Annotated in this window: 47 protein-coding genes and 1 pseudogene (1 of these 48 running past the window's edge); 23 read left to right on the top strand and 25 right to left on the bottom strand. The window is 59.8% G+C overall.

Features of this window, described 5'->3' with window-relative positions; translation table 11 throughout:
* Positions 1 to 735 carry the 5' portion of a glycosyltransferase gene (locus tag N3C12_14535; GenBank protein MCX8073644.1) on the bottom strand. The gene continues 303 nt to the left of window position 1, outside the view, so the window shows 735 of its 1,038 coding nt (coding positions 1-735); its start codon is at positions 733 to 735; its stop codon lies off the left edge, out of view.
* Positions 736 to 866: 131 nt separating this feature from the next.
* On the opposite strand from N3C12_14535, the gene N3C12_14530 reads away from it, so the two are divergent.
* Positions 867 to 1,781, top strand: a complete 915-nt coding sequence (locus N3C12_14530; GenBank protein MCX8073643.1) for an aldo/keto reductase — start codon at positions 867 to 869, stop codon at positions 1,779 to 1,781.
* 29 nt (positions 1,782 to 1,810) lie between these two features.
* On the opposite strand, the gene waaF is transcribed toward N3C12_14530, so the two are convergent.
* The 5 genes from waaF to thrC are packed head-to-tail and all read right to left on the bottom strand — an operon-like array spanning position 1,811 to position 7,281.
* Positions 1,811 to 2,833, bottom strand: a complete 1,023-nt coding sequence (waaF, locus tag N3C12_14525) for a lipopolysaccharide heptosyltransferase II (protein MCX8073642.1) — start codon at positions 2,831 to 2,833, stop codon at positions 1,811 to 1,813.
* 20 nt (positions 2,834 to 2,853) lie between these two features.
* Complete coding sequence (locus tag N3C12_14520; GenBank protein MCX8073641.1) at positions 2,854 to 3,807, bottom strand: D-2-hydroxyacid dehydrogenase; 954 nt, start codon at positions 3,805 to 3,807, stop codon at positions 2,854 to 2,856.
* A 55-nt stretch (positions 3,808 to 3,862) separates the two neighbouring features.
* Positions 3,863 to 4,744 carry an endonuclease/exonuclease/phosphatase family protein gene (locus N3C12_14515; GenBank protein MCX8073640.1) on the bottom strand — a complete coding sequence of 294 codons (882 nt, stop codon included), beginning with the start codon at positions 4,742 to 4,744 and terminating at the stop codon, positions 3,863 to 3,865.
* The gene (locus N3C12_14510) at positions 4,741 to 5,931 is read right to left on the bottom strand and encodes an aminotransferase class I/II-fold pyridoxal phosphate-dependent enzyme (GenBank protein ID MCX8073639.1); all 1,191 of its coding nucleotides are present in this window, start codon (positions 5,929 to 5,931) and stop codon (positions 4,741 to 4,743) included. The genes N3C12_14515 and N3C12_14510 overlap by 4 nt, the downstream gene beginning before the upstream one ends.
* Positions 5,932 to 7,281 (bottom strand): threonine synthase, encoded by a 1,350-nt coding sequence (gene thrC, locus N3C12_14505; protein ID MCX8073638.1) that lies wholly within the window; start codon positions 7,279 to 7,281, stop codon positions 5,932 to 5,934.
* 1,280 nt (positions 7,282 to 8,561) lie between these two features.
* Here thrC and N3C12_14500 point away from each other — a divergent pair.
* Complete coding sequence (locus N3C12_14500; protein MCX8073637.1) at positions 8,562 to 8,867, top strand: hypothetical protein; 306 nt, start codon at positions 8,562 to 8,564, stop codon at positions 8,865 to 8,867.
* Between the two features lie 208 nt (positions 8,868 to 9,075).
* Here N3C12_14500 and N3C12_14495 read toward each other — a convergent pair whose 3' ends face one another.
* The 3 genes from N3C12_14495 to metF all read right to left on the bottom strand — a co-directional run bounded on the left by N3C12_14495 (position 9,076) and on the right by metF (position 12,015).
* Positions 9,076 to 10,350 carry a TolC family protein gene (locus N3C12_14495; protein ID MCX8073636.1) on the bottom strand — a complete coding sequence of 425 codons (1,275 nt, stop codon included), beginning with the start codon at positions 10,348 to 10,350 and terminating at the stop codon, positions 9,076 to 9,078.
* Positions 10,351 to 10,870: 520 nt separating this feature from the next.
* Positions 10,871 to 11,140 carry a hypothetical protein gene (locus N3C12_14490; protein ID MCX8073635.1) on the bottom strand — a complete coding sequence of 90 codons (270 nt, stop codon included), beginning with the start codon at positions 11,138 to 11,140 and terminating at the stop codon, positions 10,871 to 10,873.
* A gap of 2 nt (positions 11,141 to 11,142) precedes the next feature.
* Positions 11,143 to 12,015, bottom strand: a complete 873-nt coding sequence (gene metF, locus N3C12_14485) for a methylenetetrahydrofolate reductase [NAD(P)H] (GenBank protein ID MCX8073634.1) — start codon at positions 12,013 to 12,015, stop codon at positions 11,143 to 11,145.
* Between the two features lie 440 nt (positions 12,016 to 12,455).
* Between metF and N3C12_14480 the strand changes: the two genes are divergently transcribed.
* Positions 12,456 to 14,870 (top strand): Rne/Rng family ribonuclease, encoded by a 2,415-nt coding sequence (locus N3C12_14480; GenBank protein MCX8073633.1) that lies wholly within the window; start codon positions 12,456 to 12,458, stop codon positions 14,868 to 14,870.
* Positions 14,871 to 14,996: 126 nt separating this feature from the next.
* Here N3C12_14480 and N3C12_14475 read toward each other — a convergent pair whose 3' ends face one another.
* Positions 14,997 to 15,776 carry a hypothetical protein gene (locus N3C12_14475; GenBank protein ID MCX8073632.1) on the bottom strand — a complete coding sequence of 260 codons (780 nt, stop codon included), beginning with the start codon at positions 15,774 to 15,776 and terminating at the stop codon, positions 14,997 to 14,999.
* Positions 15,777 to 16,105: 329 nt separating this feature from the next.
* Here N3C12_14475 and alaC point away from each other — a divergent pair, with 329 nt between their 5' ends.
* From alaC to N3C12_14415, 12 genes are all read left to right on the top strand, one after another.
* On the top strand, positions 16,106 to 17,311 hold the full coding sequence (gene alaC / locus N3C12_14470) for an alanine transaminase (GenBank protein MCX8073631.1): 1,206 nt from the start codon (positions 16,106 to 16,108) through the stop codon (positions 17,309 to 17,311).
* 60 nt (positions 17,312 to 17,371) lie between these two features.
* Positions 17,372 to 18,697 carry a homoserine dehydrogenase gene (locus tag N3C12_14465; protein ID MCX8073630.1) on the top strand — a complete coding sequence of 442 codons (1,326 nt, stop codon included), beginning with the start codon at positions 17,372 to 17,374 and terminating at the stop codon, positions 18,695 to 18,697.
* Positions 18,694 to 21,279 (top strand): hypothetical protein, encoded by a 2,586-nt coding sequence (locus N3C12_14460; protein ID MCX8073629.1) that lies wholly within the window; start codon positions 18,694 to 18,696, stop codon positions 21,277 to 21,279. The genes N3C12_14465 and N3C12_14460 overlap by 4 nt, the downstream gene beginning before the upstream one ends.
* Positions 21,280 to 21,340: 61 nt before the next feature.
* Positions 21,341 to 22,294 carry a class II fructose-bisphosphatase gene (gene glpX, locus N3C12_14455; protein ID MCX8073628.1) on the top strand — a complete coding sequence of 318 codons (954 nt, stop codon included), beginning with the start codon at positions 21,341 to 21,343 and terminating at the stop codon, positions 22,292 to 22,294.
* A 2-nt stretch (positions 22,295 to 22,296) separates the two neighbouring features.
* Positions 22,297 to 23,073 (top strand): enoyl-CoA hydratase-related protein, encoded by a 777-nt coding sequence (locus tag N3C12_14450; GenBank protein ID MCX8073627.1) that lies wholly within the window; start codon positions 22,297 to 22,299, stop codon positions 23,071 to 23,073.
* A 15-nt stretch (positions 23,074 to 23,088) separates the two neighbouring features.
* On the top strand, positions 23,089 to 23,334 hold the full coding sequence (locus N3C12_14445; GenBank protein ID MCX8073626.1) for a DUF2007 domain-containing protein: 246 nt from the start codon (positions 23,089 to 23,091) through the stop codon (positions 23,332 to 23,334).
* Complete coding sequence (locus N3C12_14440) at positions 23,327 to 24,967, top strand: methylmalonyl-CoA mutase family protein (GenBank protein MCX8073625.1); 1,641 nt, start codon at positions 23,327 to 23,329, stop codon at positions 24,965 to 24,967. Before N3C12_14445 ends, N3C12_14440 begins: the two co-directional genes overlap by 8 nt.
* A gap of 48 nt (positions 24,968 to 25,015) precedes the next feature.
* A complete protein-coding gene (locus N3C12_14435) occupies positions 25,016 to 25,429 on the top strand; it encodes a cobalamin B12-binding domain-containing protein (GenBank protein ID MCX8073624.1) in 414 nt (137 codons plus the stop codon).
* 26 nt (positions 25,430 to 25,455) lie between these two features.
* Positions 25,456 to 26,661 carry an NAD(P)/FAD-dependent oxidoreductase gene (locus N3C12_14430; GenBank protein MCX8073623.1) on the top strand — a complete coding sequence of 402 codons (1,206 nt, stop codon included), beginning with the start codon at positions 25,456 to 25,458 and terminating at the stop codon, positions 26,659 to 26,661.
* A gap of 31 nt (positions 26,662 to 26,692) precedes the next feature.
* Positions 26,693 to 27,679 (top strand): LLM class flavin-dependent oxidoreductase, encoded by a 987-nt coding sequence (locus N3C12_14425; protein MCX8073622.1) that lies wholly within the window; start codon positions 26,693 to 26,695, stop codon positions 27,677 to 27,679.
* Positions 27,680 to 27,898: 219 nt separating this feature from the next.
* Positions 27,899 to 28,699, top strand: coding sequence for a helical backbone metal receptor (locus N3C12_14420; protein MCX8073621.1), 801 nt, complete (start codon positions 27,899 to 27,901; stop codon positions 28,697 to 28,699).
* Between the two features lie 350 nt (positions 28,700 to 29,049).
* Positions 29,050 to 31,773 (top strand): hypothetical protein, encoded by a 2,724-nt coding sequence (locus tag N3C12_14415; protein ID MCX8073620.1) that lies wholly within the window; start codon positions 29,050 to 29,052, stop codon positions 31,771 to 31,773.
* 15 nt (positions 31,774 to 31,788) lie between these two features.
* Here N3C12_14415 and N3C12_14410 read toward each other — a convergent pair whose 3' ends face one another.
* Genes N3C12_14410 through N3C12_14400 form a run of 3 tightly spaced genes read right to left on the bottom strand, consistent with a single transcriptional unit; the run spans position 31,789 to position 34,433 of the window.
* Positions 31,789 to 32,916, bottom strand: coding sequence for a MaoC family dehydratase N-terminal domain-containing protein (locus N3C12_14410; GenBank protein MCX8073619.1), 1,128 nt, complete (start codon positions 32,914 to 32,916; stop codon positions 31,789 to 31,791).
* 36 nt (positions 32,917 to 32,952) lie between these two features.
* Positions 32,953 to 33,618 (bottom strand): TetR/AcrR family transcriptional regulator, encoded by a 666-nt coding sequence (locus N3C12_14405; protein MCX8073618.1) that lies wholly within the window; start codon positions 33,616 to 33,618, stop codon positions 32,953 to 32,955.
* Between the two features lie 32 nt (positions 33,619 to 33,650).
* Positions 33,651 to 34,433, bottom strand: a complete 783-nt coding sequence (locus tag N3C12_14400) for an enoyl-CoA hydratase/isomerase family protein (GenBank protein MCX8073617.1) — start codon at positions 34,431 to 34,433, stop codon at positions 33,651 to 33,653.
* A 277-nt stretch (positions 34,434 to 34,710) separates the two neighbouring features.
* On the opposite strand from N3C12_14400, the gene N3C12_14395 reads away from it, so the two are divergent.
* Positions 34,711 to 35,832 carry an amidohydrolase gene (locus N3C12_14395; protein MCX8073616.1) on the top strand — a complete coding sequence of 374 codons (1,122 nt, stop codon included), beginning with the start codon at positions 34,711 to 34,713 and terminating at the stop codon, positions 35,830 to 35,832.
* On the opposite strand, the gene N3C12_14390 is transcribed toward N3C12_14395, so the two are convergent.
* Entirely contained in the window at positions 35,817 to 36,845 is a 1,029-nt protein-coding gene (locus N3C12_14390; protein MCX8073615.1) for an RDD family protein, read from the bottom strand. The two genes, N3C12_14395 and N3C12_14390, sit on opposite strands and share 16 nt — an antisense overlap.
* Before the next feature lie 130 nt (positions 36,846 to 36,975).
* Between N3C12_14390 and N3C12_14385 the strand changes: the two genes are divergently transcribed.
* Positions 36,976 to 37,770 (top strand): alpha/beta hydrolase, encoded by a 795-nt coding sequence (locus N3C12_14385; GenBank protein ID MCX8073614.1) that lies wholly within the window; start codon positions 36,976 to 36,978, stop codon positions 37,768 to 37,770.
* A gap of 47 nt (positions 37,771 to 37,817) precedes the next feature.
* Here the strand turns inward: N3C12_14385 and N3C12_14380 are convergent, their stop codons facing one another.
* The 9 genes and pseudogenes from N3C12_14380 to N3C12_14340 all read right to left on the bottom strand — a co-directional run bounded on the left by N3C12_14380 (position 37,818) and on the right by N3C12_14340 (position 47,751).
* Positions 37,818 to 39,140: a hypothetical protein gene (locus tag N3C12_14380; GenBank protein MCX8073613.1), complete on the bottom strand. Its 1,323-nt coding sequence runs from the start codon at positions 39,138 to 39,140 to the stop codon at positions 37,818 to 37,820.
* Between the two features lie 13 nt (positions 39,141 to 39,153).
* Positions 39,154 to 40,449, bottom strand: coding sequence for a hypothetical protein (locus N3C12_14375; protein ID MCX8073612.1), 1,296 nt, complete (start codon positions 40,447 to 40,449; stop codon positions 39,154 to 39,156).
* 68 nt (positions 40,450 to 40,517) lie between these two features.
* A complete protein-coding gene (locus tag N3C12_14370; GenBank protein MCX8073611.1) occupies positions 40,518 to 40,916 on the bottom strand; it encodes a DUF6285 domain-containing protein in 399 nt (132 codons plus the stop codon).
* Between the two features lie 39 nt (positions 40,917 to 40,955).
* On the bottom strand, positions 40,956 to 41,684 hold the full coding sequence (locus tag N3C12_14365; GenBank protein MCX8073610.1) for a hypothetical protein: 729 nt from the start codon (positions 41,682 to 41,684) through the stop codon (positions 40,956 to 40,958).
* Positions 41,681 to 42,709: a phosphotransferase family protein gene (locus N3C12_14360; protein MCX8073609.1), complete on the bottom strand. Its 1,029-nt coding sequence runs from the start codon at positions 42,707 to 42,709 to the stop codon at positions 41,681 to 41,683. The genes N3C12_14365 and N3C12_14360 overlap by 4 nt, the downstream gene beginning before the upstream one ends.
* 73 nt (positions 42,710 to 42,782) lie before the next feature.
* Positions 42,783 to 44,171 carry a galactokinase gene (gene galK / locus N3C12_14355; protein ID MCX8073608.1) on the bottom strand — a complete coding sequence of 463 codons (1,389 nt, stop codon included), beginning with the start codon at positions 44,169 to 44,171 and terminating at the stop codon, positions 42,783 to 42,785.
* Positions 44,172 to 44,176: 5 nt separating this feature from the next.
* On the bottom strand, positions 44,177 to 44,914 hold the full coding sequence (locus N3C12_14350) for a nucleotidyltransferase family protein (protein MCX8073607.1): 738 nt from the start codon (positions 44,912 to 44,914) through the stop codon (positions 44,177 to 44,179).
* A 312-nt stretch (positions 44,915 to 45,226) separates the two neighbouring features.
* Positions 45,227 to 45,940, bottom strand: a pseudogene (locus N3C12_14345) (lysyl oxidase family protein).
* A gap of 131 nt (positions 45,941 to 46,071) precedes the next feature.
* Positions 46,072 to 47,751 carry a hypothetical protein gene (locus tag N3C12_14340; GenBank protein ID MCX8073606.1) on the bottom strand — a complete coding sequence of 560 codons (1,680 nt, stop codon included), beginning with the start codon at positions 47,749 to 47,751 and terminating at the stop codon, positions 46,072 to 46,074.
* A gap of 104 nt (positions 47,752 to 47,855) precedes the next feature.
* On the opposite strand from N3C12_14340, the gene N3C12_14335 reads away from it, so the two are divergent.
* From N3C12_14335 to N3C12_14320, 4 genes are all read left to right on the top strand, one after another.
* Complete coding sequence (locus N3C12_14335) at positions 47,856 to 48,869, top strand: 2-dehydropantoate 2-reductase (GenBank protein MCX8073605.1); 1,014 nt, start codon at positions 47,856 to 47,858, stop codon at positions 48,867 to 48,869.
* Positions 48,832 to 49,299 (top strand): Mov34/MPN/PAD-1 family protein, encoded by a 468-nt coding sequence (locus N3C12_14330; protein MCX8073604.1) that lies wholly within the window; start codon positions 48,832 to 48,834, stop codon positions 49,297 to 49,299. Before N3C12_14335 ends, N3C12_14330 begins: the two co-directional genes overlap by 38 nt.
* Positions 49,300 to 49,442: 143 nt before the next feature.
* Positions 49,443 to 50,624, top strand: a complete 1,182-nt coding sequence (locus N3C12_14325; GenBank protein MCX8073603.1) for an acyl-CoA dehydrogenase family protein — start codon at positions 49,443 to 49,445, stop codon at positions 50,622 to 50,624.
* Positions 50,625 to 50,654: 30 nt separating this feature from the next.
* Entirely contained in the window at positions 50,655 to 52,205 is a 1,551-nt protein-coding gene (locus tag N3C12_14320) for an acyl-CoA synthetase (GenBank protein ID MCX8073602.1), read from the top strand.
* A gap of 1,267 nt (positions 52,206 to 53,472) precedes the next feature.
* On the opposite strand, the gene N3C12_14315 is transcribed toward N3C12_14320, so the two are convergent.
* The gene (locus tag N3C12_14315; GenBank protein ID MCX8073601.1) at positions 53,473 to 53,634 is read right to left on the bottom strand and encodes a hypothetical protein; all 162 of its coding nucleotides are present in this window, start codon (positions 53,632 to 53,634) and stop codon (positions 53,473 to 53,475) included.
* On the opposite strand from N3C12_14315, the gene N3C12_14310 reads away from it, so the two are divergent.
* Both N3C12_14310 and N3C12_14305 read left to right on the top strand, forming a co-directional pair.
* Complete coding sequence (locus tag N3C12_14310) at positions 53,584 to 53,964, top strand: lysophospholipid acyltransferase family protein (GenBank protein ID MCX8073600.1); 381 nt, start codon at positions 53,584 to 53,586, stop codon at positions 53,962 to 53,964. The genes N3C12_14315 and N3C12_14310 overlap by 51 nt on opposite strands.
* Positions 53,965 to 54,672: 708 nt before the next feature.
* Positions 54,673 to 56,322 carry an FG-GAP-like repeat-containing protein gene (locus tag N3C12_14305; protein MCX8073599.1) on the top strand — a complete coding sequence of 550 codons (1,650 nt, stop codon included), beginning with the start codon at positions 54,673 to 54,675 and terminating at the stop codon, positions 56,320 to 56,322.
* Positions 56,323 to 56,392: 70 nt separating this feature from the next.
* On the opposite strand, the gene N3C12_14300 is transcribed toward N3C12_14305, so the two are convergent.
* Positions 56,393 to 57,671 (bottom strand): molecular chaperone DnaK (locus tag N3C12_14300; protein MCX8073598.1); only part of this gene is annotated, 1,279 nt, incomplete at its 5' end.

The following is a 57,671-nucleotide window of genomic DNA, read 5'->3' as shown; positions in this document are numbered from 1 at the left end:
AAGGTAATGGGCCTTGCACCGCGTAAACTCCTCCAGACTATAGCGGGCGCTGTTCAGGCTGGTCTTTAAAGAGTGCATCCGCCAGAAGTGCAGTCGTTCGGGCAGGCAAGCAATACGGCCTCCACTTTCGAGGATACGCAAGATAAGGTCGTAGTCTTCCGGCCAAGTCGTTTCTCGATAGGGAAATCGCTGGAGAGTCGAGCAACTCCACATCAGGGTCGGGTGGACGACCGGACATTCGATGAAGCGCTCACGCCATATGGCCTCAGATGTGACCAAAGTGTCGAGCCAGGCCAGGTAACGCTGAAAACCAGTTCCAACGGCATACACGGGGAAGGCGCGAACCCGGCAGGCTACGCCGAGGATGTGGGGCTCACGAGCGAACACTCCCGCTTGCTCTGCGAGGCGGCGCGGGTGCATGACGTCGTCGGCATCCATGCGGGCGATCAAGTTGCCGCGGCAGTGAGTAAGCCCGAACTGCAAGGCCTCCACGATGCCGGTTCCCGGGGACGGGAACCAGCGAAACCGGCAATCCATGCGAGCGAAGTGCGCGAGAATTGCCGGAGTCTCGTCGGTCGAGTTGTCGTCGATACAGACGCACTCCCAAGCAACCCCCTGCTGCTTCCGAACGCTTTGCAGTGCCGCGGCGAGAGTGCGGGCGCCGTTACGCACCGGCAAGAGCACCGAGACCAAGGGTGCAGAGGCGGTTGCAATTGGAAACGAGGTAGTGGCCATTGCCGTGGGTAAGTCTTCGTCGCTTGTGCAAACCGTGAGGCCACTTGATATGCAATAGGCTGACCGAGTCGGTAGGTGCCGGGAGCGTTAGGCCCGCCGGCATTTGGCCCTTGCATTCCGGGGAAGGTTCGATGGACCCGCTCACCATTTGCGCAGAGCCGCGAGCTTTAGGATCGTCTTCGTTGAGGGTGTTTCCCATTGGCTATGGTTGCTGGCGGTTGGCAGGAAGCGGAGTTCCGGAGGCTCGGCGCAAGATCGAGGCTGCGCTGGAGGTGGGAATTCAGCTCTTCGACCATGCGGACGTTTACGGCGGCGGACAAGCTGAGGAGTTGTTCGGCAGAGTGTTGGAAGAAGCGCCCGCACTCCGGCCGCGAATGGTGATTGCAACCAAGGCGGGTGTAGTGCCAGGCGTGCCTTACAATGCGACCCGGGAACACCTTATACGTGCCGCGGAAGCCTCGCTCCGCCGTTTGCGGTGCGAGGTGATCGATCTCTTTTTCGTGCATCGACCGGATTTGCTTGCGCATCCAGAAGAGACGGCTCGAGCTCTGGAAGACCTTCGAGCAAGTGGAAAAATTCGTGAGGCTGGGGTGTCGAATTACTCGCCTGCGCAATCCGCAGTCCTGCAGCACTTTCTTTCCTTCCGCTTGCTTGCACACCAACGTGAGTGGAGCTGCATTTGGCCATTGGTTGTCCACGATGGGACGATCGAGCAGTGCTACACGGGCCAAATGGGTTTGATTGCGTGGAGCCCACTTGCCGGAGGCAAGCTGCTGTTAAGCCGGGAGCGCGCAGAGAAAGAGAAAATCGCTAACGTACTCGTGCCGGTGATAGAAACTCTCGACGATTTAGCGAAGCGTCACGGAGTGGGGCGCGCTGCGGTTGCGCTCGCCTTTCTCCTCGCGCACCCGGTAGGGGCAATTCCTATCGTAGGGACGCAGAAGATCGAGCGGATCCGGGCTGTGCAAGAAGCGTTTCGCGTGCGGTTGGAGAGGAGTGATTGGTATGCGCTCTTCCAAGCGGGCACAGGGAAAAGACTTCCCTGAGGCAACTGCGTTTCCGCACGGGGCCCTGTTCATTCCGCCAGTCGTTGCCATGTGGCAACAACCTTGTCTGGCGTGATACGCCGCAGGCACTCGTAGTGACCGAACCGGCAGGTGCGCGCAAGGCAAGGGCTACAGCCGGGCGGATCGTACAGCACCGCACAGCGTGTTCCGATTGGGGCGGTGCGGACGGGGTCGGTGGAACCGAAAATGGCAACCGTGGGGACTCCGAGGAACGCAGCCAAGTGAGAGGCGCCAGAATCGTTGCCGACGAAGCCGCGGCTTTGGGTCAGTAGGCGCATGAGTTCGAGCAGCGAAGTTTTTCCGGCGAGTACGGTGCAACCGTTGGCGGCCGTAGCGGCGACCTCGTCGCAAAGAACCCTCTCACTCTGGGTTCCGATCAACGCGACGTGGAGACCTTCCATGACGAAGAGCGTCGCGAGATTGCTCCAGTGTTCCCTGGGCCACTGTTTAGCCGGCCCGTAGGCTGCGCCGGGTGCAAGAACCACGTACGGCTTATTGAGAGGCTCCCGCTCCCCCTCACGCCGAGGCAGGAACGTGGGCGGCGGGTCGACGCGCGGGGCACAACCGACCGCAAGGCTCACAAACTCCAGGTAGCTGAGCGTTTGGTGGCGGTCCGGGCGCTTCAGGTCGGCAGGGACCGCATGGGTAAGCATCCAACTTCGTGCCTGTGCCGGCACACCAATGCGGATCGGGATCCGCGCGAGGTAGAACCAAAGGGCGGATTCAAAGCTTCGGGGTAGAAGAATGCCGGCATCCCAACCTTGATTGCGGAGCTGGCGGATGAGACGCCAGCGGGAAGAAATCGATCGCCGGCCCTGAGTTGAACCGTCAGGGATCACGCTGTCGATCCATGGCGTGGCGGAGAAAAAGTCCGCGAGCTCAGCACGCACCAACACGCCCAGATGCGCGCTTGGGTAGCGCTGACGCAAAGCCCACATCGCAGGAAGGGTCATCACAACATCGCCGAGCCAATTCACGGCCTTTACGAGAATGCGGTTGTGAGAGGACAGGTCGACGGGAAGGGACCTCATCGCTGGACGATCGATTTAAGTCAGGAGACCACGTTGATGGGGTGTCCGCTAAGGAACGCCTGAATGTTTGCCGCTGTGATCTGCATGAGTCGGCGGCGCGCCGGTAGGCTCGCCCAAGCCAAGTGCGATGTGATAATGCAGTTGGGTGCGCGTAGTAAAGGGTTGTCGGGTCGAATCGGCTCTTCGCTCACGACGTCGACGGCTGCTCCGGCAAGGCGTCCATCACAAAGGGCGCGAGCGAGAGCTTCTTCGTCGACCAGTTTTCCGCGAGCCGTATTGATGAGGAATGCGCTTGGCTTCATCGAGGCAATCAAGGGTTCATTGACAAATCGCTCGTTTTGCGGCGTGAGCGGGCAGTGGAGACTGACCACGTCCGCTAGCCGGAACAAGTCCTGTAGCGTCACCCAACTCACCTGTGCCGGGAGGTCCGCTGGCCGGCGAGGACCGTAAGCAACCACGGACATTCCAAAGCTCTCCGCAATCTGCGCCACACGGCGTCCAATGCGTCCGAACCCAACGATGCCGAGAACTAAGCCAGCAAGCTCAAAGGGTGCCTGAAGCCAAAAGCTAAAGTCGGGGCACGCCGACCAGCAACCGGCGTGCACTGCTTGATCGTGCAGCCCTACACGATGGCAGAGCTCGAGCAGCAATGCGAAGGTATGTTGAGCTACTGCCTCGGTGCTGTACTCGGGTACGTTGCTGACCACAATGCCACGCTCCCGTGCCGCAGAGACATCCACCACGTCGTAACCCGTGGCGAGCACACTGATGAAACGGAGGTCGGGCAATTTATCGAGGGTGCTCGCTGTCAGCCTGGTCTTATTCGTGAGGACGATTTCCGCGCCACGCGCACGTTGGACGACCAGTTCTGCTGGAGTGCGGTCGTAGACGATGAGTTTTCCCAACTCGGCAACTGGATCCCACGGATTGTCTCCTGGGTTTAGGGTAAAGCCGTCGAGAACCACAATGCGCATCGTTTAACCGTGTACGTTAGGCAACCGCGCGTTTCTGCTCCATCCACCGCTCAACTCATTTCTGGCGATTGGCCACCGACGCGCCCAAGGTTCCCTGCTGCGGGATAGGGCGCGCAGACCCGCACGCCTCGCGTGGCTGTTGGAGGAGTGTGATCAAGGTGTACAGGCCGTGATGATCGGAGATCCGCCCATTGGCACTGCTCGCGGAGAGTAACTGGACGCTGGTTCGAGCGATCAGCGGTGCGGCAGACTGGTGCACGAGGATATAATCAATCCACTCGCTGGGTTTCCCCGCAATGGTTGTGGCGGTTCTCGCCAACCGGAGAGATTCCGTCAGATCCATCCACTCGGTGAGGTTCCGTGCGAAATTCTGCTCCGTTGGCCGCGTATTGAGGTCTCCAGCGATGACTACAATTGTGGTTTCGCGAGCAAGCTGGCGTCCTGAGGCGGTCAAGTGCTTGAGTTGCGCGTCGCGAACGACCGTGTACCGGCGCCTCCCGTATTGAGCCTGAAGGTGAGTTTGCATAAGGCCGACACACAAGCCTTCTGATTCTAAAATCAGACGACGGGTGCCTTTGCCGGCAAAACCGTCTCCCTCCCACAGGCGCCACCACGGCCCGCGGTGGCGAAAGGGTTCAAAGTGGTCGCGGATCCTTGCCCATGGGGAGCCGGAAAAACGAAACGCAACCATTCCTCCGGGGGGAAGCAAACCGTTGCTCCGCGGCGGTGACAGCGGCTCGAATGTAGGCCAGAGGGCTTGGCTTAGCACTCGCCAGCGAGGCCAAGTCCAGACTTCGCAAAACAGGAGCACGTCCGGCGTCCGAGGCAACTCGGACACGCTTTGTGCCACCGCTGCGCAGCGCTGCTTCCACCGCCGGGTGAACGGCAGGCCGTGCAGGTTCCAGTGAAGAAGGCTGAGCCGCTGGAGGCCGGTCACGCCTGATCGAGAGCTTGGGCGAGATCGGCAATGAGGTCGTCGGCGTCCTCGATTCCTACGGAGTAACGAATAAGGTTATCGCGGATGCCCATTTGTAGCCGCTCCTCAGTGGTCAATTCGTAGAAGCTCATCAGGGCAGGTTGCTCGATGAGACTTTCCACGCCTCCTAGAGATGGCGCAATGCGCGGAATTTTGCACGCGTCGACCACGCGGGAGGCCGTCGCTAAGTCGCCGCGCACTTCGAAGGAGACCACACCGCCAAAGCCTTTCATTTGTCGGCGTGCGACCTCGTGTTCCGGGTGTGTCGGCAGCCCTGGGTAGTGCACCCGTTCGACTTTTGGGTGGCGGGCCAGAAACTCCGCGATCCGGGTTGCGTTTGCGTTTTGCCGCTCGACGCGAAGAGCCAAAGTTTTTAGGCCGCGGATCAACAGGTAGGCAGCGAACGGATCGACGACAGCTCCAGTGATGCCTTGCAAATCGCGAATTCCGGAAATCAAATCCGCCGACCCACACACCACCCCGGCGAGCAGGTCGTTGTGTCCACCCAAGTATTTTGTTGCTGAATGGATCACCACGTCGATTCCAAAGTCGAGCGGGCGCTGGTTAATGGGTGTGGCAAACGTGGAGTCGATGATGGTCTTCACGCGATGCCGCCGGCCAATGTCCGCCACCTTCTCTAAATCCAGCACTCGATTGTAGGGGTTTGTCGGCGATTCGCTGAAGATCAGCCGCGTAGTTTGCCGCACCGCTTCTTCCATGCGCTCGTAGTCTCCAGCGGGTACAGTCGAGACCTCGACTCCGTAGCGGCGGAGCACCTGGTGCAAGAACTGGCGTGTACGGCGATAGGCGTCGTCTGTCACAACGACGTGAGCACCTTTGGCAAGCATGGCAAAGAGAGTTGTCGTGATGGCGGCCATGCCGCTGGAAAACAACAGTCCGTCTTCCGCACCCTCCAGTGCCGCGATCTTCTTCTCGGCTACGCGTTGCGTGGGGTTACCGTAACGGCCGTATTCCTCCCGTTGAATCCGGCCCTCAAAGTGATCGGCGATTTCCGCTGAGTTTGCGAAAGTGTATGTGGCAGTCTGGACGATCGGTTCCGTAATGGCGTGGGCAAGCTTGGTACGGCTTTCGCCCGCGTGCACAGCGCGGGTGCTTGGCCCGCCACCGTTTCGCTGCGGTTCTTCCATTTAGGCCTCCATGAGTCGGACTTTGTCGGCAAATCTCCGGATCGCGTCGACGACTTTGCGAACGTCCGGCGGTAGCTCGAGCGGGTGGTTCGCGTATTTGGGCTGGATGCCCGGAATCTGCCCCTGGTGATAGGCCGTTTTTTGTTCGGAGAACTTGAGCCCATGTGCAGTCGAGATCACCACCACGCGTTGGTTTGAGCGAATGATCTTGCGCTCTACGAGTTTGCGAAAAACCGCCAGGGCCACTCCAGTGTGGGGGCAGTTGAACATTCCTGTCCGGTCCGCCAGCGCCGCTTCATCGGCAAGTTCCGCTTCGGTTGCTTGTTCCACAACGCCATCGAACTGCTGCAGCACCTTGATGGCGCGTTTGTAACTGACAGGGTTCCCGATCTGGATCGCGCTGGCCAAGGTCTTTTTGGCTTGCACAGGCTTAAACGAGCGGAAGTTATCTAGGTAGGAAAGGTACAGTGGGTTGGCATTGGCGGCTTGCGCTACGGCGATGCGAGGCAGCTTTTGGATCAAGCCGAGCTCCTTCATCATCAAAAAGCCTTTGCCCAAGGCGCTAACGTTACCGAGGTTACCCCCGGGGATCACGATCCAATCCGGAACCTCCCAGTCGAATTGCTGCACCAGTTCAATGGCCACGGTCTTTTGCCCTTCGAGGCGCAAGCTGTTCATTGAGTTGGCGAGGTAGACAGTTTTTTCTTTGGTGATCTCTTGCACGAGGGCCATGCAACCATCGAAGTCAGTGTCCAGGCTGACTACCAGAGCACCGTTGGCGATCGGTTGGACCAACTGCGCTGGCGACACCTTGTTCCGGGGCAGAAGCACGACCGCGGGAATACCCGCTGCGGCACAGTAATTGGCCAACGCGGCGGAGGTATCACCGGTCGAGGCACAAGCAATGGCCGCAATGTTTTGCCCTTCGGCAATCATTTGCTTGACGACGGAGACGAGCACGGTCATGCCCAGGTCTTTGAAGGATCCAGTGTGTGAATTCCCGCACTGTTTGACCCACAGGTCCTCCACGCCGAGCATTTTCCCGTAGCGTTCGGCCCAAAGGAGGTTCGTGCCGCCCTCGTATGTCGACACGATGTTCTCGTTGGCAATAAACGGCACGACCCACTCTTTCTTTCCCCACACCCCGGAGCCGTAGGGAAAGTCATTGCGGCGGTAGCGCTCGTCGAACAGTTTCATCCAGGCGGCTGCGGAGCGGCGCCGCAGGGCCTCCATGTCGTGTTGCACGTCGAGCAAATCCCCGCACGTGGGACAGCGGTAGATAATCTCGAACAAACTAAATCGTTGCGGACAGCCGTTAATACATTCGAACCAAGCACTGTATTCGCTCATCTCTGGGCTTGCTCCCTTGCCGCGGTCTGGCGGTGTTCCGGCGCGTTATTTCAAAGCCTAGTACGGCAAGGGTGTTGCGAAACAGTGGAATCGTGTCAACATCGGTTGTCCGGTCGTACGGCTGCTTTGCGGCACCCCCCTGGGTGCGCTGGGAGAAACTGGGGGAGGTGTGCGGAGGTGGTGGGTAGGTTCGGAGTTTACACCCGTGAGTCTCGGTGGGGATGTGCTCGGCATTCCGCACGTGTCGCGCCATCTTCTTGGCGGAACTTTGCAGAATGCCCGGGGGATCTTCTTTTTTACATTCCACGGGGGCTGTTCTCTTGTTCCCGTTTGACTTTTCTCCACGCGCACCTTACGTAAGCCGTTCCGTTCGACCGAGGATTCTTGAGTTGACTAACGCGTGCGCACGGGGAAAGAAGGCACGAGCGAGGGAAACCGGTGTGAAAACAACGATAGCGGCACTGCTAGCAGGACTGGGTTTGTGGTGGGCGGCGACGGGTGTTGCGCAAGTCAGCAGCGACTTGGCGTGCAGTGGCGGTCCGCGGGACGGTCAAGCGTGTACTTCGGATGACGATTGCTTCGTTTCCTGCCCGAGCTCTTTTGGGGCTTGCGTGGTCATCCAAGGGGTTTGCGATGGGGGTGAGTTTGATGGGTTTCCCTGCGACTGCCCTGGTGGAACTTGTGTCGGGACCGGTACCGAGGGAACTTGCCAAGGTGGTGCTTTCGCGGGCGATCCGTGCCGTACGGCCGCTGGAGAGGGCACCTGCGGTACTGGCAGCGCGTGCGTGGGTACCCAGAGGGTTTGCACCTCAGGTGATTTTCGTGGTTTCGGTTGCTTGCGCGCGGCCCATTGCCCAGGAGGTTCTTGTGCCTCGACCGGCCGATTTTGCGATGGAGGAGACTTTGCCGACTTTTCTTGCGCGGTCTCGGCGGATTGCAGTCTGCCCACGCCGGGTGCTAGCCTAGGGGTTTGTCGCACGCCTGACTTTGGGTGCGCAGCTCTCACTCCCACGCCGACCGTGACGCGAGCCTTCACACCAACCCGGACGGCGACGGTCGTAGTTACCACCCGTACGCCGACGGTCGTAGTTACCACCCGTACGCCGACTCCGCGTACGCCAAGTCCTAGGGTGTCGCCGACGACTGCACCCACAGTAACGCGAACTCCGACGATTGGCGGCAGCGGCACTCCATCGCCCTCCGTGGCCACGGCAACGCCTGTAAGTCCAGGTCCAAATACCGCGGTTGTTGCAGAGCCGGCTGCCAAGGGTTCTGATCGAGTGGTGGTGCTCCAACCGGAAACGGTACCCCTGACCGGAAAGATTACCCGCATTGGAGAAGTGCGAACGTGCACAAGTTTCATCCGGCGTGCGGGCAGTGCTGAACTGGCCATCAATCCCCCGTTGCCCATGGACGTGGCGCCGGGAACACCGCTCACCATCGGTCCATGCGGCGTGCAACAAGAATTCGTTCAAGAAAGCTGCGCGGTAACTCGAAGGGAAGGAGCTGCCGAAACCTTCCCTGCGCCCGGATTGCTGCTCGTGTTCCTGTGGGTGGCACGATTGTGTCGGAAACCAGCTCGGTAACGCTTCTTTCCGAGAGGGTGTGGGCGCCTTTGTTGTTGCCCGCGTTGCGGATTGCTCTCCGGCGGCACTTGACGTGAACACCGAACAGGCACCGAGCCAGGCGGTCGAGAACCGACGGGAGATATCGTTGGGCTATCACGCCGGGTGTGTTCGCCGCGCGTTGCTCGAGAAGGGGGCTGCTCCACCGGTGGGGGGACGATCGAGTTTCTCAAGGGCCCGGGGAGGGGCCAGGGTGGCTTTGCTCCCCGGCAAGGTCACCTCCGACAGCTCGTTCTAGTTCCGCACCAGCGAGGTGCAGCTTTTGTAGCGCTTCTGCAAAATCCTTTCGTAGTTCGAGCGCGTCAAGCTTCTGTGCGAGCCATTCCGAGCGATTCGCCTCGTCTCTTTGGAGCAGGCGTTCTTGAAGGCGAACGTTTTCCTCCGCCAAAGGGAGCAACTGCTCGGTGAACAGGCGGACTTCGCGCGCGGCGGAGATGTAAGCTCGATAAGCTTGCTGTACGTCACGTTCGACGCTGCGTTCCAGGTCTTCCATTTGCAGCGCGATCTTTTGGCGTTGCGCAACCGCTTCTTGAATGTCTGCTTCCTTGGTTTGAAACAGCGGCAGACTCAACCCGACATCCCCGCCGCCAAAGTCGCTACTATCGAAGCGCGAATAGGATGCAGACAACGTCACGTTGGGAACACGCTCCCGTCGGTATACCTCAATTTGCGCGTCGGCAGCGGCCAGGGCTTCTTTAAATGCCTGGAGATCGGCCCGTTGAGCCTTAGCTTGGTTAACCAGAATATTGACCGCTGGCAGAAGGCGAATGTCGGCGCTGAGTTGGCCTTCGAGCTCAACTTCTTGCGACCAATCAAGTGCCAGCAATCGCCGAAGGGCGTCCAGTTCCGCCTCCCGCTCCTCCTCTGTCGACCACAGCTCACGCTCGTAGCGGGCCATCTGTAAGGCTGCGTTGTTCTGGTCGATCCGTTCGCTCAACGTGGCGCGCTCCACCGTAGCGAGCTCTCTCAGTTTGCGCGCAACCTCCAGTTGCTCGCGAATCACCTCGCGCCGCTGGTCGCAGCTCAGAACCTTCGTGAACGCGGTTTTCACATCGGCAGCCAACGCTATGCGCTTTTGGGCCAGGTTCCAACTTTCCTGTTGCAGATTGTGCTGAGCGGCACGTAGCCGCGCAGCACGCTGGCCTGCAACCTCGACCTCCTGAGAAAGGAAGACAAACACGTTGGGGCGACCCCCGGTTTCCGCGCGCCGGGAAGCACCGAGGCTAAGGTAGGGGTTGCTTGGGAAGCGGGCGGCAGAGCGTCGTAGAGCGGCTTGCGCAATGTCCAGCTGCTTTGAGTCGGCCGCCAGGTCGGAGTTCACCTGCAGAGCGCGTTGAATCGCAGCGTCAACAGTGAGGCGCACCGGCTCGGCGGATAGCTCGGGTGTCAGCATCCAGAACAGAGCAACGAGCAACGCGGCAGGTATGAAGCGACTGGCAATCATCCTTACTCCCTTGGCAAGCGCAACGCTACTTAAGCGGGTTGAGAAGGGGAAGACGAAAGCAGCGCGAGAGGCAAAAAAAAGCGCGCGGCTTCCACCGCGCGCTTTTTGTAAGAGCTCAACAGCAATGGGCAGAAACTACTTGTGGGGTTTATGAGGCTTATGGGGCTTGTGCGGGCGGAGGACTGTGGGGGGACGAACTGGCTTCTCGGGCCGCTCGGGTTGCACATGAGGCTTGTGCGGCTTATGGGGCTTGTGCGGCTTGTGCTGTGCTTCCAGCGGAAGAGCAATGAGTGCGAGTGCTGCCGCTGCCGTGATTGCCGTGCTAACTGGCGCGATCCATCCCATTTTCTTGAATTTCATACTCCCTCCCCTCGTAAGGCCCAACCGGACCATTTGGTGTTTCAAGTGCGCTCTACCATCAGTGACGAACTTGTTACCTGATTCCTTGCAACTTTGTCAAGTAGAATGCACCAACCGGCGAAAATTTTCGCCCATGGCTACCCCATTTTTTCTACGTTAGTCAAGCACTCGTCAGCCTTGTCCGGCTAGGGTCTTCCCCGGTGAGGGTTGTTGCGTCGAACTCAACCTCCTCCACCCAAACCAGGTGCGCTCCGCAAAGCAAGCAAAGTGCATCCAGGTACGTCACTCCCCCAACACTTCCGAGGGGAAAACGTTGCGTATGCAAGGTTCCATGAACGTCATGGCAGCGATGCGTGACAAGTCGGCCGGCTCCTTTGACCGGTTCCCTTTTGGGATCGTCCAGCGGTTTATAGGTAATGATGACCGGCACGATCAGATCCTGGAGCGGAGATGTTCCACGATCGCACGCGTCGCCGGTGACTGGTTGAGCGTATAGAAGTGAATACCCGGCACACCCGCTTCGAGGAGTGCTTCACACTGGGCGATCGCATGCTCGATCCCAATGGCTCGCACTGCGCGATCGTCGTCGCGTACTGCATCCAAGCGGGAGCGGAGCCCCGCCGGGATGCTGGCCCCGCAGAGTTGTGTGAATCGCTCGATTTGGCTCACGTTGGTGATCGGCATGATTCCCGGAATGATGGGCACGCGAATGCCTGCAGCTCGCGCACGGTCTTGAAAGCGGAAGAAGAATTCATTGTCGAAGAAGAGTTGAGTTATCAGGAAATCGACCCCGGCAGCAACCTTCCGTTCGAGGTAAAAGAGGTCTGTGTCCAAGTCAGGTGCCTCGATGTGGCCTTCGGGGTATGCTGCTCCGCCAAGACAAAAAGAGAAGCCTTGGTCGCGAATAAAGCGGACGAGCTCGGATGCGTGTGCAAAGCCGTTCACCGGCGGCTCAAAACGAGGTGCGTCGCGCGGGGGATCTCCACGTAAGGCCAGAACGTTCTCGATTCCCAATGCCTGGATGCGGTGCAAAATTTCCCCAATCTCCCCGCGGCTTGCTCCAACGCAGGTCAAGTGCGCGACAGCCTCGATCCCCATCTCGTGCTTGATCCGGCTGACCCACTCCAGCGTCTTTTCTCTCGTGCTACCACCGGCACCGTAGGTAACCGAGACAAACCCCGGTCGCAGCGGGCGAAGGGCCGCGATCGTTTTGAAGAGCACTTCTTCTCCCTGTGGTGTCTTGGGCGGAAAAAACTCAAAAGAGAATACCGGTCGAGCCCCGTTCAGCAGTTCGCAGACACGCATCGAATTCCCAAACTAGTGGAAATCAGCGTTGCACAGCAATGCACGTGGTGTAGCTTGGAGTCACTCCACCTTGAAGGAAGGAATATCGTGAATTTGGCCTTGACTAAGCCAAGCTAGTTTCGCGATGCATGGGGCATGCGCTGGAGGGGTGGAAGGATGCAAGGCCCGCGAGGTGAACTGTTACCGACAACGCGGACCCGGTAAACTCTTTGAGCAGAATGTATCCAAGACTGGGGTGAGGACGGGAAGCTTGTGTGTGCGGGTGGACATCGGATCGGATAAGCTCCGGCTTTGCAGCCCTGTGACGGTTGTTCCAGGAGCGCGCGAAAGCCACGGTTCAAAGCCAGTAACGTTTACACCGGTGAGATGCCCACGCTACCTTAGTTGTTGTAACGTCCGTGAGCGTTGTGGATTCGTGATCAGGAGGAACAAGATTTTTCATGGCCAAAGTCATGTTGATCAACGTCACCCACGCGGAAGAAAGCCGTGTGGCCATCGTGGCAGACGGGACGTTGGTTTCGTTCGAGATTGAGTCGTGTAATCGAGAGCACCTGAAAGGCAACATCTACAAAGGTCTAGTGCAACGAGTGCAGCCCGGGTTAGAGGCGGCATTCGTTGATATTGGAGCAGAGCGCAATGCATTTTTGCCTCTAGATGAGATTTGCTTTAGGCACCTCCCCCAGCCCCTGCGCCTTGCGACGAATGGGGAACGACGCCGCCCACGGATTCAAGAGCTGCTGAAGCCTGGGGATGAGCTGCTGGTGCAAATTGTGAAGGAGCAGTTCGGCAGCAAGCCGCCAACGCTCACCACGTTTTACTCGCTGCCCGGCAGGTTTCTGGTACTCCTGCCTGGCTCGGACGAATCCGGAATTTCCCGCCGGATCGAAGGGGCGGACCGGGTGCGCGTTCGGGAACTGATTGACAAACTGCACCCGCCAGAAGGCTTCGGCATCATCGTGCGCACGGTGGTCGGCTTCGACCCCGGCCTAGCTGACCTGCAGCGTGATCTCACATACCTCTTGCGCTTGTGGGAAAGCATCCAGCAGGCGGCGGCACAAACGAAAGCACCCTCCTTGGTGTACCGGGAGCACGATCTCGTATTGCGCAACATCCGCGACTACTTCACCCCGGACATTGACGAGATTTATGTCGACAACGAGGAGGTGTTCGAGCGGGCGCGAAAATTCTTGCGCGACGTACTGCCGGAGAAAGAAGGGGCCTTGCGTCTGTACCAGGGGGACAAGCCGATTTTCTCGTACTTCAACATCGAGTCCCAAATCGAGTCGATTTACAAGCGGCGGGTGCCGCTTAAATCTGGCGGGTACATCGTGATCGATGGCACTGAAGCGCTGACCGCGATCGACGTAAACTCCGGGCGATCGGTGCGGGGCGCCAATCAGGAGGAAACTGCTTTCCGAACGAATCTCGAGGCTGCCGTGGAGATCGCTCGCCAGCTCCGCTTGCGCGACCTCGGTGGTTTAATCGTGATTGATTTTATTGACATGCGCAATCCGCAGCACATCACCGAGGTAGAGAAGGCTCTCCGAACAGCGATGTTTGAAGACAAGGCGCGGCATGAAGTCGGGCGGATCTCGCACTTCGGCCTTCTCGAAGTTTCCCGGCAGCGGCTTCGCCCGGCGGCCACCGCAACGACCTACGTGACGTGTCCGATGTGCGACGGTTATGGACTCGTGCGCACGGTGGAATCTGCGGCATTAGTGGCCCTACGTAAAGTGCATAATCGGGTGGCCCAAGCAGACGTCGGTTCGTTACGCGTCGCAGTGCCAGCCGACGTGGCTTTGTACCTTTTGAACCAGAAGCGCGAGGATCTGGCACAGTTGGAGCGCCGCTACAACGTGAAGATCGTGGTCGCCCCTAAGACAGATCTGATGCCTCATCAGTGCGAAATCGAGGTCAAACCTCGGGCAGCGGTGCCAGCAGTGGATGCTGGCAGCGGGTTGCGACCGGGAGGAGTTACGCTCGAGGTCGCAAACGCTCCGATGGGGAGTGCTGGGGCGGATGGCAACATACCCACGGCGATCGAAGGAGGGGGTTCGACTTCGGAGCCTCGCACCGATGCCGTCGCCGAAGCACCGGTGATAGCGGCATCCGGCTCGGTAGGGGCTGATGCAACGCGCCAAGCCAAGCGCCGGAGGAGGCGTGGTCGCCGTCGCGGTAAGGGTCGTCTTGCGGCTGCTGCCATTCAAGAGGGCCTGAGCGTATTCGCTGCCCACGTCTCGGCCCCTTTGGGAGAAGCGACGGATCACTTCACAGAGGGGAAGGCGCTGCAGGAGGCTGAGGAGAGCGGCGAGGCGTCTAGGGCTACGGAGGAGGCTGTCGAGTCTCGAGCCGATGGTTTCGGCTTTCCTGCAACAGAAGAAGTTGTGGAACATGAGACCTCCGCTTCAGCGCAAGTGCCTTCAGACGCCGGAGCCGAGCGGATCGTGGCGGTTGGCGACGAAACGCCAGAGGATCTTGCGGTTCGTGGACCAATCTCGGGCAGTGCAGAAGAAGAGGAAAGAGCGCCGTTGGCGGCAGATTCTTCTGATGATGCCACGAGTGCTGGAGCTGAAGAGCTGACGCCTCCCAGCGAGGCTGCTGTGGATCAGCCCGCCACGAGCGGTAGGCGACGAGCTCGCAAAGCGCCGACCAAAGAAACGAGGGCTCGCCGTACCACGAAGAAAGGAGAGCGTGTTACAAAGGTGCCTCGCCGGACGAGCCCCGCAGGAGTCGAAACAGCTACAGGGGCCCCGGGGAAAAAGACGGCGGGTGCGAAGAAGGGCGAGGAAAAGAAAAGCTCGAGCCGGGGGCGAAGGAAGAAGCAACTGGTCGAGCACCCGGAACCGGATTCATAGAAGCGAATCCGGCGCTCTGAGCTGGTATTCTCTGCGCTGAACCAGACTCTATCGCGCGTTACTCGGGACTAACGCGCGGCTTGCAGCTAACTAGCGGAGCATAGCGCGCCAGTCAGAGCGGGCTCTTCAGAATGTCGGACCGTTGTTGTGGCAGAGGAACCCGTCGCGTGGCTTAGGTTGGCAAACAATCTGTTCGTCTACGCCGTCGTCGCCCACGCTAAAGCACATTTGATAGACGACGCTGAAGTAGCCAGGGGGGAAGTTCGGGTTATTGAACTGCACCTGAAACGTGTACCCTGGTCCAACCTCTTTAGGGGCAAGCCGCACCCAACCGTCAGCCGTTTCGGCGATCCAACCGTTACCATCTCGGCGGAACTCCAATCGAGGCATCTGCACAACCACGATTCCATCTTTATCGGTGAGCGAAAACGAACCGATCTCGGTATCAGGAAAGATTCCATTGGAGCGGCGGTGCAAGCGAATTTCGCTTGGTTTCGTCGTGATCACCGGTGCGGACGACGGGTATTTGTAATAAAGCTGGCCGAGCTTGTTGCCTGTGGGGCAAGCCGGTGGGCGCGGACAAGTCACGGGAATTCCAGGGCACTCTTGGTTCCCAACGATCATCGTTGGCGTGGCCGTCGGAGATGGAGTGGCATTACCTTGCGGGATGTCGGGCGTCGCGGTGGGTGAAGGCGGTACGATGATGGTTTGGCGCGGGCCGGGAATCCGTGTTGGCCGTGGCACGCGGGTTGGACGGGGTTTGGGCGTGGGTCTCGGCGGTCTTTGCACCTTGCTCTGAGCTTCTGACGGCGAGGGCGTGGAAACAAACATGACTGCTGTGAGGGAGACCATGGCCACAAGCCCGGCGAGCATGAACGCGTTGCGCGCCAATCCCAATATCGTCATGTGCACCTCCGAGCACTTTACATCTTCACCATCGACTTCGCTGTGTTAGCCGCTTACCGAGCTCCCTGACATATTGCAATACGGAAGTCAGCAGTGCGTGAATCTTGTGAGTGTAACCCATCCGCGCACGGTGCTTGTGGAAAAAAGCGGTGGTGCGAATGCAGGGCGCGGCCGCGTCCGCCCCGCGTGACGGGGACAAAGGATGCTCAGCTGAGTCAACGGTCTCTAGAATGCAGCAACAACCGCATTGTTTGCGCTGTAGATTGGATTGATTTAATGGTGGTGGAATTTCTCTTGGCCATGCCGGTCGGTGAGGAGCGGAAAGCAGCATGGAATGCGACTTCCCACGCGTAAGACGACTGCCTCCCTACGTATTCAACATTATAGGGGATTTAAAACAGCAAGCACGCCGTGCAGGAGAGGACATCATCGACTTCGGTATGGGGAACCCTGATGGACCCACGCCCCCGCACGTCGTGGCGAAACTGATCGAGGCGGCCGGCAAGCCGGTGAATCATCGTTACAGCGTATCGCGCGGAATCTTCAAACTGCGCGAGGCTATCACGAGTTGGTACCGCCGCCGGTTTGGCGTGGAGTTAGATCCTGAGACAGAGGCAATCGTGACCATTGGCTCCAAGGAAGGTCTGGGTCACCTCGCTTTGGCGGTACTTGGCCCCGGCGACGTTGTGTTGTGCCCCAGCCCGACGTACCCCATCCACCAGTACTCGGTCATCATTGCTGGTGGTGATGTGCGTCCTGTGCCTCTGCTACCGGGGCAGGATTTTTTGGCAGAGTTGTTTCGTGTTGCGAGGGGCTGTCGGCCTCGCCCGAAGATGCTGGTGCTGAACTTCCCTCACAATCCGACGACCGCCGTCGTCGACTTGAAATTCTTCGAACAAGTGGTGGCTTTTGCCCGCGAGCAAGAGCTCCTGGTGGTGCACGACCTGGCTTACGCCGATCTCTGCTTTGATGGGTTTCGAGCGCCCAGCATCTTGCAGGTTCCGGGCGCGAAAGAGCTCGCGGTAGAGTTTTTCACCCTATCGAAGAGCTACAACATGCCGGGCTGGCGAGTTGGCTTCGCGGTCGGCAACGCGGCGATGGTGCACGCCTTGGGTCGGCTCAAGAGTTATCTGGATTACGGGATGTTCCAGCCGATTCAGATTGCCGCCATTCACGCCTTGAATGGTCCACAGGAATGGGTGGAAGAGATTCGCCTCCGATACGAGTCGCGGCGCAACGTTCTGGTAGAGGGTTTAAACCGTCTTGGTTGGCCCGTGGAACGGCCCAAGGCGACGATGTTTGTGTGGGCCCCGATCCCCTCGCAGTTTGCTCACCTCGGCTCGCTAGAGTTTGCGAAGTTCCTCCTGCGGGAGGCGAAAGTGGCTGTTTCGCCGGGGATTGGCTTTGGCGAGTATGGCGATGGGTTTGTGCGCTTTGCCCTGATCGAGAACGAGCATCGCATCCGGCAGGCAGTACGGGGAATCCGGCGCGCGTTCGAACGAGCGGGGCAAGGGCAAGTCCGAGGAATTGCTTGACTGCGGGCGGTCTCGACGGCCAGGCCCGCAGTGTGGGACGCAGCCGGGGGAGTTGGTGAGATGCAGAAGCTTATCGGCGTCGGCGTCATCGGGTTCGGAACGATCGGGACGGGGGTGGTGCGGCTCTTATTGGCGCACGAGAAAGCTCTCCGCGCCCGCGTGGGCGTGCCCTTGCGCCTCGTGCGCATTGCGGACGTAGACTTGGAGCGCGACCGAGGGGTGGACGTGCCGCGGGAGTTGCTGACGCGTGATGCGCGGCAGCTCATCGCGGCGCCGGAGGTGGACATCGTTGTGGAGCTCGTTGGAGGATATGAACCAGCAAGAACGTTTGTGCTGGAGTCCCTGCGCAGGGGCAAATGCGTCGTGACCGCCAACAAGGCGCTGTTGGCGGTGCACGGTCAGGAGATCTTTTCCGAGGCCGAGCGGGCGCGGGTTCGGTTGGGCTTCGAAGCCAGCATTGGTGGAGGAATTCCTATCGTACGCACCCTGCGCGAGGCTTTAGTGGGAGACCGAGTGCAGGCGATTTACGGCATTGTCAACGGCACCTCGAACTACATCCTCAGCGAAATGAGCCGCGCGGGAGCCGCCTTCGCTGACGTGCTGGAGCACGCTCAAAGGGAAGGACTGGCCGAAGCAGATCCGAGCTATGACGTAGACGGCATCGACGCCGCACACAAATTATGCCTGTTAATTCAGCTTGCGTTTGGGCAACGTGTCCCGTTCTCACGCATCCCTGTGCAAGGAATTCGGGAAGTTACCCCTCTTGACATCCAGTATGCCCGCGAGCTCGGCTACGCGATTAAACTACTTGCAATTGCCAAAGTTCGTGGCACACAGGTGGAGGCGAGGGTGGCGCCCACGATGATTCCGCAAAGGCATGTGTTGTCTGACGTAAACGGGGCGTACAACGGCATCGTCGTGCAAGGAGAGGCCTTGGGACAAACCTTTTACTATGGGCTTGGAGCCGGCATGATGCCAACAGCAACGGCCGTGCTCGCCGACATTGTCGACGCGGCTCGTTTTCGCCTGGCACCTGATGCCAGCGGATTCCACCCGCTGGGCTACCCGGTTCAACGCCAAAGAGAAGGGCGGCTGGTTGCACCCGAGTCGGTGGAGTCGGAATTTTACTTGCGGCTGTCGCTGGCGGACCGCCCTGGGGTTTTGGCCAAGATTGCGGGTATCTTGGGACGGGAAAAAGTCTCGATTGCTGCCATGGTGCAGCGTGGGCGTCATAACAATGGCTGGGTTCCCGTGGTGATGCGTACCCATCGGGCAACTGCGGGCCAGTTGCGCCGCGCCTTGCAGCAAATGGGGCGCACACAAGTTGTGAACGGAAAGCCCATGGTATTGCCGATCGAGGAAGGGCTAGGGAAGGAAACCGCGTGACTTGGGGGCAAGCGAAAGTGCTGCACCGGTGGCTTGCCGGAGTGTGGAACCTCGGAAGCCTACGCGCTTTTGTGGTGGAAGTGGTGCGCAGGCTTGTTGGTCTCCAAGCAGCGGGGCAGCTCCGGGTCTGGCAACTCGGTTGTGTGTACCTCGCCGCTTCTGCAGTCCTCCTACCAAGCACTGCGGCTGCGATCCCTGCGTGTACGGCGAATGAGATTATTGCTCAGGAACCCAATTGCGGTCCGACGGGGAACTGCGTGATCACGAAGGCGTACGAGGTGCCGTCGGCGGCACCTTGTGTGTTTAATTTTAGTGGGAGAAATGTCTCGCTGGCGAGTACGAGTCGCATTACCGTAGGTTCTGGCGACCTGACCATCCAGGCGGCGAACTTTACGATGGCGCCGGGTGCTCTTATTGACGCGCAGGGAACGGGCACATCGGGACGGTCGGCCAACGGAGGCACCGTCCGCATCTTTAGTTCGGGAACGGTGGACATCCAAGGAGTGTCCGGAAACCGTTCGCGCATCGATGCCTCAGCAAACAACGCCGCGGGAACCATTCGCATCGAAGCCACTGGCAACGTGACCTTGAATGGGCGGCTGCTCGCTACCAATTTGCGCTCCACTGCCGATGGCGGGAGTGTAACCGTGATCTCTGGCGGTAATCTGTCTACGAGTGCGACGCCGATCACAGAGATCCTTGTGACGGGGGGCAGCCAAGCGATCCGCGGTGGGGGGCAAATTGACTTGCAAGCGCGGGGCGACGTCACGCTTGCTACCAACACGTCAATCGACATCCGCGGTAGTAATGGCGGCACGCTCGATGTGTCGGCCGGCGGAAACATCACCTTCAGCGGGGCTGCTGCCAGCAGTACTGGTGAGGCCGGCAGCGGGGGGACGATTACGATCTCTGCGGGCCGCCGGGTGGTGATTGCAGGTGTGATCACGGGTAACGGTGGGACGGCAGACCCCACTGCAGGAGGCGAGGGCGGATCGCTCTCAATCGAGACCCTCTTGGGGGACGTGGTGATCCGAGCGAATCTTCGTTTCGAGGGTTCCGATCCCGATGGGGATGGAGGGGATATCGACATTGATGCCAACGGTGACATTCAAATTGCCAGTGGCGTAACAGTATCCACCCGCAGCGATGGATCCCTGGGGGTCGGAGGCACAGTTGCCCTAACCGCGGCACGAGATATTGTGACCTCGACGCAGTCGGCACCGGCGATCGACGTCAGTGGCGGGGGTGGTGGAGGAGGGTTAGACATCGTGGCCGGCCGCAATATTGTGCTGAATGCGCCCATCGACGTTAGCGGTCGGGCAGCAGGAGGAGTGGGCGGCGACGTTTCCATTGTCGCGGGGGACTTCGGTAACGGCAATCTAACCATCGCCAATACGGTCGACGTGAGCGGTGGCCCTTGTAGTACAGAGGCCGGTTGCGGCGAAGGAGGCACGACGGATGTGGAAGCTTGTACGCTCACGGTCGCCGCGAATGGGCGGATGAATGGTAATGCCCCGGACGCGGGCGGCTTCCATCGATTGACCGGGCGCCAACAGGTTCAAGTCAGCGGGTCCGTGACCGCACTGGCGACAACGGGCGCTGGTACGAACGGCAGTGTCGGAATCTTCTTCCCGAACACGACGTCACCGGTCTTGTCGGCTAACGCCGTGCGGCCCACGCCTTCGCTAAACCCGCGGCCGCTGTGTACGAACTTGGAGGCCGCCGAGGACTGCCTGGTGCCGTGCACGACTTGTGGCAATGGAGTGATCGAGTTTCCTGAAGAGTGCGATGACCGCAACAGTTTGAACTGTGATGGTTGTAGCTCGGCATGCCGGTTTGAAAGCTGCCCGCCAGCAGAATTCTGCGCGGGTGGCGTCGCATGCGACCCTCAAGTTGGCTGCGCGATTTGCCCCGATGCTCCCACGCCAACGCCAACCAACACACGAACACCAACGCATACCCGGACGATGACGCCTTCCCCTACCGTTACCGCTACTCCTCCGGTGACAAGCACGCCGACCCCGAGTGCAAGCGTAACGGCCACCTCTTCACATTCGCCGACGCCTTCAGCCACGCCGAGCCGCAGTGCAAGCCCGACCCACGCAGTCACAGCCACCCCGACCAACACGAGTACCGCTAGCCCCACGGGTACGGCCACGGTTACGCCAACGGCAACGCCAACGGCTAGCGCAACCGCGAGCGCGACCAGTTCAGCGACAACCACGGCAACGCCGACGAGCACGTATTCAGCTTCACCCACGGCGACAGTGACTCCGAGTCTGACCGCAACCGCAACACCACGGCCGAGTGATACGGCGACCGTGACGCCTAGCCCAAGTGACACTCCCACAGTCACGCCCACGGGGACACCAACGATTCCCGTTTCAACTTGTGTTGGTGACTGTGGGCGTGATGGCGAGGTGACGATCGATGAGCTCGTCCAGATGGTCAATATTGCCCTGGGGACCGCTCCATTGAACCAGTGCCCCGCCGGGGATGGGAATGAAGACGGCGAGATCAGTATCGATGAAATCATTCGCGCCGTAGGCCACGCACTCGGCCTGCAGCCATGTGCTCTCTGAAGGTCGTGCTGGACCGCTGCGCAGCGCTTCGGTAAGTACATCATTTAGGGAGTCAGAAGGGATGGATCGGAACCTGGCGCTGGAGGCGGTCCGTGTAACCGAAGCGGCGGCACTGGCTGCCGCGCGACTGATGGGCCGTGGCGATGTTGCGGGGAGCGACCGGGCTGCCGCCGAGGCGATGCGCAAGGCAATTCGGTCGATTGCTATTCGGGGTCGGGTAGCCGTCGGTGAAGGCGAGCCCGGAGTGGTGGAGGCACTCTACGTGGGCGAGCTCGTGGGTAGCGGCGAGGGCCCGGAAATCGACGTTGCCTTGGACGCGCTCGAGGGAGCATCGATTTGTGCCACCGGCGGCTACAACGCTTTGTCCGTCATCGCCTTCGCCGAACGAGATGGGTTCCTTCGCTGCCCTGAAACACATATGGAAAAGATCGTTGTCGGTCCGGAAGGGCGCGATGTCGTTGACCTGGATCGCTCACCAACCGAGAACCTCAAAGCCTTAGCGGAAGCCAAAGGAGTCTATGTCGCTGATCTCACGGTGGCCATCCTCGATCGGCCGCGCCATGCCGCCCTGATTGCCGAAGTTCGTAAGGCGGGGGCACGAATCAAACTTTTGCCGGATGGGGACGTAGCCGCCGGAATCGCTACAGTGCGGCCTGAGGCAGGCATCGACATGCTCCTTGGTGTCGGTGGGGCAACTCAGGGTATTCTGACCGCGGCGGCAATTCGCTGCGCCGGGGGAGGGATGCAGGCGCGGTTGCGGCCACGAAACGAAGAAGAGGTCCGTCGTTGTCACGCGCTGGGTATTGAGGACATCGGGCGGAAATACACGGCCGACGAGATGGCGAGCGGGAGTGTCATGTTTGCCGCCACCGGCGTGACAAATGGAGATTTACTGCGGGGTGTTCGGTTTTTTCGCGGGGGCGCCACAACGAACTCCCTGGTTATGCGGTCGCGCACGCATACGGTTCGCTACATCGAGGCCATCCATCGGTTCGACTTCAAGCCGGAGTATTAGCGATGCGAGAAGACGGCTCGGTTCGATGGGAATTGCGGGAGAGTGTGGGTTGGGTCACGGTCGATCGCCCCAAGGCCTTAAACGCCCTGAGTGCGAAGGTGCTGGAGGAATTGAGCCGTGCGTTGGATGAACTCCACCGCCAGTCTGTCCGCTGTTTGGTATTTCGCGGAGCAGGAGAGCGCGCTTTTGTAGCCGGAGCCGACATCGCGGAAATGGAAAAAATGACGCCCGTGGAGGCGCGTGCCTTTGCCCGCCTGGGTCAACGGCTGTTCCAACGGGTGGAGGAATACCCGGCGCCAGTCATTGCCGCAGTGCGTGGCTATGCTTTGGGGGGGGGACTCGAATTGGCGTTGGCGTGCGATCTTATCGTTGCGAGTGAGGATGTTCAGTTCGGCCAGCCGGAGATCAACCTGGGCATCATCCCTGGGTTCGGGGGCACCCAGCGATTGATCCGCCGGGTGGGTCCTGGGATGGCCCGCTACCTGATTTTTACCGGGGCACGAATCTCGGCATCCGAGGCGAGCCGAATTGGCTTGGTTGACCGAGTAGTAAACGTCGCCGAGTTCGACAACGCAGTGGCAGCCTTGGCACGAGAATTGGCTTGCAAGCCGCAGTTTGCCTTACAGCAAGCGAAAGCGGCGTTGCGTGCCGCCTGGAACACGGACATCGTTACCGGATGCGACCGGGAGGCGGATGCGTTCGGGCTCACGTTTGCGCATCCGGACCGCAGCGAAGGCATGCGCGCGTTCCGCGAGAAGCGAGCGGCAAAGTTCGGCTGAAAGGTGGGAGAGCTTGTGTCCTGGGAGGTGTGTTTCGGAACGCCGATCGAAGCGGAAGCCCATTTGGTCAAGGGGTTCTTGGAACATCAGGGTATTCCGTGCGTGCTGGTTAACCACCGCTTCGCCCTACAGCCGCTAACTTTTTGTGCGCTGGGTGAAGTCCGTGTTCTGGTGCCCGAACCGTGGCTAGCGACAGCACGAGCGATGATCGCACGCCGCCAGGCTCGAGAGACGCTCTGGAGGGTAGAGGACCGTGACTAAAACAAAACGCGATTGGCTCGAGCAGAACTACCCGAGGGAAAGAGATCGATTACCGCGCTTCACGACAATCTCGGACACCGCAGTGGAGCCGTTGTACACGCCGGAAGATTTGCCGGATTTCTCTTATGAGCGGGATTTGGGATTTCCCGGCGAGTTCCCGTTTACGCGAGGGGTCTACCCCAGCATGTATCGGGGAAAACTATGGACGATGCGCCAGTTTGCTGGCTACGGGACAGCGGAAGATACTAACGAGCGTTTTCGTTTCTTGTTGGAGCAGGGGCAAACCGGCCTGTCGACTGCGTTCGACATGCCGACCCTCATGGGATACGACGCCGACCACCCACGGGCTCGGGGCGAGGTAGGGCGAGAGGGGGTTGCAGTGTCGAGCATTGCCGACATGGAAGCCCTGTTTGACGGCATCCCGCTCGATCGTGTCACGACATCCATGACTGTGAACTGCACAGCCAGCATTTTGCTGGCGATGTACTTCGCCGTTGCCGAGCGACGAGGAATTCCGCTGTGGAAGCTCGGAGGAACCATTCAAAACGACATGCTCAAGGAGTTCATTGCTCAGAAGGAGTGGATTTGTCCTCCCGAGCCTTCCGTTCGCATCATTGTCGACATGATCGAGTTTTGCACCCGCGAGGCTCCGCGGTGGCACCCCGTCTCGATTTCCGGCTACCACATCCGTGAGGCTGGATCGACGGCGGCGCAGGAGCTCGCCTTTACCCTGGCGGACGGCATCGGCTACGTGCAGGCAGCGCTGGAGCGCGGGCTCGACGTGGACGCGTTCGCACCACGGCTGTCTTTTTTCTTCAACGTCCACAACGACTTTTTTGAGGAAATCGCCAAGTTTCGTGCTGCGCGCCGCATGTGGGCGAAGATTATGCGCGAGCGCTTCGGAGCCAAAAATCCGGAATCTTGGCGACTGCGCACCCACGCCCAAACCGCTGGATGTAGCCTCACAGCGCAGCAGCCACTGAACAACATCGTACGCGTGGCAATTCAGGCACTGGCCGCGGTTTTAGGGGGCACGCAATCGCTGCACACAAATTCGATGGACGAAACTTTGGCATTGCCGAGCGAACAAGCTGTGTTGGTGGCCTTGCGCACCCAACAGATCATCGCCGAGGAAACTGGCGTGGCGAATTTCATCGACCCGCTCGGCGGCAGCTACGCGGTCGAGGCGCTGACGAACCAGATCGAGGCGGAAGCGTGGGACTATATTCGCCGCATCGACGAGCTCGGTGGAATCGTGCGCGCGATCGAGCTGGGCTTTCCTCAGAAAGAAATCTCCGAGGCGGCCTACCGCTACCAGCAGCAATTGGAACGAGGTGAGAAGGTCATGGTGGGTGTGAACAAGTACCAAATTCGTGAGGAGGCGCCCATCGAGGTGTTGCGGATCCCGCCAGAGGTCGAAAAGAAGCAGGTCCAGAGAGTGCGTGAGCGCAAAGCAGCGCGCGACCGCGCCGTTGTCGCCGCTGCATTGGAAAAGGTGCGTCGGGCGGCGCGTGAGGGGAGCAACCTGATGCCCCCGATTATCGAGGCAGTCAAGCAGGAAGTAACGGTGGGCGAAATTTCCGACGTGTTCCGCGAAGTGTTCGGTGTGTACCGCGATCCCGCGTACATTTGAGCCCCGGAGTTTGGAAAAAGCAAACCACGAACACCCGCGATGGCGGCAATGAGTGCGACGAAGCGTCCCCTGCGGATTTTGATTGCAAAGCCAGGACTCGACGGACATGATCGCGGCGCCAAAATCATTGCGCGCTTGTTACGAGATGCAGGGTACGAGGTGATTTACACCGGCCTGCACCAGACTCCCGAGATGATCGTTGAGGCCGCGATCCAAGAAGATGTGGACGCCATCGGCTTGAGTGTTCTCTCTGGCGCTCACATGACGTTGTTTGCCGACGTGCTCGATTGCCTCCGTAACCGGGGTGTCGAGGAGATTCCCGTGTTCGGTGGGGGCATCATTCCTCCGGAGGATGCAGCGGAGCTGAAGAGGATGGGGGTCAAGGAAATTTTTACTCCGGGCACCTCCGGGCAAGAGATCCTGAGTTGGATTCGGGAGAATATCCGGCCCCGGAGCGATTGAGGCCTGACTGAATTCGGAGCGGTCAGGTGGAGCGGCACTCGATCGTGATTGTTGGTGCTGGCCCGGCGGGAACGGCGACCGCTTTATTCCTCGTGCATCGTGCTCCCGAGCTGGCGTCGGAAATTTTGTTGCTGGACAAGGCAGTCCACCCGAGATTCAAGGTCTGTGCTGGTGGTTTGATCCCGCATACGGTAGCCTGCCTCGAGGAGCTGAAGGTGCCCCTGGACCCCGACGCTGTTCAGGTGGACAAAGCCGTGGCGCGGACCACCTTCGGTATCGTAGAGTACGAGCAAGAACGGGCCTGCACCGTGGTGCGGCGAGACCGTTTCGACGCAACGCTGGTTGCCGCATGCGAGAGCCGCGGTGTAAGGGTTCGCCAAGGAGAGCGCGTCGTCGAGGTGGAGCGCGACGGATATCTCGTGCGTGTGACGAGCGAGCGCAACACCTACGTCGCAGACATCGTTGTCGGGGCAGATGGCGCGGGAAGCATCGTACGGCGGCGCATTTTCGGCCAGTTCGAGGCACGATTTGGGCGTGCGATCATGACGGATGTCGCCGTTCCGCAGCCCATCCTGTCGGGTCGCGTTCATGAACTCACCGCGACATGCCAATTAGATTTTCGGCCCGTGGCTGGAGGACTCCGTGGCTACGCATGGATTTTTCCCTGCTCAATCTCAGGGGCTTTGCACTGGAATGTTGGCGTGTACGCGAGTCGCGCTGCAGGTCAAGGAAGCCGGATGAAAAGGCTGCTGCAGCAGCTGTTAGACGAACTGCAGGTTACGGCTGGCCGCGTGTACGCCCATCCGATCCCCTTGTTTCACCATAAGGCGCGACTTGCCAGCGGGCAGGTGTTGCTGGTGGGGGATGCAGTGGGTGTGGATCCGCTCTTGGGGGAGGGTATTTCCTATGCCTTCGAGTTCGGCCGGCATGCCGCGGAGAGCATACTGGCCGCGTACAAGCGGGGCGATGCTGTTGTCGAGGACTACGAGCGGCGGATCCAGCGTGGTTGGCTCGGGCGCAAATTGCGACGATTGCACTGGCTGGAACAGCGATTCTACGGCTGGGATTGGAGGTTGTGGTTTTGGCTGGCTGCGCGCAGCGAACGGGCACGTGCCTTGGGCCTACACTGGTACAACGGGGTTGAGGGGCTGGATCAGCTGAGCGTCATCCAGGCCGGTCTCCGATGGTGGCGGAAACGGCAATTCTGTGTAACGAAGCGGGTTGGCGCTTGAAGAGATCTGTGCCGCGAAAGGATGCGAGACCATGGCTCATGCACTGAAGCTTGGGGTTGTTCTTCCATTACAAGAGTTCGCTCGCGCAAAGACGGTAGCGCAGCAGGCGGAGGATTCCGGATTCTACGCCGTTGCTGCGGAAGACCATTTCTTCATCACGGGCCTGATGGGGCACGACCGGTTCACGCCACGACTGGAGTGCTTTACCTTGCTGAGCGCCTTAAGCACCCTCACGCGTCGTGTTGTCCTCACGCAACTGGTTGCCGCCAATTCTTTTCGGCATCCCGCCCTGACAGCCAAAATCATTTCCTCGTTGCATCAAATCACAGGAGGGCGCGTGGAGTTGGGGATCGGCGCAGGGTGGTTTCGGGATGAGTATGAAGCGCTTGGCTTCCCTTATCTCCCCGCCGCCGAGCGGGTGGCACAATTGGCGGAGGCCGTCACGGTAATCAAACGCCTGTGGCGAGAGGATGAGGTCTCTTTCGACGGGCGTTACTATCAACTACGCAATGCGCCTCACAGTCCCAAACCACAACCGACGCCGCGCATCATGCTGGGTGGAGGGGGAAGGCCGTTGTTGCGCCTGGCGGCGCGCGAGGCCGACATCGTGAATATCATCCCACCGTATGCCGGTGCGCTGGGACGCTTGGCGATGGAGAAGACAGTATCGTTCGATTTGAACGAGTTTGCTTCCCGCGTGAGCTACCTGCGGATGGCATGCAAAGAAGCGGGGCGTAACCCGGAGGAGATCGAGTTGTCGGCGATGGTGTACGTGGTTTTAGGCGATTCACCGTCGCAGGCCGAAATGTTAGCGCAGGCCATGGCACAAACATTGGGTGTGGATGATCTCCAGGCCATCTATCGATCGCCGAATACCCTTGTGGGAACCGCAGAGCAAATTGCGGAAGAAATCCGACGTCGCCGGGACGAGTTAGGCGTGAGTTACTTATTCTGCAACTTTGCTGTCCCCGAGATGTTCGACCGTTTCTGTCGCGACGTAGTCCCGCGCCTTCTGTGAGCGCCTCGAGCGCCCGGAGCTTCGGTGTGAGGACGATTCCCGTCAGGCACTTTTGGCTCGCAGGAATCGGGTAACCGATTGCTCCTACGCCCACGACATTGGGTCATAGCCATCGTGAGAACGTCCCCTACAGAAGTCTTTGGCCGCGTTTAGTCGGCATGTGGCCCCCCGTGGCTCGCCAGTAAAGCTGCAGGATACCACGATGAAGCAGGGAACGAGATGAGAATCCGCGATGCGTTGGGCTGTGAGATCGAAGTCGAGCCTCCGGCACGGCGGATCGTGAGTTTAGTGCCGAGCCTGACAGAACTAGTGTGCTTTCTCGGACTGGGCCACACGCTGGCTGGGGTCACTCGCTATTGCGTGGAGCCGCCGGCGGTCGTCGACAGGCTACCGAAAGTTGGCGGGACTAAGAACCCTGACCTACAAGCGATTCTTCGCCTTCACCCTGATTTGATCCTTGCGAATGCGGAGGAAAACCGGCGTGAGGACGTCGAATCCCTGCGTCGAGCGGGCCTCCGAGTATTCGTAACCTACCCGCGTTCGCTCCGAGATGTTGCGCAAATGGTGCAGGAAGTTGGCGCTTTGATCTCGTCGCAAGCGCGCGTACAAAACTTGGTCGCTCAAATCCTTGCACCGCACCCAGGCTTTGAACCACAAGAGCGGCCGGTGCGTGTGTTTTGTCCTATTTGGAAGAACCCGTGGATGAGTTTTAACTGCGACACGTACGCGCACGCACTACTGTCGTGCTGCGGGGCGCTGAACGCAGCCCATGCAGAGAAGGAACGGTACCCCGTCGTTGATCTCCGTACAATAGCGGAGTTCGATCCCGAGATCATTTTGCTCCCGGATGAGCCTTATCGCTTCAGTCGTAAAGACGTCCCAGAGCTCGCACCTCTGGCGCAAACCTCAGCCGCACGCTCGAATCGCATCTATTTTGTCAGTGGCAAGGCACTTACCTGGTTCGGGCCGCGAACGGCGGGTGCGCGGCGATATTTCGCCCAGTTCCTCTCTGTGATCTGAGCTAGGGCTTAAGGGCTCAGCGAAACTCCTTCGCGGGCTTTGAGCCACCGCAATTTCTGCCACGTCGCCGAGAGGGAGCCTAGGGTTAGCTTTAACGACCGCGCTGTTTGTTTCCCAATTGGGAGACGTTGGTCACTTTTGGGGCACCTTTTGACCATCCGCGCAACTGCAACCAAAGCGCAAGCGCAGAAGCTTAAACAACATGTCTTGACAACTCTGTGTTGTGCACACAATGATGTATTATGTTGATTGTGCTGTTGATTGCAGCTGTTCTGTTGAGTCCCGCGACGTCCCTGCCGCAAACGGTCTGCACGGCTGGTGAGATACTTGCCCGCGAGGGAGGCTGTTCGATGCAGGGAGTCTGCTCCGTGCGCGGCACGCACACGGTTGCGGACGGGTGTGTATTGGACTTCGGCGGGCGTACGCTGGTGTTGGAGGCTACGGCGCGCCTGGTGGTTGGGCCTCGACGAGCCAAAATCCTGGCTGCGAACTTGACGATGCGAAGCGGATCGCTGATCGATGTGCGAGGGCAAGGCGAGCGGCCACCGACGAATCGGGGCGGGACGGCTCATATAGAGGCAAGCGGTACGGTGGTCCTCGAAGGGGGAACGACGCGCGCTCGGATTGATGCCACGGGGAATGGCGCTGGAGGGCGAATCCAGATTGCTGCGGGTGGTGCAGTCGAGATTCATGGCCGCTTACTGGCAAGCCACGGTACGTCCGTTGCGGACGGAGGGAACATCGTGATTGAAGCTGCGAACAGAATTTACATCGCGCCCTCAGCCGAGATCACCGCAACGGGGGGCGCCGAAAGCCTAAACGGGGGAGGCAGTGTTACCCTACAGGCTCGGGGCGACATTGAAATTGGGGCCGACGTGAACGTGTCCGGAGCGAACGGCGGGCAGGTTGATGCGGGAGCGGGCGGAGGGATGGTTGTCTCGTGGATTCGGGCAAATGGCACGGGCGTGGGAGGATCTGGAGGTTCGATCAAGTTAGTGGCGTATAGTGGCCTGCAAATTCAAGGCGGGATTCGCGCCCTGGGGAGCGGGGCCACTTACGCTTTCGGCGGCGACGGAGGAGTCGTCGATCTGGACGTCAGCTACGGCGATCTCGTTGTAAATGGCTCAATATTGGCTGAGGGGGCCGAGCCAGATGGAGAGGGAGGCGTAGTTACGGCGGAGGCCGCTGGCTCCATCGTGGTAGGTGGAATTATCTCGGTCCGGGCGAACGGGTCGCAAGGAGGCGGAGGCAATCTGCTTTTGTCTGCTGGCAGAGCCGTGCAAACCACAGCGGCCATCGATGCAAGTGGCGGCCTTGAGGGTGGCGAATTAGCAGTCGTGGCAGCCGAGGCCTTGCAGTTGGCTGGATCAGCCGACGCGCGCGGCCGATCCGCTGGTTCACGGGGAGGCGAGGTCAAGTTGCTTGCTGGAGAAGAATCCTGGCGTTTGGTGCCTTCCGGTGAGGTCGTTGTATCCAGCACAGTAGATGCCTCTGCGGGAGGTTGCGAGGATGGTGTTTGCGGCATCGCAGGTTCGGTGGTGTTGCAGGGCTGCGCCGTCCAGGTGTCTAGTAGTGGCCGCATCCTCTCGCGCGGTGGGGGCGCAGGTGGATCCCTGGTGGTGACGGCAAGTCGCAGCATCCGAATAGATGGCACGCTGAATGCGCAGCGCTCGGTTGCTGCCGGTCAGGACGGCACGATATTGATTTCTCATAGTTTCAGTTCGCTTCCGATGATTCGCGACGGCGGCGCCCTTCCTCAGCCGTTTCTAACTCCGAACCCTTTTTGTACCCCATCGGAAGAGGTGGACTGCCTCATTCCGTGCCCTCGCTGCGGCGACGGCGTGCAAGATTTCCCGGAGGAGTGCGACGACGGCAATGCTACTGGTTGCGATGGCTGCTCCGCTCGGTGCCGGTTCGAGTCTTGTGATCCTTTAGTGCACTGTCTGGCTTGTGTGCCTTCCTTGGGCTGCCGGCCGTTGCCTCCAGAGCCCTGCCCGCCACCAGTCGTGCCGACTCCGACATCCACCCCAACGCAGGAACCTACGAGAACGGCTACCCCCGTGCCGAGTCCGACAGCGACTTTGGCAAACCCGAGCGCAACGAGATCCCACACCTCGACACGTACGAAAACGCCGACCGGTACGATCACGCCTACGACGAGCCACACTGCGACGCCAACGGAAACTCACACTGCCAAGGTCACACCGACCAGCACGGCCACCCCGGTCACGCGCCTTGATGTCATGGTCGAGCCACTGTGGCCTAAGAACGTGCAGCTTTCGGCGCCAACGCCTGCCGTGATCGAAGTGAGGGTGGGCATTCGCAACCTGTCAACGATGTCTGGGGCCGATGCACCAGTTCGCGTAGCGGCCGTGCCGATGGACTGCGCGCCAGGGGCGGTCGACTTGCACCTGACTTTCCCTGCGGCCCTCCCGGTCACGCCGGACATCGTACTTGTTCGCGGCAGCCGACGTGCGACGGGAGCGCTGCGTCTGTTCGTCAATCCCCAGGCTATCCATGCACCGAACAGAGGATCTCCATATCGCTGCCGCTTGTTGGTTCGAGCTGGAGTTGCACTCGAAGGCAACGAGGATCCGACTCCCTGGAATAATGTGGCGCTGTTGGAAGTGAACCTGGTTCAGTCGGACCAGCCATACGTAGAACGGAAGCATCAAACAGTCGTGCTCTCCGCGCGCCCTACTCGGATCCGCTTTCGTCGCGGACAAAAGACAATCGCTAGATCCTTGCGCGTTGGCGTGGCCAATGCGGACCGTTTGGACGTGGCGGGTCACGCGGTCACACTGGTTGGTCGCGACGGAGACTGTCCTCCAGGCACGGTCGGAACTCCGGAGTTCCATCGCCCCGGTGCTCTGCCTGTTGATAAAGTTGTGGTACCGAACGGCAGGAGGCGGTTTGCGAAGGTCCCGATCAGGTTGAACAAGGAAGTAGTCGAGTTGATGCAGGGGGCGAGTCCTTACCGCTGTACACTGCAGTTTGAAGCGATCGGCCCATCAGGCGACGAAAACCCCTCCGACAACACCACCGGAGCGCTGCTCGAGATTTACGCCGATTAAACGCTTGGGGGTTTGTCAGGAAGATCGCTTCGGCAGTTCTGCCTCTGCATCCGCGGTAGCGGTCACCTCGTTGCGATGGTTCACGCACTCGAGTGCAAAACGCACGTACCCTTTGCCGTTCTTCTCGTACTTGTCGGTTACCTTGCCTCTGACCCAGGTAACGTCTCCCATGAAATTGAACCGGTGGTAGCGCGCGTCGATCTTGGTGATGAAGGCGTTGTCGCCGATCCAATTCGTGACCCCTTGAATCAACCACGAGCATCGCTCGGGGCCAAGATCATAGGCGCCCGGGAGCCCGAGCAAGCGTTGGGTAAAGGCATTGTCCCAGTGCACGCGCTGCGGAGGCTCTGGGACACCTTGCTCGTTGGGAATCATGAGCGCAGGATGTTTCTCATAAAGCTGGGCGGCAACTTTGTTGCCGACCAGGTAGATGCCGAAATAAGCCTCGAAGGCAATTTCCGCGGTGGGCGTGAGTGGACCTTTGATCAGCGTATGCGTTGGCTCTCCAATTTGTACATCCTCCCAGTATCGTTCCGCAGTACGCTGTTCGTTGCGGTATTCTTCCAGGAAGCGGTCAATATCTTCCTTGGTCCACTTGGCTAACTGAATCGAACCGTACTTCTTCCTCTCGGCGGTTTTATCTCGCTCTACGCGAATCCACGTATCTTGCCGCAGACCAATGTAGTTTCCATGTTGGTCGTAGTACTTTGCTTCGTAGGTTTGGTAGACCGCTCGGCCACCGCCAAAGGTACTTTCCTTCTCTCGGACATCCTTAAGGTACGCGTCTGCCCGGATGCGATCGCCGAGCATCGGTGGGCGCTCCCACTCGTAGTACGAGCCGGTCCAGATGGAATGGACACCCGGAAGGCCCTCCGGCAACCCGCTGTGTCCAACAGCCCGGAGTGTGTCCATAGTTTGAACGATGATCGGCGGCGCCAACAACGTACCCCAGCGGGTCTTTTTTGCGTATTCTTCGTCGAGGTAGAGCGGGCTTAGATCGCCGATTGCGAGTGCGAGGTGGTAAATGGCATCGCGGGTAATTTCCGTGCGCCAGGGCCGCCGGCCCGTAAACCCTTTTCCAATGCGCGCACGAATCTTCGCTAATCCCTCGTCGGTAATGCGTCCGTAGGTGCTTTCGCTCATCACTTCCTCCCCATCAGATGGTGGTCCGCTGCGCCCCTATTTGGAATTCTGAGGCTTGGAAGGTTGTGGCCCGAGCAGCCGGTAGACCGCCTTTTCCAAAACGCGGCGCTGGAGCTCGATTTGGCGTGCCGCCAGCGGTTGGAGGCGCGGTGCGAGAAACTTCACAGCGTTCAAATTCGTGAAGTACGAAAACACCATCCCAAAGAGCGCCATCGCCAGATGCGGAAGCTCTTCACGCTCCCAACCGGCTGTTTCCGCCGCTGCGCCTAGGACGCGGACTCCTTCTTGGTACATTGGGCCGAGCCATTTACCCATGAGGGCCGCCCCACCGCTGTTTTCGTCCAGCAGCGCACGTTGAAGGAGCTGCGCCAAGTGTGGGTGTTCCGCGAGGTGACGCAATAACTGATCCAAAGTTTCCTCGGGTCTGAGCCTACCTCCGCTCCAAGCGCCACGAATCAAATCGAGAATCGGTCGGAGGCCGCGTTCCAACACGGCGTCGTACAGAGCCTGCTTGCTCGGGAAATGGTTGTACAGGCTCGGTGCCGTGAGCCCCAGTTCGCGCGCGAGATCACGTACGGCAACGCCGTCGACCCCGCGTGTCGCGAACAAGCGCTCGGCGGCGTCGAGAATCAACTCCCGCGTGGGTGGGGTGGCGGTAGCCTGCAATTTGGCCCGCTGCGTCGTCCTGGCAGTTTTCGGCACGATACCTCCCGTATAAAACTAACGTTCGTTCGTCAACTGCCGTGGGCCCAAGAAGGCATGCGTTTCTCGCGAAACGCGGCAAAGCCTTCTTTCACCTCGTCCGAGGCGAGTGACTCGGCGAACATCGCGTAGTCAATCGGAGGGAGGTGGCGGTTCATGTCCCGCTTGACCAAGGTGCGGGCGCGTGGAGCCGTTTGGCGAATTTCGGCCAACAACTGTTCCACCGCGACCGGAAGTTGCGAAGAGGGTACTACCCGGCCGACTAGCCCGATGGCGCCAGCTTCAGCCGCAGAGATTTCCCGAGCCGTGAACAACAGGTCCTTGGCGCGTGCAACCCCGACGCGGGTAGCGAGCCTGGCGGCGAGGAAACAGTCAGCAACGCCGCGAAGAAGCTCCGGGGCGCGAAACCGCGCTCGGTCAGAGGCAATGCTGAGATCGCTAAACAGTACGAGGTTCAAGCCGCCGCCATGACAAAGGCCGTTGACTGCGGTAACGACGACTTTGGGACAACGCTCGAACTCCGCAAATGGCAGCAGGTCAAACCGCTCCGTCTCGCGATCGATTTGTTGGCTTCCCTCGTGCTGGCCAGCCATTTCGCCGCCCACGCAGAAAAAATCACCGGTGCCCGTGATCAAAAGCGCAGTAACCGCTGCCGTCCTCTCTGCAAGCACCGCGGCCTTCTTCAACCCATGGTACATTTCGATGGTTAACGCGTTGCGGCGTTCGGGACGGTCTATGGTGACACGAAGCACACCTCCCACGACTGCAGCACGGAGGTGTTGGCTACCAAGATCCACTGCCATCTCGTCGGTCATCTGTGTCCTCCATCTCAAGGATGTCCTTTGGCGTATTGCCTACCCCGCTCCCTACTCGGTGGCAACGAGCGTCGAGCAGTGAGCACAACACCCAGTGCGGTGGGATGGGGTCAAACGACTGGAAGGGGAGTGCATCGAGGAGCAGGGGGGCTGTTTCAGAGCGAGCGGCCCACACGAAACCCACAACGAGAGCTATTGCCACGCTGAAGAGTTCACGATATGAACGATCGTTAGTTTGTGAGGTCGTCGGCACGGTAGCCCATAGGAGGAGGCAAAGATGGCACGGGAATATCGGTTGATATCGGCAGACTCGCACATTCTCGAGCCCCCACACATTTGGAAGGAGTACATGCCGAAGAAATTCCACGACAAGGCACCCAAAGTTGTCCCCGACGGCGATGGGGGTGAAGCGTGGCAGTTTGCACCGGATATTCCGCCGGCCCCGATCGGCATCTATGCGTCTGCCGGGCGTAAGCACGAGGACATCCGCTGGACAGGAGTGAAATTTTCTGAGGCCAATCAAGGGAACTTTCACGCCATTCCGCGAATGCAGGAGCAAGACATCGATGGCATCGATGCGGAGGTGCTCTACGGCTCTGCGCGAATGATGAGCCACTTTTTTTCCGATCCAGATCCGGAATTTCAAATGGCTGGGGTGCAGGCCTACAACAACTGGCTCGCGGAAGAGTTCGTCAAAGTCGCGCCGGACCGTTTTATCGGCCTGGCATGCATGCCAGCGCTCAGCGTGGAACACTGCATTCGCGAGATGGAGCGGTGCCTTAAGCTCGGGATGAAGGGGGTGTGGTTAAACACCATGCCGAGTGTCGGCCCAACGATTCGCCCGGAAGACGACCCATTTTGGGACGCCTGTCAGGCTCTTGGGGTGCCCGTGCACTTTCACGTGCGGGTCATGCGTCAGGTGCAGCGCCCAAAGCCAAAGGGCGTGCGGGGCGATGACCTGACCGGGCTAGCTACCGTGGGAGCGGCAAGCATGATTGTGGACATGCCGGAGATTATCAGCTCTGGTGTTCACGATCGCTTTCCGAATTTGATTTGGGTGGCGGTCGAAACAGGGGCGGGTTGGGTTCCGTACATCCTCGAGCAGATGGATGATCGCTGGTGGAGGAATCGATCCTGGCTGCCGGTCAAACTCCAACACCCACCGTCGTTCTATTTCCGGCGGAACTGGCGGATCGCCTTCATGATTGACCACTACGCTGTGCGAAATCGCTACGACATTGGCGTGGAGAATATGATGTGGTCAACCGATTACCCGCATCACGGCTGTGACTGGCCGGAGACGCGCCGGGTTGTCGAGGAAATGTTCCGCGGCGTTCCCGAGCACGAGCGGCGTCAGATGTGTGCCCTGAATGCAGCGAAGCTTTACGGCCTAGTGTGACTCCACCTCTTGGCCTGCACGTCGCCGGGTGGAGGAGATAAAAGCTCCCGCCACTCGGCGGGTGTCCGCACGAACGATTGTTGCCAGCGCCGGGTGGCAAACATGAGGTCAAATTCGTAACCCACCGTGATGCGCACAGCGTCGAACCGCGAGGGAATATCTGTCGCCAGCAATGCTTTTGCGACCTGGAGGGACTGCTCAAGAAAGTTGCTGAACCGATGGTTGAACACTACGCGGGCCTCGATCCAACTGGCTTTCCGTTGGGCGTCGGAGAGGTCACGGAAATAGTAGGTACCGAGAAACACTTCAGCCCTTTGGACACCCTCAACCGTGGCCACTCTCGCCCGCAGCTCCACGATGTCATTCCATTGGAAGCCACCCCAGAACCACCATTGCGTAGCGCTGCCAAGGGCACAAAGGGTGAGCCAGACTGTCGCGGCAAATCTCCGCGCCCAAGAGGCACGGTAGTCGGTCACAAGCTCTGGCAACGTCCCCTGTGATCGGACTACAAACGTTCCCACTAAGCGGTCGTGGAATGCCTGGCCGCTAGAGCGTGACGGTAAGTAGCTCGCGATCAGGAGTGCCCCGTAGCCGAAACTGGTGAGCGCCAGCAGAACATGCGTCGCCGAAGCCACCGACGCATTTTCGGGGAAGACAAAGACGCCGCGCGTAAAAAAAGGTACAACCAACAACCCTGCACGGAGCACGCTCTTCTCTAGCGTCGGAGACTTGCCCATTTGATCGACGACGCGGAGCCCGAGGAGCCTTTTCCCAAAGGTGGCACCCTTGGCCAACTTACTGTTTTGTCCGCCCAGGTAGGCAAGGAAGAAGAGCGCCCCGATGAAACGGCCACTTCGGCCGAGGGCGATGAATTCGGCCTCGTAAAAGGCCACCAGCAGCTCCGTAACTGCCCAAAGGAAGGCAAGATCAACGGCGGCAGCGCATAGTCGGCGCCAAGGCGAAGGGAACGGATGTGTCTCTGAAGTTGACGACACTCGGTCAGGCGCCGTCATTGTGCCGCATCCTGTCATGCAGTTCGTGGTAGTCGCACCAGGCAGGTTCGCGCAAGTTATCTGCAAGTCCCCCAAATGCAGAGGGCCTGGTGGATTGCCGAATCGGATGAGGATCGAGTAGAAATCTCTCATGCCATACTTCTCTCACCGACACGCTCATTTGTACTATGAAGTTCATGGGCCACCACTCGGTGAGGCCCGAGTACTTCTGTGGGCGCATGGTGCGGGAGGGAACCACCTGTCGTGGTGGCAACAAATCCCTTACTTCTCGCAACGCTACACGTGCATAACGTTCGACCACCGTGGTTTTGGTTTGTCCCAAGAGGTAGAAGGCAGCCCAGGTGGCGCGGCGTTTGTCAGCGACTTGCAAACGCTTTTGGATCACCTCGGGATTGAGCAAGCTGTGCTGATTGGGCAGTCGATGGGCGGGTGGACGGTCCTAGGGTTTACGGTCGCGCATCCGAGCAGGGTACAAGGTTTAGTGCTCGCAGACACCCACGGCGGTCTTACTTCCGAAGCGATTTCACATGCCTGGGCAACGGCTTTTCATCGCTTGCGCTCGAGTCCGTCTTCCTATCACCCGGCAGCCGGTGCACGAATGGCCGCAGAACAGCCGTCGAAGTACTTCTTGTACCTGCAGATCGCGGGGCTGAATTCGCTCCACTCCGTGGAAGAGCTCGGAGAGTTGCTCGCTGCCGCGGCCAGTCCCACTCCCGAAGAGGTCCGGCGGGTTTCCTGTCCAGTACTGTTGTTGTGGGGTGAAGAGGATGAGGTGATTCCGCTGGAGGTAGGGAAAGTTGCCGCCACTTATTTTCCTAAGAGTACGCTCGTAACGGTTGGTGAGGCCGGCCACTCCGTTTACTTCGAGAGGCCCGAGAAGTTCAATGAGGCAGTGGACGCCTTCATAAACGGCTTGGGGGATTGACTTCGATCCCTTGTTCCCGAGTCCGCAGAGGCGCCGCTCTCTTCTTCTCACGCGCTGCCCAACGCATCTGCGTCCACATCGTGCACGCGTGCGGCCTTGTAGGGAAAACGCGGCACCGCGCCACGCGATACAAAATGCCAGGCGGTCTGAACGCCGAGGCGATCGAGGAAGCGCTGCCGCAGCCGAGCCGCCAATAGGGGCACGTCGGTATTGGCGGCGTGCTCGATTTGAATGTGAAGGGTGGTTGACGGGCGATTTGGACGAAGGATGAGGTACTCCGCTGACGGCGACGAGATCTCCGGGAATTCGTACAAGATCAAAGCAACATCGATCGGCAGCACCTCTCGATCGCCGACTCTCACAATGTCCCGCGCGCGTCCCTCGTAGAACAGCCGCCGATGCGTCTCACCGCACGGGCAAGGGAGCTCGTTCCAGCGCACAACATCTTCAAGGTCGTAGCGGAACAGAAAATTGTCTTTTTCAAGAACGGTTACCACCAGGTGCCCGCGTTCGCCGTGACCGCAAAGTCGACCGGACTTCGGATCGACAACTTCAACGACCGCCAGGTCTTCTGCAACATGCGCCCCATCGCGCTCCGCGCACGCGCTCCCTAACAGCGGCAACGCCTCCAGCCCGCTGCTCACCATCAGATACTGCTCTTCCGGCCGGTCCCCAACTACCCGGAGGTTCAGGTCCCGCTCAGGATCCAGGCCATGTTCCTGAGCGACCTCGGCAAAGCGGGTCGCGACATTCCCGAACAGCCGATAACCGTCTGGACGTAAGCGTCGCCAGACCTCCAACACATCAAGAATTTCCGCCGCTGTTCCGGGTGGGCCCGAGGGTACGTTGAGAACTCCGAGACCTTCGATCCCGTGGCTGAAGTGCCACCCACCGGCGTTGGTCCCAAACGGGTGGGCGTTCGCCAAACACATTCCCGGCCTCAGCCCCCAACGCCAACGCGCACGGAAGGAAGCACGGTAATCGACGGCAAGATCCTTACGAGTCCATAAGATGATTGTCGGGCGGCCACTGGTGCCGGTCGAAGCCCCCAGGCGCACCGCTTCTGCCAGCGAGGCCCCACGGTAATCTCCAAAGGGAGGGTTCTCCGCTTCGCTTTGTCGAAGCTCCGCTTTGGTGGTTGTCGGAAGTAGCCGCAGATCCTCGAGGGAACGCAAATCGTCGGGGGTCGCTCCGGCACTTTGCAGCTTACGCCGGAAAAATGGGATCGGCGTTTCCCAGATCCGTTGCCATTGACGAAGCAAGCGAGACCACTGGAGATCCCGGAGGCGCTCCCTGGGCAAAGTCTGCACCTCGGGTTCATAAAATTGCTGGCTTGGGAGATCGCGTGCCGTGTTTGGAGGATTGGCCATTGGAAGGGCCTTTTCAAGCTTTCGAGCGAGGATCTGTCGCAGAAGCGTGCTTTTCGCGGAGGTCGCGAATCGTCGCGGTGTAGGGGGGCCGGCTTGCCTCTTCAGGAACCTCGTGTTCAGGAACAATTTCCACGCGCATTTGCAAAAGGACTGCAGCTTTCACAGCATCGGCCACTTTCTGTTCGAATTCAACGGAGAACTGCGAGGGCCGTTCCACACCGAGCCGCAGACGAGCTCGCTCATACCGTTCTCCGGGCAGGTGATCGATCACGATTTCAAACCGGCGGACCTCAGGGAACTGCCGCAACACCGCGTGCACCTGCTGAGGGTGCACAAGGACACCCTTGATCTTGCGAATAGCGCCAACTTGCCCGACGAAGCGAACACGCGGAGACGCGCTTCCGCACGGGCATGCGCCATTCACCAACAAAAACGCATCCCCGGGCGCATAACGGACTAACGGTAACGCACGCGGCCCGAGCTGGGTGGCGACAAGTTCCCCGACTTCTCCGGGACCTACAGGTTCGCCCGTGACTGGATGCAAGAACTCGCAAAACAAGTCGCGAGCGTGGAGATGCATACCATCGTGGACGTGACACTCTCCCGCGAGGGGGCCGATCTGGGCTTCTCCACAATGATCAAAAAGTTCAATCCCGAGTGCGTCTTGCAGTTCCTGTCGTAACTCCGGCGTTAAGGTTTCGGCAGTGGAAAACCCAAGCCGATAGTACAAGTCGCGGCGAGGGTCCAAGTTCATGTTGCGCGCTGTATCCACCAAGTTCGCAAGGAAGCTCGGTGTTCCGGCGTAAACGGTTGCGCGCCAGGCACGTGCGAGCTCTACTTGGAGGCTACTCGAACCAGTGCCGCCGTTGATCACAAGGCAGCCCGCCGCCTCGAACGCCCGGTGCAGCCGCAAGCCTCCGGGCATGATGTGGTAGGAAAGAGTCACGTGGGCCACGTCCCTGGGGCGTACTCCCATTTCCGACAGGGCCACCCGCAGAGTCTCTGTGCCTTGGTTCTCTTCTGGTAAACGAGGCAAGAAGATCGGCCCCGGGGAGGTGTGCAGGCTGCCGAAGCGCTCGCGTGGCACCGTTACAAACTCCCCAAAGGGGGGATGCTCGCGCTGGTTCGCTACCAACTCGGATTTACGAAGAATGGGCACGATCTGGCGAAACGCGTTGTAATCGCGGATTTGCTCAATCTCGATGCCGGCCCGTCGCCACCGTTGCTGATAGTAAGGACTGTGGGTACCGACCCACTGGAGAGTTGCTCGCAAGCGATCGAAGACCGCCTCGCCTTGGGGCCAAAACATACCCACGCGTTAACAAATGTTCACCAACGGGGTCAAGCCGCGGAGAGGCGCCCGAGCCTTCCGATCGGCTACGGGTCCTCGACCAAGCGTGGATTGGCGACAAGCAGCTTTTCGCGCGTGGTCGCTTCCAAGTGTTGCCAGAGGTCCTTTTGTTCCAGAAGACTGTCAATGGGTGCGTTGCGAATCCACTCGCAGAGTTCCTCTGTCCACCTCCGCACTTGTTTCTTCACGTCTGCAGGTGACCCCGCTGGCTCGGACTCGCAAGATCGGCGGAGACGGGCTAGTCGCTGCCACTCGTGCTGAAGCTGTTCCGTTTCCAGCGCCAGCTCGCGCCGCACAATTGCCAGAACGTTGGCTGCAACACGAGCGTGAAACTGGTCGCGACCATGGAGCTGCGGAACAATTTCGCGCTCGAGAAACCTCTCTACGGCTCCCAGCAGTTCGTCAATGGTCGGTCGATCTTGCATGCTGGCACTTCCTTTCGACGCCGCTGCGTGGCTTTGTGCTCAACGTTGGAAAAGTGCGCGGCAATCGCCAATCCGGCGATTGCTCACGATGGCGCACGCGAGTTGACGACGCATCACCGGACTGCCGGCGGCCGCTCCCTCGGAGCGAACTTCGCCAATGCCCGGCACAAGCACGGTTGTGCTGGTTAACTGCGTGGGGCCATCCGGGCCCTCGTAGGAGCGCTCAACTTCAAGGCGAATCGCGCTTGCGTAAGTTCCTGCAAGCCACTGGCCAGCTGGCTCGGCCCGCGCTCGGGTTTTTTGCGTGACCAACAGGCGACCTGCTGCCTGATTGGTTCCTAAGGCGCGGAGATCTGCTCGGCTAGTTGCCAGTGTCTCGCCGGCGAACAGGGGCACCGACACATAGGGCAATGGCGGGTCGTACGACATTCGTAGCCCCCGCGTGAAGTCTTCTTCCACAGTTAGCCAGAGCGTGGAGCCGTCGTCACGAAGCAGAACCCGCCCCGTGGCCATACCATCTTCGCTCAGGCTCACTTCGTACTCGTTGCCTTCTGGCAGCTTCGTGACATGCTCTACCTGCAGAGCCGTAGGTCGAAAACCATCGGGGGTCGGCCGTTCGACGATGAAAACGAAGTGGTCCCGATCATTGTGCGGAACCAGCTCTGCGAGTGATCGCGCAAAAAGCGGCTCCTTGTTCGCGTGGCTACACCCACTGCCGATTGTCGCACAGAGAACGAATGCTGCGAGTGACGAAACCGCGAACCTCAAAAGCCTTCCCCTTTCAGCCCACGTAAAAGCTCGAGTTCCACTTCAGCGGTGCGCCGGCCAAGAGCAGCCAGCTCTACGCTGGGCACGCTTCCATCTAAGAAACTCCGCAGTTGTAAAATCGTGATGATCCCCCATTTGAGGTTACCCATGACTTCCCAATACCTAGCCTGGGCAGGGTCGATTTTCACACCTGCAGCCTCTTCATACGCGACATAAAACTCTTCTCGGCTCGCAAGGCCTGCAACGGGCAAGTGGTCGTTCCCAAACCGCCAGGAGCGTACGCAGAGCCAACCAATGTCCTCCAACGGGTCCCCGACATGGGCTAGTTCCCAATCCAAAACCGCCCGTAACCCTTCAGGTCCGAACATCATGTTGCCGATTCGGAAGTCGCCGTGAACGAGAGTACGGCGCTGCTCCCGGATGGCGTGGTGTCTTAACCAACGAAAGGCGAGTTCGAACACCGGGTGAGGGTCTGGACTTAGCGCGCGATAAAGCTGCTCAAAACGGTTCAGCTCGAAAAGGGACGCCGGTTCCTCTGTATCAGGGCGCGGGAGCCCACGGAGCTCGGGACGCTCGAAATTGATTGCATGGATTGCCGCCAGAGCCCGAGCCAGCTCGCGTGGCAGCACAGCACGTGCCTGCGCGTACATTTCATCCCGCAATAACCGACGTGGAATCGTCTCCCCGGCAACCCGCTCCATGATCAGAAACGGGGCCCCCAGGTAGCTGGCGTCATCCTCGCACCAGTAGACCCTAGGGACCGGTACACCCGCTTCCGCGGCGATGCGCAGCAATTCAAATTCCTGGCGGCGCTGATCAGGCAAGTGAGTGCCAGGCGGGTCGCGCCGCAGAATGAGAGAACGTCGCTCCGTGGTGTTTGCGGTGTGGAGCGCGATCTCGACTCCCCAAGTTTCCCGTGATGCTCCGCCGGGTAGGCGTTCCAATCGCAGGACCTCGACGAGGTCTGCACCGGTGCGATTCTCGAGATAGGCTGCCAAATGCTGGCTGAGGTCTTCTTTCGCCACGGTGGGCGCCGTTTAGCGTAAGCTAATGCGGTAGGGAACGTGAACCCCCAGGCCAACGGCTTGGGCGAGCTGCCTAAAGTCGGTCTTCGCACCAGACCACTTGCGCGCCGTCCGCGGGTTCAAACGCGAAGCGGTAACTAGCTGGCAAAGAGCCGGACGGGAGACGCTCAAGATAAAAATGCTGGTCGATCCAGCGAAAAAACTCTGGCACTTGCTTTTCGGGCACCAACTGCACTGTGCAGCCGCCAAAGCCCGCACCGGTTAATCGGGGCCCAATTGCCCCTGCTTGAGCGGACAACCCCACCAAAACCTCGAGTTCATCGCAGCTCACCTCATAGTCATCGCGGCAACTTGCATGAGAAGTACGCATCGCCTCGTCAAGAGCCGACACGTTATGCTTTATCAATGCTCGCTCCGCTGCGTCTACCCGATCGGCCTCACGCAGGACGTGGCGGGTGCGGCGCAAAATCGGCAGCGGTGTTTCGAGCGAGACGGGAGGCGGCTCGATTGGCGGCAGGAGCTTCGCTGGACTCACTCGAAGCATGCCTGCGAGCTGGATGACCGAGAGAGGCCTGTCCGGAATGTAGTCAGCCAGCATTGCCAACAGATCGCGACGGGAAGGAGCTCCAATGAGTCGCTCCACGTCCGCCAGCCGCTCGACCACGGCATCTGCATCGCCACGCAACAAAACCTTTAATGCACGTGCGGCGATGCCACACTCCCAGACGCGCAGGTTGTAGGCTCGGCGAACGGATGCGGCCTTTTCTGCCGTGACCAAAGAGTGGCACACGACGATGCGGTAATCAGGCAGGAAAGGTACCGAGCGCACACGCAAGGGGAAGAAATCGATCCGAAGAGCGCATCCAGACTGTCCCAGCAGGCAGCAGGCCTGGTCCATGCCACCACTCATGGTTCCGACAAAATGCTCTGCTGCCGCGAACTCCTCTGCCAGTGCAATCCTCGAACCCTCCGCGGCGCCACCACACGCCAGGAGTGCGAGGCCCACACCCACAACCAGAGCAGAGGAGGAGGAAAGGCCGGCGCCGCTCGGTACTGTGCTGTCAATCAATAAATCAGCGCCTTGCCGCAGTGACCGCGCCAGGGGTACGTTTGCTGCCGCTTTGACGTAATTGCCCCAGTCACCTTGGATACCAGGGCACAGGGGTTCAGCGAGAGAAAAAGCGCAGGGACCAAAGCCAGGAGCCATGGTGTGAGCGACAACCTGATCATCAGGCCGGCCGGCTGCGGCCACTGCGACTTCACGGTCAAGAGCAGCGGGCAGCACAGGGTAGCCGTTATAGTCCGTGTGTTCACCAATCAAGTTCACACGACCGGGCGCAAGCACGAAAACCTGCGGTGCGCGACCGAAGCGCCGTTGGAACTCCCGTGCAAGAGACCGGAGACGAACTTGCTTTTGATCAGCAACCTCCCTCCATGGCGTCACCGACAGAGTCGGGTTCATGCGCATTAAGCTGGATAGTGTTCGTCGGCGAAAGCAAGAGCTTCTGGCGTGCCAACATCGCTCCAAAAGCCGAGGACCGGTAAAGCATAGACCGGATGCCCGTCTTGAATCATAAGATCGACGGCCTGAGGCAGTTCTCGTTCCCCTCGCGGTGACACCGGTGCCATTTGGGCGTATGTGAAAATGTCCGGGGAGTAGATCCCCACCCCGGCGTTGTTCCACCGGGTGGTGGAGGTACCGCGGGCAGGCTTCTCGACAATGCGTTGGACTCTGCGGTCGGCATCCAAATACACCGCAGCCCCCTGGCACGGATCCTCTACTTCGTTAACCGCCATCCACGCGGCAGCTGGTTGGGCGGCAAATGCGCTTGCAAGCTCGCGGTAGCTATCTTGCGAGACCAGCACGTCGCCCCAGGACAGGAAGAAGGGTGCGTTTATTGAAGCACGCACAACAAGTAGTGCGTCAGCGGTTCCTCGAGCCTCAGGCTGCCAAGCGTATTCGATTTTTAGGCTGAGCCTCCGACCATCACCTAAGGCGGTCACAATTTGCTCTCCCAAATACCCGACAACGACAAGGACGCGCTCCACTCCGGCAGACCTAAGGCCGAGGAGAATGTGTTCCAAAATTGGCTTACCGCGGACATGGAGGAGGGGCTTCGGTCGATGGCGAGTGAGATCGCCCATTCGTTGGCCGCGACCGGCAGCTAAGATCACAGCAGTCACGGGGTTCGGGGTCGCTACCACAACTCAACGCCGATAACGGCGAATCGGCGCTGCTAGGGATCCTAACGATTAACCATGCGGACCCGGACGGCGCGGCGGTCGCGGGGGGCGCGTTGGGCGCGATGGACGCGGAGCTCTCGTCGGGCGAGGGTTAATTTGGGGCGGAGCCGTGGGTGTTGGTGTCGGCTGAACCGTCGTGGTTCGTGTTGGCGTTGGGGGCGGTGGTTGAGGGCACGCGGGATCCGTCGGCACCGGGAAGTTGCCGGTTCGGGCAGGCACCGTAATGGGCACGAACCCAGCGTTGGAGGCGTAATCATCACGCTCTTCCAATAAGAGGTCGTCGGGATCTGCAACGTTCACTAAGTAGTATTGCCCCGGCGGTACGCCACCGTCGGTCCGACAAATGTCAAGCTCGATGTATTGCTCGGGGTAGAAGTCGTCGTACACGTCGGCCCATCCTGGCGAAATTCCCTGAATGCCCTCCTGCACGCTGCAATTCGCGAATACCTGCCGGGTGCCGTCATAAAACCCTCGCACAGGCTCGATATCGATCAGGCAGAAGGAGATCTTGCTCGCTCGTGCGACGATGGGACCGGTGTACGGATCATCTTTCCGGAGCAAGTACTCTGCGAAGTCGTTCACGTGAAAGTGATTGTGACTTTTGTGGAACTCAAAGCTTCCCGCGTCTTTCGTGCACGTTGTTCCATCACTGCGGCGCACGATCTGTGTGGCTTTGGTCACTGGACCGTAAGGTGTGTTCACGGTTTTTCCTTCGATGATTAATGGCCCCTTGCCGATGTTGGCGATTTTGGTCGTGAAGTAGAGTCGGCGCGCGCCTTGTCGCTCGGCGACCCGTGCACGAGTGGGCGTGAGGGCTTGCAAATCCGGCTTGAGGAGGCGCGGATCCCCTGGCTCGCAAGGCTCGCCGTAGGAAGCCTGTCCGGCGATCAGGACTGCTCCAGCCAACAAGACGGTAGCTTTCCGTGTCCAGCACAAGGCCACGCTTCTTCCCTCCCTAACCAAAAAACAGCCGTGATGCGGTTCCATACTCCGGATTCCGACAGATTGGCAAGGGGCATTTTGGGCAGGTTGACGGCTTCGACGTTCGCCGGTTAATACTCCTTCCCCTGAGGTTCCTTCCCCCGAGGTGCGATTCTCTACGAATGCTGAAGGCTTCCTTAGGGCTCGCGCGTTCTTAAGAGCTGCAGGATTCGTCTACGCAGTGCCTGTTGTTCGGCTGCTGAACGCGCCCCGACCCACTGATCGATCCAAATAGGGTCCACGCCGTGACGAGCGGAGAACTGCCGCGCGAGCTCTCGTAAATCTTCTGAATGCGGGACAAAGCCGAAACCCTCGAAGTAAGCTTCTGCGGCTGCCACAGGGTCGCCGAGTTGTTCCTGAGCGAGGGCCAAATGAGCCCAAGCCAGATCGTCTGCACGGTCAGCGGCAAGTGCCTGTCGCAAGTAGTCTCGTGCTCTTTCGAAACGGCCGGTCAGTCGCTCGGCAATCCCAGCATTGGCGAGAAGGGCAGGGACCGCGTACGTTTTGACCTTGTACGGATCAGCGAAGGCAAGCCAGGCGGCACCGGCGACCGCGACCCCTGAGAGCAACACCTCGCGCGTTGGATGGCGGAAGCAAGGGCGTTGCGTGACACACGCGATACAGTGACCAGCGAGGATGAGCAGGAGGGGAGCTAGGGGCAAACGAAATCGACCGTTGGTGAAAAAGACGGTACAGACGAACAGCGTCCCAGCCGCCACGAACGACAGAGGAGTCAGAGCTTCAGACCATTTACGGCGGATCAAAGAAAAAACGAGCCCAGCAGAGGCAAGCATCAAGACTGCCCCAAAGGAAACCGGAAAGAGCGGCAAGCGGAAAAGCCAGCTGTAGCTCTGTTGCCAGTCAACATCGCTCGTATTCGGTAGTTCGCGGTCTACAAGCGTCCATCGGAGCTTCTTCCACGCCAACGCGACTGCCTGAAACGGGTAGGCACGCCAAAATGCAACCGCTTCCCGTAAGAACCACCAGTCCGTCGTCACCGGATCGTTGTGCGCCTCTGCGCGTGCCCGATCGGCCGCGGCTCGAAGAGCTGCAGGGGGAAACGGGTTCACTCCATCGGCAAACGGGTTGTTGCCGAGCCACAGGTTGAGACCAACTCCTGTGGTATATGGCACGGGACGCCCAGCGACGAGAGATGTGGTGAGTGTGATCCCCAGCCAGCCGATCGCCAGAGGAAGAAGCAGTCGTTTGGCCGGTTGCCGTTGACCGCGAAACGCAAGCCAAGCCGCGTATGCAACAACGGCAAGGAGGAACTCGACCCGGAGGGCGCTGGCGACAAGGAACAGAGCGCCAGCGAGCAGCCACGAGTGCCGAACGCACGCGACGAGGGCGGCGGTAAGAGCGGCAAGAGAAAAGGTCGCAGGCAATAGTTCACCAGTAAAAAAGATCGACGGGCCGTAGGCCGCAGCGACGAGCCCTGTCGACCACGCCCAACGCATGGATCCAACTTGGCCAGCCAAGCTCGCGAGGAGTACGCACTGCATCGCATCGACCACCGCCTGAACGATGCGCACGTGGAGCGGATCAACGCCCCCAAAATAGTAGATCGTGGCCATGAGATACGCGTACGCGGGCGGTTGGTCGTGGGGAGGAGAGGGAGCTGTGCCGTTCAGAATTGCCTGCGCCCAAGTATGGTATCTAAGTGCGTTCGTCTGCAGAATAACACTGGCAGGGCTATCGATGATCGACTGAATGTATGCCAGCCGAAGCGACAGTGCCGCAGCAAACACAGCGACCAGTAGCAGCGCCCAGGCGCCAGCCCTTGTGCGAGATCGTGCTGTAGCACGGGGGCGTCTCATGGTCGCGGCTCTGTAATGTTGTGGCGGCGTTGGGACAACCCGTTCTTCGTCCACGCAGATGCGATGACAGATCGTGTTAGCCTCTGTTAAAAAGTTCGGTTTGTATGGCGGATGTCCTCGTTCTTGGCGCGGGCGCGATCGGGTCGGTGTTCGGCGGTCTTCTGACAAAAGCAGGTCATAACGTCACGCTCCTGGGCCGGCCGCCGCATATGGAGGCAGTGCGGAAGGCAGGGCTCTGGATCCGAGGCATTTGGGGACAACATCGCTGCTGGCCGTCGAGGGTGGTCACCTCGCCAACGGAGTTGCGGCACAAGTTCGACTTGGTCCTGGTTACCGTCAAGAGCTACGACACTGCTACTGTTGCGCCGCTCGTGCCGAACTGCACCGCTGATCCCGGTTGGGTAGTGTCCTTGCAAAACGGTCTCGGCAACTTGGAAACACTTTCTGCTCATGTGGAGCCGCGCCGCCTTCTTGGCGGTCGAGTCATCTTTGGCGCGCGGATAGTCGAGCCTGGGACCGTGGAGGTCACCGTGTGCGCAGAGCCGGTTCGTGTCGGTCCGTTTCTCAGAGAGGAGGTTTCAGCAAAAAAAGCAGCCGAACATTGGGCTGCGGAATTCGAGCGGGCGGGTATTCCTGCAGAGCCCTGCGCCTCGATCGAGGCTGAGCTTTGGGCCAAGGTCTTTTACAATGCCGCCTTGAATCCGCTGGGCGCCTTGCTGGGATGTACGTACGGGTTGCTTTCAGAGAATGCGGAGACCCGGGCGATCATGGACCGCGTCATCGATGAGGCCTTTGCGGTGGCTAGTGCTGAACGGGTCGCGTTACGGTGGGGCAGCGCTGAGGAGTTTCGGCGGGAGCTTTATGCTGTGCTCGTTCCGCGGACCGCGGCGCACCGCTCTTCGATGCTGCAGGATCTGGAGCTCGGGAAGAGAACGGAAATCGAGGCGATTAACGGGGAGGTTTGCCGGCGCGGCGCACGTTACGGCGTGCCAACGCCCTTCAACGAGTTGCTCACGCGGCTGCTCTTGGCTGCGGACGCAACAGCCCGAGCTGGGCAGACGCAAAGAAGGTGGAGCTCTAATGGTGCACCTAAGGCACGAGGTTTGGGAACGGATTAAGGAGCATGCGGAGGCAACGTACCCCGAGGAATGCTGTGGCGTGGTCACTGCCCGCAGCGGCGTGATGGAAGTTGTGCCCATCACCAATGTGCAAAACGAACTGCACGCGCGCGACCCGGAAACCTTTCCCCGGACCGCGCGCACTGCCTATAGTATGCGCTATGAGGAAGTCGCCCCATTATTAGAGGAGGCTTACCAGGGCCGGCTCGAGCTTGTGGCGTTTTACCATTCTCATCCGGATCACGAAGCATACTTTTCGGCTGAAGACCGAGCTGCCGCGTCGGGGTGGCTAGACGATCCAAACTACGCGCGCGCCGCACAGATCGTTGTATCGGTGCGCGAGGGCAAAGTTGCCGGCGCAAAGGCGTTTGCGTGGAACGCGGCGCGGCAAGAGTTCGAAGCCACGCTGTTACGCATTGAAGACCAATAGCGAGCGCGGGTGTGCGCTCGGGAAGACGTAGGGACCCCGTCGCACCCAGCCAAATCAGGCTGGTGCGAGAGCCGCGGATGCCGGTTGGGAACTTTGTACCACAGTATTGACAAACAAACGTTCGTTGGGAAACTACCGTGCGTATGGATTTTGCGTTCTCAGCCGAAGAGCTCGCGTTTGCCGCTGAGGCGCGGGAGTGGCTGGAACGCCACCTTCCGCAGTCGTGGCGGCGCGGCCATTTGTGGACGCGAGCGGACGACCCGATGTGGGTCGAGATTGCGCGCGAGTGGCAGCGCAAGTTGTATGAGGGTGGATGGGCGGCGATCAGTTGGCCCAAGGAGCTCGGGGGGCGTGGTGCGACGGTTGTGGAGCGATGGCTATTCGAGGAAGAACTAGATCGCGCTGGAGCACCGCGACCCATTGCGAGCAGCGGCGCTGTGGACCTCATCGGTACTGCGATTTTGCGTCATGGCACCGAGGAGCAAAAGAAGCGATTCATCAAGCCACTTTTATCCGGCGAGGAGCTGTGGTGCCAAGGGTTTTCGGAACCGGGAGCGGGTTCGGATCTCGCGTCTCTCCGCACTCGTGCCGAACGGCACGGCAGTGAATTCATTGTCAATGGTCAGAAGGTATGGACGAGTCACGCTGACCTGGCCGATTGGTGCTTCCTGCTGTGCCGGACGGAGCTAGACCAACCGCGTCATCGAGGCCTCAGTTTGCTCCTGGTGGATATGCACTCGCCAGGAATCACCGTGCGGCCCTTGCGGCAAATGACCGGAGATGCGGAATTCTGCGAGGTATTTTTCTCCGACGTGCGCGTGCCCACCGATTCCCTAGTCGGCCAGCCCGGGAAGGGGTGGGAGATTGCCATGGGGATCCTGGCCCATGAGCGGGGGCCTGTGTGGACGTTTACGTTCCAACGGAAAATCCGACGAAGCCTGTACCATGCTGTAAGCGTCGCCCAGCGGCGTGGCCTGACAGCGGACCTGTTGACGCGACAACGCCTCGCCCAGGCGTGGATCGAGGTGAAACTTTTAGAGCTGGTGGGCTACCGCAGCATCACGAAGCTGAAACGAACCGGCGCTCCGGGGGCAGAAAGCTCCATAGAAAAGATTCTCGGCAGCGAAACCGATCAGCGCTTACAAGAGGTCGCGACCGCCGTGTTCGGAGCGCTTGGATTGGGCGCAGCTCCTAGTTGGGAAACAGAATGGCAACGTACCGCGCGCGAATACCTGTATGCTCGGAGCGAAAGCATCATGGGCGGTACCTCGGAGATCCAGCGCAACGTCATTGCGCAGCGTCTTCTCGGGCTGCCGCGTCCGTGATTGCTGTCATATTGTCGGGAGGAACAAAGTATGTCGGACTACGGATTTTGGCGTTTTGCTCAACGGAGACCCGATCAGTTGGCTCTCGTGGAGCCGGATGGGAGGCGCTGGACTGCAGGAGAGCTCCTCGCGCGAGCCAATCGCTTGGTTCACGGGCTTCGCCGAGAGGGGATGGAAAAAGGGGACTGCCTGGCCGTTGTTTTGCCCAACAGTGCGGATATGGTCGCGCTCTATCTGGCCGCCGGGCAAGCGGGCTGGTACTTAGTTCCCATCAACAACCACCTAACCGGATCCGAAATCGCTTACATCCTGCAGGACTCTGAGGCCAAGGTCTTCGTAGCCTCCGAACGGTTTGCCAACGCCTGTGTTGTTGCAGCTGACGAAGCCGGAATCGATAAGCGACGATGTTTTGCTCGAGGCGCCGTAGCAGGATTTCGCGGGATCGATGAGTTAGAAAGTGGTCAGCCGGACTCGCTTCCCGATATGCGAACTGCCGGCCAGGTGATGAATTACACCAGCGGCACTACCGGCCGACCAAAAGGGGTCCGCCGACCACTTTCGCCCTACGACCCAGATACAGTGTTCTCCATGTATGCATGGTTTTTGGCCATGTTCGGCATTCAGCCCGAAAACGACAACGTGCATCTCACGGGCTCCCCACTGTATCACACCGCCGTATTGCTGTTTGCGGGCGCTTCGCTTCATTTTGGCCATGCGGTTGTCTTGATGGACAAATGGACGCCTGAAGGTTGCCTGGACATCGTGCAACGTTACCGCACCACCACTACGCACATGGTTCCGACACAGTTCCACCGCTTGCTGGCGCTCCCCGATGAGGTGAAGAAGAAGTACGATGTGTCATCTTGGCGCCATGTAATTCATGCTGCCGCCCCGTGCCCGGTCGACATTAAACGCCGCATGCTCGAATGGTGGGGACCCGTGATTTACGAGTACTACGCGGCTAGCGAAGGAGGCGGAACTATCGTTACTCCGGAGGAATGGCTGCGCTACCCTGGTACAGTTGGTCGCGCATGGCCCGGGGCGGAAATTCGCATTTTGGATGACGAGGGACATGATTGCCCACCGGGCGTTCCAGGGACTGTCTACATGAAGCTTGGCCAAGCGGACTTCGAGTACCACAAAGACAAGGCTAAGACGGAAGCCAACCGACGCGATGGCTACTTCACAGTTGGCGATGTCGGCTACCTTAACGAAGAGGGTTATCTCTTCCTTTGCGATCGAAAAATCGACATGATCATTTCGGGCGGGGCGAACATTTATCCTGCTGAGATCGAATCGGTCCTGCTAACGCACCCGAAGGTTGCAGACGCTGCCGTGTTCGGGATTCCAAATGACGACTGGGGCGAGGAGGTCAAAGCCGTGATCGAACCAGCCCCAGGTGTAGAAGCGGGCCCAGCCCTTGCTCAAGAAATTCTGACCTTTTGTCGCGAGCGCTTGGCGGGTTATAAGTGCCCGCGGAGCATTGACTTCATTGACCAAATGCCACGTGATCCTAATGGAAAACTGTATAAGCGGAAGCTGCGCGATCCTTATTGGGCGGGCCGCGAACGAAAGATTTGAGCTAACACCGCGCGCAACTCACGGTAACAAGATAGCGCTGGTCTGAAACCGCCACTTAGGCTACTTGATGCCACTCCTGCCATGTAAGACGTGTAGGCCAAGAGGCGCTCCGTCGTGGGATCCACCTGCACCTTTGGCCGTGTGGTAAAGAAGGTCAAGTGTGGTGCCCGCCGCAGTTAGACGACGAATACTGCCTGTCTTAGAAGCAGGCGGGAAGCGAGACTGAAAGGAGATAGAACGTAAATCCTGCTTCCAACCGGCGCGTCGGGCTCAATACCGGGCCACAACTGCGTTAGTGCGCGGGGTATCGAACTCCTGAGCTACTCCACACCACCGCAAGGTTGATCGCGAGTGGAAGAGCCGGAGGGCTATTCTTGGCCGGGCCTGGCAGAACGCTGACAGAGGATGCGACGCTGCTTCATCAAGGAAGGCGGAACCGGGGGCGAAGCGATCGAAGGGCTTGGGTAACGCGCCCTGGCCGATTCGAACGGCCGACACTAAGACTCCCGCAGCTATCGCGCACCGACACAAGTCTGATACCAGCTGAGTGGGCGCGGCTTTGGCACCTTACCCAGGGCATAGATCGGAGATGAAGCTCACAGTGGATGAGCGCTGAGTGCGAGAAGTTTACGCACGTGAGCCTGAGAAAACCGCCGCAGACTGCGGAGCCGAATTTCGCCGCGATGTGGAAAGCTACCTCTCCCTGGAAGCCATCGAAGCGGTGGTGGTGCCTGGACCACTGCACCTTTTGCCGAATGCAGGGGTGCACTCCTGCGTGGCCTTCGGAGCCCATCAGGAGGCTCCCGCGACTCGATGGCCGAGGCAGTTGTGCACGTGGAGCAAAGGGGGATGAGCGCCCGGTGGTCGTGGACGGGCTCTGGGAGCGGCGTCCCCCTCCCCGCAGCGAAGGATTCGGTGAGGTGAGTGATGCGTAAGGAGAGAGGTCGGATTGGCCTTGCGCGTTTCTTCGACCGCATTTGACGGGCAGGCACCATCCACTACGCAGCGAAGGTGAACAGAGTGGAGCTGTTGCTCTTTGCGGAAACGGAGGGCGGGGGATTTACGCTCAAGCTGGCTTCCGCCCGGGCAAAGTGGGGACAAGGAAGCTAAAGACGACATCCCGTTCTCCCGACGGAGGGTCGCTCCAGGGCCACAGCAGTTAACGTCAATAACGAATGGTAAAAGATCGAAGCGGCTATCGCCAAGCATAGCGTGCGTCGGTCAGCTCGGGAGCCTGGGGCCGTTTCGACCGAAAAGCTGCCAAGGCTCAAAGACGTTGTAACGTACAGTCGAAGATATCGAACGATGGCGTGAGGCAATCGCGGGTGCGACCAAGAAAGGACTCATCGTACTTACAGCGCATTTCGGGAATCGGGAGCTGCTCGCCTATGCGCATGGGTTGATGGGTGTGCCCGTCACGCTGATTCATCGCCCTATGCGGAACGGCTTGGTCAACCATTGGCTCCTGCAATGGTGGTCGCGCGGGGGTACGCGCTGGATCGAGAAGAAATCCGCAGCAAAGCAGGCCATCAAAGTACTGAGACGCGGGGGTATCCTCGCCATCCCCGCCGACCAGAATCAACGGTACAGCTTCGGCGTACTTGTCGACTTCTTCGGTCTTCCCGCGTGTACGACTACCGGACCGGCGCGGCTGGCGAAGCATTCGGGCGCGCAGATTGTGCCGGTTTTTTTGCGTGGAGTAGGGGAGAGTGATCAGCACGTGGTGGAAGTGCTTTCCCCCGTGGAACTGGTCAACTAGCAGAGACGCACACGGGAAAATTTGCGTGGTCGCTGTGCGAAGCGGTCTGTGGCCCAATACCAGGCGCCATCACATGCGCCACGGAGTTCGCGGGAGCTTCGCCAGCAGCACGATTCTCATGCTTTCTATGACCTGTCCGTGTCCGAAGAGGTACCACAGCAAGGGAATTGCATAAGCCAGACTTGACATGAGTATTAGAAAGGAATATGCGCGGGGCTGCGTACGAGGTTCCAATGCACCAGCCCCAGGTGGGCAGCGAGGTAGGAGTTCAATCGAGCGGCGATCATGTTCCCTTCATCTCTTCCGATCCGAACCACCGCGGCCGCAAGTGTCACCATGAGCATCCTAGTTCGACTTGCGCACTGACGGTCGCGCTTTGCGCGAACTGTTTTAAGGCTCCCTACTCACGCGGGAAGGATCCCCCAGGTGAGTGCGTTTGACGACGCCGAGGGCCACAAGCGCTATTTGCTGGTTTGGCGTTTGGAGGAGGCCATTGCCGCACTGGAGGAGGAAGAACGTGGCTAGCGAAAAGGGGAGAGCTGCGGCACAATGAAAGGCGCGGTGCGTTGTGCGCGAATGCCGCCTAGTGGAGAGTTGTCCGATCCCGGCGAGATGCACGCCTGGGGGCCTGTAGCTTGCCGGGGGCGGGAAGGCTCTGCGCATCGTTTGGGGGCCGTCGTGCGGCGGGGGTGCGGTTGGTGTGTTGCGGTGGTGGCATGGGTGGAGGTGCTCGCGGCTGCAGTCGGCGCAGCGGTGTGGTGTCAGGGTGACTGTAATGAAGATGGGGTGGTGAGCGTGGAGGAGCTTGTGCGCGGCGTGCGCATGGTGCTGGGCGAGGAGGAGGTGTTGCCGTGCTTTGACGAAAATGGCGACGGCGCGGTGACGGTGAACGAAGTGGTGGCTGCGGTGCGCCGTGTGTTGGAGGGGTGTCCGCGCACTCCCACGCCCACTTCGACGCCGACGGCGCCTGTAGCGCCATTTTGCGCGGCGGTGCGCACGGCCGAGGCTGCTGGAACCCCGGCGCCAAAGCCGCTCAAGTTCAAGGCTGTGGACACGGATTGCACGCGGCCTGGGTGTTTTGGGCTTTGGTGGCCGCTGATCGTGGCGGACTGGAACCACGATGGGCGTGCGGACTGGATTGGAGACGGAGTGGGGGTGCGCTTGAGTCGGGGCGATGGCACATTTGAGGAGGCGGTCACGTTGGGGGAAGGTGGCGTTCCCATTGCGGCGGGTGACCTGGACCGCGACGGCCGGGTCGACCTTATAGCTCTTGCCGGACATACGCTTGTTCTGCTGTTTGGGGGCGAGGGTATGGCGCCGCGTCGCATCGAGCGTATCCCCCTTGGCGCAGTGCCGGTCGAGGTGGCGCTGGTGGATGTAAACTGCGACGGTTGGCCGGATGTGGTTACGAAGAATTGTACTAGCGAGCCACAGCCGGAGTTCATCTCCACGCTGTTGTCGACAGGTCCTGGTACGTTCGTGCGTGGACCTGGTCTTGTCACGCCACCGACGCAGTCGATGATGCCGGGCTTTGCCGTGGCGGATTTGAGTGGCGAGGGGTTTGCTGATCTTCTGCTTCTTAGCTCCTCGACGCCACAAGGAGACGAGGCTTGCTGTTGGTGTTTTAGACTAGGGGCGTCACGTGCCTATGGACCCACATTGCTTGGGCTTGCGTACGGGCGGGAGTGTGGGCGCTTGCTTCCCGAAACCCCTTCGCCCGCTGAGTCCTTCCAGTGGCTGCGCATATTTGGGTTTGCCCCTGGGGGAATGGCCACAGGGGATCTCAATCATGATGGCCGTGTGGATGTGGTGGTGACGAACAGGCTCGGCGAGGATATGGCCCTGCTGCTGAATCAAGGGGGTCATTTCGCCCCGCGGAGGCTCCTTTCCGTTTGGGAGCCTATCGACCCGCCGGGCACACCGACACGCACGCCCACACCCACGCCGCCGAACTATGTCAGCCCCACGCCCACTACCACCAACTCGCCGACACGCACGCCAACGCTCCGCTATACTCCAACACCGTACGGCACCCCACCGCCGCCCGACAGCAAACCTGCCGAGGCTGCCGTGGGCGACCTCAACGGCGACGGGTTCCTCGACGTAGTGACATCCGCTTATGGCGGCGCGGCTGTGTTCATCGGCGATGGCAGAGGGGACTTCTGCGTGGCGCAATGGGCGTACGGAACTGGCTTTCCCATCCTGGCGCTTGCCCTGGCTGACGTCGATGGCGATGGGCTCCTCGATATCGTCATGACCGCCCAAATCTCGCCGCGCCTTACGGTTCTCCTCAATCGCACTGTACCAACTTCGCAGGGTATCAAGGCGGCTGAGGAGCCAAAGGTGCGCAAGCCGTGAGGGGCTAGGCGGGGTTCGGGATTCCCGGCCCGGGCCTGGGGATGTGGGGAGGCGGTTTAGAATTCGAGTGTCAGGAGGCGGCGGTGTCTGCGGACCACACTAAACCGACCGGGAGCGACTCGTCGAGGATGCGGGCACGTTCGGAAGTTTCGATAGGCACAGCCTCGCGGAGGAGCCGCACGACGCCTCGGTTGCTTCCGTGGCTCTCGAGCCAGCTCGCCAAGCGTTCGCGCAAATCGTGGGGCAAATCTCTTTCCCTATCGCCGACACAGCGGGCGAGTTGCACCAACGCAAAGGCAACGGCGTCCCCGCGCTCGCAGCGCGCACTTGCAAGGCTTCCTGCCCACACAGCAGCTTTTGCTGCGCGAACTACACAGTTCAGCGGGCCGTACATGGGAGCCCGAGCCCCCAGGCGGCCTAACGCCCAGATTTCTACTGCGGTTGCCTTTCCCCGCACGACGTGTGCGAGCAGAGCGTCTCCGAGTTCCTCTTTTTGCTCGGCAGTGAGCAGCTCACAGCTTGCCACAAGTTGCCAGTACTCCCGCACCTCCTGAGGACCAACCTTAGGCAGCTTTTCGCGTTTCTTTTGCAAGCGCGACAGCAGATAAGGCGAAACGTCATTGAAGAGTTGCTGTTGCTGGGTGCGCTGCAAACCGCCAGCTACACGTTTCCACAAATTCCACCATTCGGCGCGCACCTGAATAGACTTGGCAAAACGGATGCCTTCGGAGCGCAAGCGCCACAAACGGTCCACACGCACGGGATCGCCTGGGGCCCCGAAACCGGGACGGAGAAAAAAACCCGCCAGGTTATACCAGCGCGCTTCGTGCTCGGGCGACATTTTCCTTGCTTCCCGTCCTTCCCACAGCACATCCCACGCCTGCCGCAGGAAAGAAAGCGGCCAAACGTCCTTTCCTGCACCGAGGAGTTCTTCGAGTTGGCGCACGACCCGCACCGGATCGGCGCAGCTGGGTCCGGACAGCGGGAAGGTTGCTTCCAACAACGCAAGTGCTTGGGTTGCTTGTTCCGCGCCGATGTTGAGTTCGCTTGCCTCAGCTGTGGACTGCGTTTGCGGCAAGTTGGTATTCCGCAAATCAAATTGTAAGCGCCAGCGATGGGGCGTCGTGCGGGAGATACACCAAAGCTCCAGAGTGCCAACCTCGGTGAGGCGCACGGCTAGGTGGACCGGGATCTCACGGGCCTCAAGCTTCTTGCCAAAACGTAGAACGGTACGGATGGGAGGGAGTGCTGACACTTCATCGCGCCGTAAGAGTACGATCGATCCCGTCGTGTCGCCCGAACGCACAGACGAGGCGAACAGGGGAAAACTGACGGCACGGTTCGTAATC

Source organism: Candidatus Binatia bacterium, from assembly GCA_026415395.1.
In the GTDB taxonomy this organism is placed as follows: Bacteria; Desulfobacterota; Binatia; order HRBIN30; family HRBIN30; genus HRBIN30.
The sequence above is the reverse complement of the archived record's forward strand: the minus strand, read 5'-3'. Positions and strand labels throughout refer to the sequence as shown.

Excerpts from the sequence above, each read along its gene's own strand:
- N3C12_14475 (MCX8073632.1), bottom strand. The coding sequence starts at position 15,776 with ATGACGATATTGGGATTGGCGCGCAACGCGTTCATGCTCGCCGGGCTT.
- N3C12_14370 (MCX8073611.1), bottom strand. The coding sequence starts at position 40,916 with ATGCAAGATCGACCGACCATTGACGAACTGCTGGGAGCCGTAGAGAGG.
- N3C12_14395 (MCX8073616.1), top strand. The coding sequence starts at position 34,711 with ATGGCACGGGAATATCGGTTGATATCGGCAGACTCGCACATTCTCGAG.
- N3C12_14380 (MCX8073613.1), bottom strand. The coding sequence starts at position 39,140 with ATGGCCAATCCTCCAAACACGGCACGCGATCTCCCAAGCCAGCAATTT.
- alaC (MCX8073631.1), top strand. The coding sequence starts at position 16,106 with ATGGAATGCGACTTCCCACGCGTAAGACGACTGCCTCCCTACGTATTC.
- N3C12_14435 (MCX8073624.1), top strand. The coding sequence starts at position 25,016 with ATGAGTGCGACGAAGCGTCCCCTGCGGATTTTGATTGCAAAGCCAGGA.
- thrC (MCX8073638.1), bottom strand. The coding sequence starts at position 7,281 with ATGAGCGAATACAGTGCTTGGTTCGAATGTATTAACGGCTGTCCGCAA.
- waaF (MCX8073642.1), bottom strand. The coding sequence starts at position 2,833 with ATGAGGTCCCTTCCCGTCGACCTGTCCTCTCACAACCGCATTCTCGTA.
- N3C12_14520 (MCX8073641.1), bottom strand. The coding sequence starts at position 3,807 with ATGCGCATTGTGGTTCTCGACGGCTTTACCCTAAACCCAGGAGACAAT.
- N3C12_14330 (MCX8073604.1), top strand. The coding sequence starts at position 48,832 with ATGGTGCACCTAAGGCACGAGGTTTGGGAACGGATTAAGGAGCATGCG.
- N3C12_14510 (MCX8073639.1), bottom strand. The coding sequence starts at position 5,931 with ATGGAAGAACCGCAGCGAAACGGTGGCGGGCCAAGCACCCGCGCTGTG.
- N3C12_14425 (MCX8073622.1), top strand. The coding sequence starts at position 26,693 with ATGGCTCATGCACTGAAGCTTGGGGTTGTTCTTCCATTACAAGAGTTC.
- N3C12_14325 (MCX8073603.1), top strand. The coding sequence starts at position 49,443 with ATGGATTTTGCGTTCTCAGCCGAAGAGCTCGCGTTTGCCGCTGAGGCG.
- N3C12_14320 (MCX8073602.1), top strand. The coding sequence starts at position 50,655 with ATGTCGGACTACGGATTTTGGCGTTTTGCTCAACGGAGACCCGATCAG.
- N3C12_14410 (MCX8073619.1), bottom strand. The coding sequence starts at position 32,916 with ATGAGCGAAAGCACCTACGGACGCATTACCGACGAGGGATTAGCGAAG.
- N3C12_14415 (MCX8073620.1), top strand. The coding sequence starts at position 29,050 with ATGCAGGGAGTCTGCTCCGTGCGCGGCACGCACACGGTTGCGGACGGG.
- N3C12_14420 (MCX8073621.1), top strand. The coding sequence starts at position 27,899 with ATGAGAATCCGCGATGCGTTGGGCTGTGAGATCGAAGTCGAGCCTCCG.
- N3C12_14340 (MCX8073606.1), bottom strand. The coding sequence starts at position 47,751 with ATGAGACGCCCCCGTGCTACAGCACGATCTCGCACAAGGGCTGGCGCC.
- N3C12_14385 (MCX8073614.1), top strand. The coding sequence starts at position 36,976 with ATGCCATACTTCTCTCACCGACACGCTCATTTGTACTATGAAGTTCAT.
- N3C12_14375 (MCX8073612.1), bottom strand. The coding sequence starts at position 40,449 with ATGTTTTGGCCCCAAGGCGAGGCGGTCTTCGATCGCTTGCGAGCAACT.
- glpX (MCX8073628.1), top strand. The coding sequence starts at position 21,341 with ATGGATCGGAACCTGGCGCTGGAGGCGGTCCGTGTAACCGAAGCGGCG.
- N3C12_14315 (MCX8073601.1), bottom strand. The coding sequence starts at position 53,634 with ATGAATCAGCGTGACGGGCACACCCATCAACCCATGCGCATAGGCGAG.
- N3C12_14480 (MCX8073633.1), top strand. The coding sequence starts at position 12,456 with ATGGCCAAAGTCATGTTGATCAACGTCACCCACGCGGAAGAAAGCCGT.
- N3C12_14400 (MCX8073617.1), bottom strand. The coding sequence starts at position 34,433 with ATGACCGACGAGATGGCAGTGGATCTTGGTAGCCAACACCTCCGTGCT.
- N3C12_14450 (MCX8073627.1), top strand. The coding sequence starts at position 22,297 with ATGCGAGAAGACGGCTCGGTTCGATGGGAATTGCGGGAGAGTGTGGGT.
- galK (MCX8073608.1), bottom strand. The coding sequence starts at position 44,171 with ATGAACCCGACTCTGTCGGTGACGCCATGGAGGGAGGTTGCTGATCAA.
- N3C12_14335 (MCX8073605.1), top strand. The coding sequence starts at position 47,856 with ATGGCGGATGTCCTCGTTCTTGGCGCGGGCGCGATCGGGTCGGTGTTC.
- N3C12_14495 (MCX8073636.1), bottom strand. The coding sequence starts at position 10,350 with ATGATTGCCAGTCGCTTCATACCTGCCGCGTTGCTCGTTGCTCTGTTC.
- N3C12_14390 (MCX8073615.1), bottom strand. The coding sequence starts at position 36,845 with ATGACGGCGCCTGACCGAGTGTCGTCAACTTCAGAGACACATCCGTTC.
- N3C12_14465 (MCX8073630.1), top strand. The coding sequence starts at position 17,372 with ATGCAGAAGCTTATCGGCGTCGGCGTCATCGGGTTCGGAACGATCGGG.
- N3C12_14530 (MCX8073643.1), top strand. The coding sequence starts at position 867 with ATGGACCCGCTCACCATTTGCGCAGAGCCGCGAGCTTTAGGATCGTCT.
- metF (MCX8073634.1), bottom strand. The coding sequence starts at position 12,015 with ATGCGTGTCTGCGAACTGCTGAACGGGGCTCGACCGGTATTCTCTTTT.